This is a genomic window from Kribbella sp. NPDC051770 (assembly GCF_040681455.1).
GTDB lineage: Bacteria > Actinomycetota > Actinomycetes > Propionibacteriales > Kribbellaceae > Kribbella.
This window is the reverse complement of sequence record NZ_JBFAYT010000002.1, coordinates 563,399-618,996: the sequence shown is the minus strand read 5'-3', so window position 1 is coordinate 618,996 and position 55,598 is coordinate 563,399. Positions and strand designations below refer to the sequence as shown.

The window sequence follows — 55,598 nt, the reverse complement described above, 5'->3', positions numbered from 1 at the left end:
CACGAAGTTCGCCGACCTGAAGGGCAAGCGGGTCTCCACCGGCTCGCCGAACTCCGGCACCGAGGTGATCGCGCGCCGGCTGCTCGAGGCGGCCGGGCTCGACCCCGCCAAGGACGTCACCGCGCAGCGGCTCGGCCTGCCCGAGTCCGTCGACGCGATGAAGAGCGGCTCGATCGACGCGCTGGTCTGGTCCGGCGGCATCCCGACCGGCGGCATCACCGACCTGACCACGAGCCTCGGCAAGGGCGTCCAGCTGATCCCGATCACGGACCTGCTGCCGGCGCTGACCACGAAGTACGGCACCATCTACGCCGAGGGCACCATCCCGGCGGCGGCGTACAAGCAGCCGGGCGACGTGAAGACGATCATCGTTCCGAACGTGCTGCTGGTCCGCAAGAACATGCCGGACGAGCTCGCCGAGAAGCTCACCAAGGTGATCTACGACAACAAGGACGCGCTGGTCCAGGTCAACGCGGCCGCCAAGGACATCACCTTGGAGACCGCCGCCCAGACCGACCCGGTGCCGCTGCACCCGGGCGCGAAGAAGGCGCTCGAGTCCCTCAAATAACTCCACAGCTCGCTCTCCCCCGCACACCAGGCGCAGCGGGGGAGGGTGCCGGTCCCATCTCCGCTCGTAGGCGCGACGGAGGCGGGAACCACACCTTCTCCGCTTCCAGGCGCTGTGGAGAAGGCCCCGCTCCCGCCACAACCAGGCGCAGTGGCAGGAGCACGATCGGGCCGGCCCGCGGGAGGCATCCCTCGGGCCGGTCCGATCACCTGTTTCAGCTGCCCTGATCCTCCGGGATCTTGGCGCCGCGCAGGTAGTGCGACAGGGCCGAGTCGCGCTTGGGGTGGGCGTGGTAGTTCGTCGGTACGACGCGACCCTCCGCGCTGTCCCACGCGGTGTCCGCGACCCGCCACATCCGGTGCGCCAGCCGCCCGGCCATCCCGGTGTGCGGCGAGAACGGGTGCGCCCGGGTCGGCGCGACCTCCTCGGCGCTCAGCAGCCGCTCGGTCAGCGCGCTGACCTCCTCGCCGCCGAGCGTGTCGCACAGCTGCCGGCTGTACTCGGTCTCCATCCGCTCGTGCTCGTCGAGCTGGCGGTCGAGCACCCGCCAGACCTCGTCGGCCCGCAGGTGCAGCACGCGGCTGTCGCCGTACTGGCGGGCCTTCAGGAACCGCAGCGAGCGCTCGAGCTGCTTGGCGTTGCCGACGTACGCGGAGACCAGGTACCGCCCGTCGGGGAGGCGCCGGACCTTCGGCAGCAGCACGTCCTCCGCGGCGGCCAGGTGCTGGGCCGCGATCGCGTAGAACCAGTCCGTCTCGTGCCGCCGGTGCGGCAGGCTCGCGTCCGGTTCGTGGGCCGGCCCGGCCAGTTCACGGATCTTCCCGTGCTCGTAGCCGAGCGCCACTTCAAGAGTAGAAGCGGTCATCGAAACCACCTCCTGGGGGGTTCTCCCCAGCGTGCGCCTGCTGCCCACCACGCGCAACCGCGCGTGATCGGACCGTAAGCGGCTCGGGCGTCCCGAGCCGCTCACCGGTGTTCGGCTAGTGGTCCGAGCTCTTCTTCCACAGGTTGATGCCGGCCTCGACCGCGTCCGCGTCGATGGCGTCGAGCTCCTCCTGGCTGAACTTCAGGTTCTTCACCGTGGCCAGGTTGTCCTCGAGCTGCGCGACGCTGGAGGCGCCGATCAGCGCGCTGGTGACCCGGTCGTCCCGCAGCGTCCAGGCCAGCGCGAGCTGCGCGACGGACTGCCCACGCTGCTTCGCGATCTCGTTCAGCGCGCGGACGTGCTTCAGGGTCTCCTCGGTGAGCATGTCGGTGCTCAGCGACTTGCCCTGCGCGGCGCGCGAGTCGGCCGGGATGCCGTCCAGGTACCGGTCGGTCAGCATGCCCTGGGCCAGCGGCGAGAAGGCGATCACGCCGACGCCGAGCTCACCGACGGCGTCCAGCAGGTCCTCCTCGATCCAGCGGTTCAGCATCGAGTACGACGGCTGGTGGATCAGCAGCGGCGTACCGAGGTCGGCCAGGATCGCCGCCGCCTCGCGGGTCTTCTCCGCGGAGTACGACGAGATTCCGGCGTACAGGGCCTTGCCGGAGCGGACAGCCGCGTCGAGCGCGCCCATCGTCTCCTCGAGCGGGGTGTCGGGGTCGAAGCGGTGCGAGTAGAAGATGTCGACGTAGTCCAGGCCCATCCGGTCCAGCGACTGGTCGAGCGAGGCGAGCAGGTACTTGCGGGATCCGCCGCCCTGGCCGTACGGGCCCGGCCACATGTCGTACCCGGCCTTGGTCGACAGGATCAGCTCGTCGCGGTACTTGGCGAAGTCGCGGGCGAAGTGCGTCCCGAAGTTCGTCTCGGCCGAGCCGTACGGCGGGCCGTAGTTGTTGGCCAGGTCGAAGTGGGTGACACCCAGGTCGAACGCGCGGCGCAGGATGTCGCGCTGCGTCGCGAACGGCTTGTCGTCACCGAAGTTGTGCCACAGACCCAGCGAGATGGCCGGCAGCTGCAGACCGCTGCGCCCCGTCCGCCGATAGGCCATCTGGTCGTCGTACCGGTTCTCAGCTGCTGTGTAGTCAGTCACGAATCTCAGTCTGCACCATGTCGTGACAAGACCGCGAACCCCTTGTATTCCAGCACAACCACCGTCGATCAGACCCAGAGATCCACCTTCTTGATCAGGCCGTCCCAGGGCCCCGGCGGGCCGCTGGCGACGAACCGCAGTACGCCGAGCACGCGGCTCGCAGGGGCCGCCGTCCAGTGCCGGCCGCCGTTGTGGGCTGGTCCGGTGAGGTTCGACAGCCCCCACTGCAGGTGGAACCAGAGCACCGCCGCCTCCAGCTCGCCGCCGTCGAACCGCCTGTCCGCGTGCTCCTTGTACGACGGCAGCACGCGCACGACGTCCTCCAGCCGAAGCTTGGCGAACTCCATCCCGCGCGGCCCCCAGGCGGCGTCACCCCAGTCGATCAGCGCCGCGAGCTCCCCGTCGTCACCGACCATCAGGTTCTGCGACGCCAGGTCCCCGTGCAGCAGCACGTTCGGCGAGTTCTCGTCGAAGCGCTGCCGCAACTCGTCCATCCACCCCTGCAACCACCGCCCGGTCTCGGCATCGAGACGCCCACCGTCGACCAACTCCTCAGCCGCGCGCCCGCTGGAGATGCCGTCCTCCGGCACCTCTGGGAGACTCTCCACCCGATGCAGGAGTGCGATCTCTCGCCCCACGGCCGGCCAGATCGCAGGCGACGGCCGAGTGAGGTGATCCCAACCGTGAACCCGCTCCATCAGCACGTACGGTGTGGGAACACCGTCCAGCGAAATGCTCGCCCGCTCGACCACCGCCGGCGTCCGCACGCCAGCAGCCCGAGCCACCGGGATGAGAGCGGCCTCCTTCGCCAGGTCCGCGACGAACTCCGCGGACCGAGGAATCCTCAGGATCAGCCCGGCCCCGAGCCCGAACACCTGGTTGGCGACCCCGCCAGGAAGCTCCGCGACCTCCCTCCCCGGAACGCCGTGGCCGGCGGCGACAGCGCGTACTGCGGCGTGAAGTGAGCTCATCCCCGCCAGTCTCCGGTGCGGGCCGGTTGCGTGCCCAGCGGATTTCCCGCGAGATACTGCACCGATGCGAGTCGATCTGGATCCGGAAGTCGTCGATGGCCGCGTCATCTACTCCGCGCTGAATTCGGTGGTGGTTCCGCGCCCGATCGCCTGGGTCTCCTCGGTGTCGGCGGACGGCGTACTGAATCTCGCGCCGCACTCGTTCTTCACCGTCGCCTGCGTGCGCCCGCCGATGGTGCAGTTCACCTCGGTCGGCCGCAAGGACAGCCTGAACAACGTCGAGGCCACCGGCGAGTTCGTGGTGAACTTCGCCGCCGAGCCGCTCTTCGAGCAGATCAACGCGACCGCCACCGACTTCCCGCCGGGGATCTCGGAGTTCGAGGCGGTCGGCCTGACCACCGAACCCTCGACGACCGTCGCGGTGCCGCGCGTCGCCGAGTCCCCGGTCGCGATCGAGTGCACGCTGCACACCACCCTCGAGCTGGGCGACTGCACGGTCGTGATCGGGCGAGTCCGTCACATCGCCATCGCCGAGGACGTGATGGACGGCGACCACCCGGACATCCAGCGCCTCCGCCCGCTCGCCCGCCTCGGCAAGAACGAGTGGTCGACGATCGGCGAGATCCTCGACATCACCCGCATCCGCTACGACGACTGGCCGGGGCACTACGACCAGAAATAGCTGACCTGGCAGGAGTTCCGCCTGCTCTGAAGAATTTTCCTGCAGCGACCCATCCGCTCTGAGCACAGGTCCGAAGTCCGGGCATGACTGTGCGGCAGCGAGTACTCGGAGCGGTAGGTGGCCTGGTGGCCGCCGGCGCCGGCCTTGGGCTCGGCGAGCTGACGGCGGCGATCGCCGGCGGCACCTCACCGGTCGTTGGCGTCGGCACCCAACTGATCGACCTCGCCCCGGGCCCGGCCAAGGACTGGGCGGTGAAGAACCTCGGTACGGCCGACAAACCGATCCTGGTCGGCGGCGTACTGGCTGCGGTGGCGATCTTCGCGCTCGCTGCGGGAGCCATCGGCGTCAAGCGGCCCCGGGTCGCGCTCGGAATGACCGTTCTGCTGGGTTTGCTGGCGATCCTCGCAGCGGCGACCGGTCGATCGCTGGCCTCCAACGGATTCGTCCGGGTCCTCCCCGGCGTGATCACGTTGCTGGTAGCAACGATCGGGATGTGGCTCGTACTCCGGGCTGGTGGCTACCTGACCCGCACGAAGCCCGAGGCCGAAGCCCCGGAGGGCTTCGACCGCCGCAAGTTCCTGGCGACGACGTTCGCCTTGGGTGCTGCGGGTGTCGCGGGCGGCGCAGTCGCTCGGTTCCTCCCGGACGGTGTCGACGAAGCAACCCGTCGCGGCATCCGCTTGCCCGTACCTGCGAGTCGAGCGAAGCCCTTGCCTGCAGGCGTCTCAGCGGAGGTCGCCGGCGTCAGTCCCTTCACCACCCCCAACAAGTCCTTCTACCGCGTGGACACGCTGCTCACCGTTCCGAAGGTCGACCCGCGCAACTGGGAGCTCCGCATCCACGGCATGGTCGACCGCGAGCTCCGCCTGAACTTCGCCGACCTGCTCAACCGCCGCGTGATCGAACGCGACATCACCCTGACCTGCGTCTCGAACGAGGTCGGCGGCCCGTACGTCGGCAACGCGCGCTGGATCGGCGTACCGATCGCTGAGATCCTCCGCGAGGCCGGTGTCCAGGACGGCGCCGACGCGGTGAAGTCGACCAGTGTCGACGGCCTGACGATCGGTACGCCGCTGCAGGCGCTGACCGACGGCCGGGACGCGATCTTCGCGATCGGTATGAACGGTGAGCCGCTGCCGTTCGATCACGGCTTCCCGGTCCGCATGGTCGTCCCGGGTCTGTACGGCTACGTGTCGGCGACCAAGTGGATCGTCGACTTCGAGGTCACCCGCTTCGACGACTTCAGCGCCTACTGGACCGACCGCGGCTGGTCGGTCGAGGCGCCGATCAAGACTTCGTCCCGCATCGACGTCCCCAAGGGCTTCGCCCGGATCAAGCCCGGCCCGGCGGTCGCCGCCGGCGTGGCCTGGGCCCAGCACCGCGGGATCGCCAAGGTCGAGGTCCAGGTCGACGACGGCCCCTGGCAACCCGCCCAGCTCGCCGACGAGGCCGGCATCGACATCTGGCGCCAGTGGACGTTCCGCTGGAACGCCACCCCCGGGAACCACACCCTCACCGTCCGGGCCACTGACCGCACCGGCCAAGTCCAAACCGCCGACCGCGCCGCTCCCCGCCCGAACGGCTCCAGCGGCCTGCACAACACGGTGGTGATGGTCGAGTAACCACCCCGAAGCCCAACCCCAGCACCCGACAGGCCCTGGCCCGCCCGCACCAGCTCCACCGGCAGGCCCGGCGAACGCCGTATCGAACAAAAGTCTTCGAGAACCGATCCAGCAGCACCCAAAGGAGAACGATCATCATGGCGAACACCCTCAAGCGCGTCACCATCTCCGCCGCCGCCGTTTCGTTGCTGTTCGCAACGGCTGCCTGTGGTGGTGGCGACGACAACGCCGACAGCGGCAGCAACCCGTCGACCAGCACCTCCTCGACGCCGATGGACACCCCGAGCGCCACCCCGTCGGCCGACAACATGTCCGGCCTGGTCGGCCCGGGCTGCGCCGACTACGCCAAGGCCAACTCCACCGGCGCCGGCTCGATCGACAGCATGGCCGCCGCCCCGGTCGCGACCGCCGCCTCCGGCAACCCGCTGCTGAAGACCCTGGTCGCCTCGGTCTCGGGCAAGCTGAACCCGAAGGTCGACCTGGTCTCGACCCTCAACGGCGGTGAGTTCACCGTGTTCGCCCCGGTCGACTCCGCGTTCGCGAAGATCCCGGCCGCGACCATCAACACCCTGAAGACCGACAGCGCCCTGCTGACCAAGATCCTGACCTACCACGTGGTCCCCGGCCAGCTCGACCCGACCGCGGTCGTCGGCAAGCAGACCACCGTCGAGAAGGGCGCCGTCACCGTCACCGGCTCCGGCGACAACCTGATGGTCAACAACGCCAAGGTCATCTGCGGCGGCGTGAAGACCGCCAACGCCACGGTCTACCTGATCGACACCGTCCTGATGCCCCCGGCCGCCTGATCTGCAACACACCCGCTGAGCCCGTCGGTAGCTCCCACCAGGGAGCCACCGGCGGGCTCGCGCGTACGCGGAATCCACCGGTGAGTTCGTTCGCATGAAAACCCAGCGTCGGGCTCGCGCACATGGGGAGTCCGGCGGCGGAGCCCGTCGCCACTGGAACTCCAGCAAGACGCGCTGTTCCGACGGCGTCACCAGCGCTCCACCTGCCCTCGCCTCGCCGCGGGCTTCACCCGGCTACTGCGGTGTTGCCGAGGAGGTCCGCTGTCAGTTGCTGCCAGTGCTCGCGCAACTGTTGGCCCACCCGCGGGAGCGGGAAGCGCAGTCAGCCAGGCCACGGTGTGGCGAGGCGGGCGACTCTACGACGGCTGGCGGGCTCGGCAGTTGGTGAGCGCGGCGAAGGCAAGACGATGGGTTCAGGCGGATGCGAGGGATGGGCTCGCGTGTGGAACCCGGCGGTGGGCTTGCAGGCATGAAGAGGCCAGCCGTGGGTTCGTGCACGTGAGCAAGGCAGCGATGGGTTCGCACATGAGGCAACTCAGCGGTGGGCGCGTGTGGATATGGGGAGGAGTGCGGTGGGCTCGTGCGCGAGAGGAAGCCTGCGTCGGGGCTCGTGCGCGTGGGGAAGTGCGCGGCGGGCTCGCGCACATGGGGAACTGACCGGTGACTCGCGTACGGGGAATCCAGTGGTGGGCTTGCGCAGGTGAGGAGTCCATCGGTGGGCTCGCGCGCATGCGGAGGTCCGCGGGCGGCGTGGGAAGAGCGGGTAGTTGTTGAACGTCCTGCCTGGTGGCGCGGCGAAGTGCGCCACAGGCGCCCGTGTGATGGCTGGGGGAAACGAGTGGTCGGTGGGTGTGTGGCAGGGGGACGTCGCGCTCGTTGGATGGTTGGGTTGGGCGGTCTGATTGCGGCCTGCGTGTCCGCGGCCGGCGCGTTGGTGGTCGCGGTTGGTCGTCGGTCTGTAGGTCGTGGGTGGGGTCATCTGGCGTCGTGGCGGCGTTGGGTTTCGTTGGCGGCGGTGATGATTGCTTGGACTGACAGGGTGACGTCTGCCTCGGTGGTCAGGTGGTTGGAGACTGAGATTCGCATGTAGCGGCGGTTTTGCCAGGTGGTGCCGCCCATCCAGCAGGTGCCGGAGTTCTGGACTGTGGTGATGACCTTGTCGGTTGTGGTGTTGGAGCCGAAGGAGACCAGGACCTGGTTGAGGACTACCTGGTTGGCGATTTCGTAGCCGGCGGCTTCTAGTTGGGTGGCGAAGGAGCGGGCCAGGGTGCAGGTGCGGGTGATCAGGTCTGCGACGCCTTCGCGGCCTAGTTCCTGGAGGCCGGCCCAGGCGGCCAGGCCTCGGGCTCGGCGGGAGGATTCGAGGGCGTAGTCGCCGGGTTCGGGTTCGCCGGAGGCGACCAGGTACGACGCGCTGTAGGAGAGGGCCTCGGCGTGTGACGTCGGGTGGGCGGAGAAGACGAAACCGCTGTCGTACGGGAGGTTCAGCCACTTGTGGCCGTCGCAGGCCCAGGAGTCGGCGCGGTCGAGGCCGGCGACCTGGTGGGCGTGCTCGGGGCTGGCCGCTGCCCAGAGGCCGAAGGCGCCGTCGATGTGGGCCCAGCCGCCGTGTTCGTGGATCAGGTCGCAGGCCTCGCCGAGGGGGTCGGCGGCGCCGGTGTTCACGTTGCCGGCTTGGAGGCAGACGATGAGCGGGCCGGTGTGGTTGATGAGGTGGGACCGCAGGGCTTCCAGGTCGAGGGCGCCGTTGCTGTCGGCGCGGACCAGCTCGAGGGAGCGGGAGCCGAAGCCCAGGAGGCGTAGGGAGCGGTCGATCGTCGCGTGGCGTTCTTCGCCGGCGACGATGCGGACCGCGGGGGCGCCGTTGAGGCCGTCGGACTCCACGTCCCAGCCGGCTTGGTTGAGGACGTGGTGGCGGGCCGCCAGCAGGGCGACGGTGTTGGCTGACTGGCCGCCTGTCGTGAAGCCGGTCGAGGCTGTGGGTGGGAGGCCCAGGAGGTCCTTCAGCCAGTCGGCGGCTGCTTGTTCCGCAGCGGCCGTGGTGGGGGAGAGGACGCTGTTCCAGGCGTTCTGGTCCCAGCCGGCGGCGAGAATCTCGGCGGCGGTCGCGGAGGGGAGTGCGCCGCCGACGACGAAGCCGAAGTAGCGGGGGCCGGCGCTCGCGACGATTCCTGGGTCTGCGGTCGCGATGAGGTCCTCGATGATCTCTGGTGCTGGTCGGCCGATCGCGTTGAGCGGGCGGCGGAAGGCGGCGCGGACTTCGGGGTAGGACTGCGCGGCACGGACCGGGCGCTCGGCGAGGGAGTCGCGGAACGCGGCGGCGTGGGCTGCGGCGCGGGTGAAGAGCTCGTGGGAGGACGACGAGGGCTGCATGGTCTGACTGTCCCATTCGGTCGGGGGATCAGGGCAAGGTGCGGGTCAGGGATTGGAGCGCTGGGGTCAGGTGGACGGATCGCAGGTCGTCAGGCTGGGTGGTCGCGGGGGACCAGCCGGCGGCGGTGACGTGGTGGATCCACGGGGTCAGTGGGCCGGGTTGGGTCGTGTGGGTGCGGAGGGAGAGGCCGAGCATCACGGCCAGGGCGGGGAGGATCGCCAGGTCGTCGATGACGTGGATCAGGAGCAGGCTGCGGGCTGGGAGAGCGACCAGTACGCCGTGAGGTGGGTTCTCGGTGTGCAGGGTTTCGCGGAGGACGGTGTCGAGGACGAGCGCTCGGGAGGCGGCGAAGGTGGAGCCGCTGAGGGCGGTGATGGTGGCGCCCTCGTGGGTGAAGTGCTCGACGTGGTCGGGGTGGTGGCGCAGGTTGGTCAGGGCGGTGTCGAGAGCATCCTCGCGTGTCATGCCGAAGTCGTTCGGGTCGAGGTGGAGGGTGACCACCCCGTCGGTGTGGGTTGCGGGGACGGCCAGGAGACCGGGGAGGAACTCGGGCATGCCGGCTGTCCAGCTGGATGGGAGTGCGGTGGTGGGGACGAGTCGGGCGATCAGGTCGCGGGTGGGATCGGTGGGTGGTGGAGGTGGGCCGTCGCTGAGGTGGGCGCCCAAGCGATTGAAGTGGTCGTGCACGAGGCGGGGCCAGCGGTGGGGGTGTTCGGGGGCGACGACGCGGGCCAGGTTGCTCAACCCGGCGACGAGGTCGGAGCTGAGTTGAGGGAGCAGCGGGCCTGGCGAGAGGAGCAACGCGTCGGTGCCGTCGAAGGTGGCGTGCAGGCCGTTCTCGCCGGCGGCGTCGAGCGCGAGCCGGATCAGCTGAGCGGTCTGCGGGCCGGTCAGCGGAGCCAGCACAGGGTCGGGAGCGGTGCCTGGCCTGTGTGCAGAGTTGTTGCCTGGGGCCCGTTCCGGGGGTCGGTGGATCGTCATGTTTGCCTCCTTGCCAAGAAAAGTACGAGGACTTCGGCGGCTGGAGACGACGAGTTCGCAGGCTGTGGACAAGGCGACCGTTATCCTGCCCGCAGTCGAGTTCCTGGAGGGTGAGGTATGGCGGAGACCCCGGCGTCGCGACCGTCGTCGGCGGCGCGGTTGTCGTTGTCGCACATCACGGCGCAGAACGAGACCAACCTGCTCGGCACCGTGCACGGTGGCGTGATCATGACGCTGGTCGACTCGGTCGCGGGCGTGGTCGCGGCCCGGCACTCGGGTGGTCCGGCGGTCACCGCGTCGATGGACGAGATGCAGTTCCTGGTCCCGGTCCGGGTCGGCGACGTCGTGCACTTCACCGCCCAGGTGAACTGGACCGGCCGCAGCTCGATGGAGATCGGGGTCCGGATCACCGCCGACCGGTGGGACTCGGTCGGTCCGCAGGTGCACGTCGCCACGGCGTACCTGGTGTTCGTCGCCGTCGACTCCGACGGTCAGCCGCGGCTCGTTCCGCAGGTCGAGCCGGAGAGCGACGAGGACCGGCGGCGGATGCGCGAGGCCGAGATCCGGCGCAGCCACCGGCTGGCCCGGCGCAAGGCGATCATCGCCTCCCGCGAGGATCTCGATGACGCTGGTCACTAGCGCCCGGCGGCACCCGTCGGCCGTGCTGCTGGTCGTGCAGCTGCTCGGCGTCCTGGTGTATCCCGCGATGGAAGGGTCGCGGGCGGGCCGGGTCGGGTTCGAGACGCTCGGGATCATCGTGCTGGTGCTGGCGGTCTTCTCGGTCCGCTCGACGCCCGGTCTGACCTGGGTCAGCGTGTGTCTGGGGATCCCGGCCGTGGTGCTGTCACTGGTCGACGCGATGCGGCCGACCGAGGCGATCGTGCCGATCTCGGGCGCCTTCCACGCGGCGTTCTACTTCTACGCGGCGTACAGCCTGCTGCGGTACATGCTGTCCGACCACGACGTCAGCGTCGACGAGCTGTACGCGACCGGCGCGACGTTCACGCTGGTGGCGTGGGGGTTCGCGTACGTCTTCGTGGTCGTCCAGGCGCTCGACCCGGGCAGCTTCATCGCCGCGGTGAACCCGCAGAACGACCGGACCTGGATGGAGCTGCTCTTCCTGAGCTTCACCACGCTGTCCAGCACGGGCCTGAGCGACATCGTGCCGATCAAGTCGTGGGCGCGCTCGGTGGTCATGCTCGAGCAGCTGGCCGGTCTCGGGTACGTCGCGATGGTGGTCTCGCGTCTCGTCGGTCTCACGGTCGCCAAGCGCAGCTAAGCGCGCGGCCACCCGGCCAACAGATCACCGGCAGCCCGCAGCGCCACCTCTGGCGCCTGAGGCATCACCCGGTAGCTCACCAGCGCCCCCTCATGCAGCAGCAGCAACCGATCCGCCAGCTCCTCCACCTCAGCGAACCCGGCCAGCTCCGCCTGGGCCACGAACTCCGCCCGCATCCACTGCTTCTGCCCCACGATCACCGGCATTGCCGGGTGATCCGGCGCCGCCAGCTCGATGCTGGCGTTGATGAACCCGCAGCCCCGCTGCGACTCCTCCATCCACTCACCCAGCGCAGCGAACAGTGCCACGATCACGTCCTCGGGCCCCGAAGGTGCCCGCCGCGCGAGCTGGGCGTCGAGGAACGCGTGCCACTGCCGGTTCCGTTCCTCCAGGTACGCCGCGATCAGCCGGTCCTTCGACCCGAACCGGTCGTACAGCGTCTTCTTCGTCACCTCGGCCGCGTCCGCGATCGCGTCCACCCCGACCGCCCGTACGCCGTACGCGTAGAACAACGTCGAGGCCGCGGAGAGGATCCGCTCGCCGGCCGGCGTCAACCGCTCGGCCGGGACCAGGGCACGCTCCACGAGCAGGGCGGGTCTCAGCTGCTGATCGACCATACTGACAGTATACCGACCGGTATGGTTACGTCGCTCGTATGACCATCGCCGTAGCCGTCCGCCAGAGATCGCAGGCCGTCCCGCTGCTGGCCGGCGCCGGGTTCGTCGTGTTCTGGAGCTCCGGCTTCATCGGCGCCCGCTGGGGTACGACGTACAGCTCCGCGGTCGACCTGCTCGCCTGGCGCTTCCTGCTCGCCGGGACGATCGCCGCCGTGATCCTCGCGATCCGCCGCCCGAGCATCAGTCGCCAGGACCTGATCACCCACGGCGCGATGGCCTTCCTGACCCAGTTCGTCTACCTCGGCCTGATCTTCACCGGGATCGACCACGGCATCCCCGCCGGAGTCACTGCCCTGATCGGGTCCCTCCAGCCGATCCTGATCGCGACCGTCGCCGGGCCGCTGCTCGGCGAACGCGTCACCGCGCTGCAATGGACAGGCCTGCTGGTCGGTCTTGGAGGCGTCGGCCTGGTCGTCGCCGACGACCTCGGCCACGGCTCCCCGCTGCTCTTCCTGCTCCCGTTCGGCGGACTCCTCGGCCTGGCCGCCGGGACCGTTCTCGAACGCAAGCGCAAGCCGCGGGCCCACCTCCTCGACGCGCTCAGCCTGCAGAGCCTGGTCTCCGGCGTCCTCTTCCTCGGCTTCGCCCAGGCGACCCGGCAGATGACCGTCCCGCACGACCTCGGCTTCTACGGCGCCGCGGTCTGGCTCGTCGTCCTCTCGACCACCGGCGGCTGGGGTCTGTACCTGGTCAACCTCCGCCTCTCCGGCGCGACCAGGGTGAGCTCGCTGCTCTACCTCGTCCCGCCGACGACGATGCTGCTGGCGTACCTGATGTTCCACGAGACGATCGGCCCGCTCGCGGCCGCCGGGATCGTGGTCTGCGCGGTCGCCGTTGGACTGATTCGCCGTCCCGACCACCGTGCCGTCCGGACGTGAAGACCCCGGGATGGCTACGCTTCGGTGATGGCGGAATCCCGGTGGCTGGACGATCGAGAGCAGCAGGCCTGGCGCGCGTTCATCGCGGCGCAGCGGGTGGTCAACGGGCGGATCGAGCAGCAGCTCCAGCGCGACGCCGGGATGCCGCACACGTACTACGAGATCCTGGTCCGGCTCTCCGACGCGGCCGACGGCCGGCTCCGGATGAGCGAGCTCGCCGTCGCCACGCTCGGCTCCCGCAGCCGCCTGTCGCACGCGGTGAACCGGCTCGAGCAGGTCGGCTGGGTACGCCGTGAGGGCATCGCCTCGGACCGCCGCGGCCAGGTCGCGATCCTCACCGACGAAGGCCGCGAGAAGCTCAAGGAGACCGCGCCGGGACACGTCGAAACGGTCCGCTCCGCGGTCTTCGACCCGCTGACCACCGAGCAGGTCCAGCAGCTGCACGACATCTGCGCCGCACTGGTCCGCCACTCCGACGACAGTGCCTCCTGGGAGTCCAGCTGAGGGCTGCGGTAACAATGGGCAGCGATGAAGACCTTCCAGGGAGTCGCAGCCGTCGCAGCCACCGCCCTTCTGCTGACCGGTTGCGCTGACACGAGCTCACCGACGGCCGGCCCGAGCACCGCGCCCTCGTCGTCGGTCCCGCTCCCGCCGTCGGACACGCCGCCGCCGGTCAGCACCCCGACCGACCAGCCCAGTACGCCGACCAGCACGCCGCAGACCGGCTGCCTCGACCAGAAGCTGGCCGGGCTCACCCTGCGCGAGCGCGCGGCGCAGCTGATCATGACCGGCATCACCGCGACCGGGATGACCTCGGCCGAGCGGACCGTCGTACGGGGTCGTAAACCCGGTGGCGTCCTGCTGATGGGCAACGGCGGCAGCCTCGCCCACACCCGGACGGCGATGGCCGCCGCGACCGCCGCGGCCACGGTCGACGGGATCAGGCCGTTCGTCGCCGCGGACCAGGAAGGCGGCAAGATCCAGCGCCTGAAGGGAACCGGCTTCGACCGGATCCCGGCCGCGACGGTGCAGGCCGGCTGGTCGGCGCAGAAGCTCACCAGCGAGGCGACCCAGTGGGGCCGGCAGCTCAAGCAGGCCGGGGTGAACCTGGACCTCGCTCCGGTCGCGGACGTCGTACCGAAGTCCCTCGGCGACGGCAACGCGCCGATCGGTGCGCTCGACCGCGGCTACGGCAGTACGCCGGGCCCGATCGGCGTGCACGTCGCCGCCTTCGTGAAGGGCATGGACGCCGCGGGCGTGATGACGTCGGTCAAGCACTTCCCGGGCCTCGGCCGGGTGCGCGGCAACACCGACTTCTCCGCGGGCGTCGTCGACACCGTCACCGTCCGCGGTGACGCCGACCTGGCGCCGTTCGCGGCCGGGATCGAGGCCGGCAGCGACCTGGTGATGGTCTCCACCGTCACCTACACCAAGATCGACAAGACCAACCGGGCCGTCTTCTCGCCGACGATCGTCCAGGGCATGCTGCGCGGCGACCTCGGCTACGACGGCGTGGTGATCACCGACGACGTCGGCGCCGCCGCCGAGGTCGCCTCGGTGCCGGCCGGCGACCGCGCGACGCTGTTCATCGAGGCCGGCGGCGACGTGGTGATCACGGCCAAGGCGTCGCTGACCGCGACGATGGTCGACGCGGTGGTCGCGAAGGCTCAGCAGGACAAGAAGTTCTCCGCCCAGGTCGACGCCAGCGTGCGCCGGGTGCTCGCGCTCAAGCAGAGCCGGGGGCTGGTGAGCTGCGGGTGATCCCGGACGAGGAGCCCGACTACCGATTCACGCTCGCCAACGAGCGCACCTACCTGGCCTACCTGCGGACATCACTCGCCTGTTATGCCGGTGGGCTGTCCGCGGTCCAGTTCCTCGACCTCGGACGGGACCGCTGGCCGGCCCGGATCATCGGCATCGTGCTCGTCGGTGCCGGTCTGCTCACCACGGCAGGCGCATTCCGTCGCTGGCAGGCGAATCTGACCGCGATGCGCAGCGGCGGGCCGCTGCCGGTGACCCGGCTGCCGTTGGTGCTCGGGGCAACGATCGTGGTGGTCGGGCTGGTCGGCCTGCTGTTCGCGCTCTGGCGATGACCCGCGACCCCGGCCTGCAGCCCGAGCGCACGCTGCTCGCGTGGCGGCGTACGGCGCTCGGCCTGGTCGCCAACGGGGTGCTGCTGTTCGCCTCCGGCCACGGGACGTCCGGTGTACGGACCGGGCTGGGCATCGTGGTGATCGTGCTCGCGCTGGCGTGCTGGGCGGCTGTCAGCGCGGTTTTCCGCAAGGCCTCCGGGGATCGGCCGCCCGGCTTCCTGGGCCAGGAGCGGGTGCTCCAGGCCGCCGCGGGTCTGGTCCTGCTGGTCGGCCTCTTCGACCTGTACGCCGTGATCACCCGCTGAAACCGCCCGGTCACGGATTGGTTGCGCTGAGTCCATGTGTTCACCATCTCGCGGTACTTTGCGGGGACGGATGCCTGCTCAACGGTCCGTTGCCCCTAGCATGTTCACGGTTTGTCCCTCGTTCACCCGGAGCTTGAAGTGCCGTTACGTCTGCGTCCGAACGACCCGACGTTCTACGACCTTTTCACCGAGTCCGCCAACCACCTCGTTGACGGCGCCCGCATCCTGGCCGACCTGCTCGGCAGCACGGCGGGGACCGGACTGTCGTCCAGTCACCAGATCGCCGCCCAGATGAAGGACGCCGAGCACGCGGCCGACGAGACCACCCACTCGATCATCCGCCGGGTGAACTCGACGTTCGTCACGCCGTTCGACCGCGAGGACATCTACCGTCTCGCGTCCGACCTGGACGACGTGATGGACTTCATGGAAGAGGCCGTCGACGCCATCCACCTGTTCAACCTGGAGTCGCTGCCCAGCGAGGTCGCCGAGCAGATCGAGGTTCTGCAGCGGATGGCCGCGCTGACGTCGGAGACGATGCCGCGGCTGCGCACCATGAAGGACCTGGCCGAGTACTGGATCGAGATCAACCGGCTGGAGAACACCGGTGACGCGGTCCACCGGCGGATCATCGCGAGGCTGTTCAGCGGCGAGTTCGACGCGCTGACGGTGATGAAGGTGAAGACCGTGATCGACCTGCTGGAAGACGCGGTCGACGCGTTCGAGCACGTCGCCAACACGGTCGAGCAGATCGCCGTCAAGGAGAGCTGAGCGTGGAGCTCGCGCTCGTCGTCGCGGTCATCGCGATCGCCCTGATCTTCGACTACACCAACGGGTTCCACGACGCGGCCAACGCGATCGCCACCTCGGTGTCGACCCGGGCGCTGACGCCCCGGGTCGCGCTGCTGATGGCGGCGGTGATGAACTTCGTCGGCGCCTTCCTGGGCACCGAGGTGGCCGACACCGTCGGCAAGGGCATCATCGTCACCCCGAGCGGGCAGCACGGGCTGGTGATCGTGCTGTCGGCGCTGATCGGCGCCATCACCTGGAACCTGATCACCTGGTACTTCGGCCTGCCGAGCTCCTCGTCGCACGCGCTGATCGGCGGCCTGGTCGGCGCCGGCCTGGCCTCGACCAGCGTGGTGCTGTGGTCGGGCATCGTCGACAAGGTCGTCATCCCGATGGTGCTGTCGCCGGCGATCGGCTTCCTCGGCGCGTTCGCGCTGATGACCGCGATCCTGTGGATCTTCCGGCGCAGCAACCCCGGCAAGACCACCCGTGGCTTCCGCCTGGCGCAGTCGCTGTCGGCGGCCGCGATGGCGCTCGGGCACGGCCTGCAGGACGCCCAGAAGACGATGGGCGTGATGTTCCTGGCCCTGCTCACCACCGGGCACGTGCAGCCCGGCCAGGGCATCCCGATCTGGGTCAAGATCTCGGCCGCGACCGCGATCTCGCTCGGCACCTACTCCGGTGGCTGGCGGATCATGCGCACGCTCGGCCGCCGGATCATCCACCTGGACCCGGCCCGCGGCTTCGCCTCCGAGGCGGTCGCCGCGACCGTGCTCTACGTGATGGCGATCGGCCTGCACGCCCCGGTCTCGACGACGCACACGATCACCTCCGCGGTGATGGGCGCCGGCGCGACCAAGCGGCTGTCCGCGGTCCGGTGGGGGGTCGCGAAGGGGATCGTCACCGCCTGGGTGCTGACCATCCCGGCCGCGGGGGTCGTCGCCGCGGGCTGCTACTGGCTGGCACACCTGGTCCTCGAGTAGTTCACGCCGGGTTCACCCGGAAGGATTAGCGTCGAATACGTTCCTGACGCCGCCCTCCTCCGGGATGTGATCGTGATGGATCTGTCGTTCCTCGTCGTCGTGGTGATCGCGACCGCACTGGTCTTCGACTTCACCAACGGCTTCCACGACACCGCGAACGCGATGGCCACCTCCATCGCGACCGGCGCGCTCAGACCCAAGGTCGCGGTCGGGCTGTCCGCCGTACTGAACCTGGCCGGTGCGTTCATCTCCACCGAGGTTGCCAAGACCATCTCCAGCGGGCTGGTCGACGACGCCAAGGTGACCGTGCCGATCATCTTCGGCGGCCTGGTCGGCGCGATCCTGTGGAACCTGCTGACCTGGTACGTCGGCCTGCCGAGCTCCTCGTCGCACGCGCTGTTCGGCGGCCTGATCGGCGCCACCTGGATCGCGGCCGGCAGCGGCGCGGTGCACTTCGGCACCGTCGTGCAGAAGATCGTCATCCCCGCCGTCGCGGCGCCGATCGTGGCCGGCGTCGTCGCGCTGCTCGGCACCTACCTGGCGTACACGATCACCCAGCGCGGCCGGAAGAAGACCGTCGACGACGGCTTCCGGGCCGGCCAGATCGCGTCCGCCTCGCTGGTCTCGCTGGCGCACGGCACCGGCGACGCGCAGAAGACGATGGGCATCATCACGCTGGTGCTGATCACCTCGGGCAGCCTCGCACCGGGTTCGCGGCCGCCGGTGTGGGTGATCGGCGCGGCCGGGCTGGCGATCGCCGCCGGTACCTACCTGGGCGGCTGGCGGATCATCCGCACGATGGGTAAGGGCCTGGCCGAGATCGAGTCACCGCAGGGGTTCGCCGCGGAGACCAGCTCCACCGCCGTACTGCTGGCGTCGTCGCACCTGGGCTTCCCGCTGTCGACCACGCAGGTCTGCTCCGGCAGCATCCTGGGCGCTGGCCTCGGCAAGCGGCTCGCTGAGGTCCGCTGGACTGTCGCTGGGCGGATGGCTCTCGCCTGGCTGTTCACGCTGCCTGCTGCGGCTGTGGTCGGCGCACTGGCCGGGCGGGTGGCCAACTCGGGCAACGCGGGCGTTGCGATCATCGCGGTCGCTGCCGCGGCTGCAGGGTTCGCCATCTACGTCGCCTCCCGGCGGAAGCCGGTCACGGCCGGCAACGTCAACGAGTACCCCAGCACCTCGGTGCCGGTGGCCTGAGAGGAGTCAGCGGATGCACATCGACTGGAGCGCACTCGGGCAGGTCGCAGTGGTCAGCCTGCTCTTCGGGGTCGGCGTGGCGGCGCTGTTCGCGTTCGGCGTCACCGCGCTGTCACGGCGGGCGGTCGCCGTCGACGAGAAGCGAGCGGTGTCGCCGGTGGACACGGCCGTCGCCGGGCTCTGCTTCCTGGCCTGCGTCGCGGCGGTGCTCTACGGGCTGTACCTGATCATCCCGCAGTTCCACTGAGCAGCTAGCGGTTCCAGCGGCGTACGGCCTTGGCCATGTCCTTGGGGCGCAGAGAGTTCAGGTAGGCGTCCCAGGTCGCGTAGAGCTTGTCGCCGAGCATGCCCACGTCCAGGAACGCCTGCGGCCGTACGGCGACCACCCAGGTCGCCGCGGCCGCGTGGCCCTGCGTGAGCAGCAGGTGGTTCGACGTGTCGTCGATGCGGCGCTTCGCCTCGCCCGTACGGCCATGGTCGGGCAGGGCCCTGGTCGCCCAGCGACGCAGGATCTCCGGGTCCTCGGCGGTCATCCGGGCCAGGTACGTCAGCGGGCCGGGCCGCAGGCCGCGCAGGGCGACGCCGCTGAGGCTGCCGAGCGGGAACCAGCCGTTCGTGCAACGCCGGCCGTTCACCGCGGACTCGATCTCGCGCGCCTGCCCCTCGCGCAGCCCCTGGGTCGCCCAGGACAGGAAGAAGACCCCCGCGTCGGGGATCTCCTCAGCGATATGAGGGGCCACCTTCAACCGCCCCGGTTCGAAGAGATGCAACTCCTCGGAATCGAACACCACGCAACTTCCCCCGACCACCTGGAACCGTCAGCCGGCGCCCCCGCCCAGGGAGCCGTCGACCGTGCCGAGGGACCCCCCAGGTCCAGCACGACAACCAAAGGCCTTTCGTACCCCCGGGACCGCGCGGGGTCAAGGGGTTGTTCACCGGTGCACAGGTTCGGTTCAGCGGCTGCGGCGGCGCGCGAGCTCCTCCTGGTCGAGGCGCTCGGCCTCCTCCGGGGTCGGCGCGCCCCCGCCGTACGAGGCCGGCAGCCACCAGGCGCCGGCAGGCTGCTCGGGGTAGGCCCGGATCGTCTCGTCGAGCATCCCGGCCATTGTGGACCGCAGGTGCTCGGTCGCCTTCGCCGCGTCGTCCTGGCGGGTCACCGTGATCGGCGCCCCGACCGTGATCGACACGTTCCGGTGCCGGGAGAAGTCCTTCGGGTGGTCCTTGGTCAGCATCCGCTGCGTTCCCCACAGGATCATCGGGATCACCGGTACGCCGGCCGCCGCGGCCATCCGGACCGTGCCGGACTTGAACTCCTTCAGCTCGAACGACCGCGAGATCGTCGCCTCCGGGAAGACCCCGACGATCTCGCCGGCCTTCAGGTGGCTCAACGCCTGCCGGTACGACGCGGAGCCCGCCTCGCGGTCGACCGCGATGTGGTGCATCCCGCGCATCAGCGGCCCGGACCACCGGTTGCGGAACAGCACCTCCTTGGCCATGAACCGGACCAGCCGCTTGCTCGGCTGCGCGCCGAACCCGCCGATCACGAAGTCGACGTAGCTGATGTGGTTGAGCGCGATCACCGCTCCGCCGGTCCGCGGCACGTGCTCGGTGCCGACCATCGCGAACTTCAGGTCGAGCACCTTGAACGCCGTCTTCGCGAAGGCGATCACCGGCGGGTAGACAATGTCTCGCATGGCTCGACGCTACCGGTCGGCGTCAATGACCTGCACCACCCACGGGATCGGGCGACGCGCGGGATCCAGTACGCAGTAGACGACCGATTGGTTATCGTAGGCGGCGGAAAGTCGAAACGCGGGAGCTCGCGCTGGAAGCGGGCTGAGAGGGCGGCTGGACTGCGCACCCCTGGTGGACCGGGAGACCGGACCGGCCAGGCTGGGCGAACCGGTGCCGCCGACCGCCGAACCTGTCCGGGTAATTCCGGCGTAGGGAGCAGCATCGTGACCAGCATCGGCAACAACTCCGTTCGCCCGACCGTCACCACCGGCCCGATCTCGGGCTCGGAGAAGATCCACATCGGCGACCTGCGGGTCCCCGGCCGCCGGGTGAACCTCACCAACGGCGAGCACTTCGACCTGTACGACACCTCCGGGCCGTACACCGACAGCGCCGCGACCATCGACGTACAGGCCGGCCTCCCGGCGATCCGGAAGGACTGGGTCGGCGGCCGCCCCAAGCTCACCCAGCTCGCGCACGCCCGGGCCGGCACCATCACCGAGGAGATGCGCTACATCGCCGTCCGCGAAGGCGTCGACCCGGAGCTGGTCCGCGCCGAGGTCGCCCGCGGCCGCGCGGTGATCCCGGCCAACCACAACCACCCGGAGTCCGAGCCGATGATCATCGGCAAGAAGTTCCTGGTGAAGGTGAACGCCAACATCGGCAACTCCGCGGTCACCAGCTCGATCGAGGAAGAGGTCGAGAAGCTGGTCTGGGCGACCCGCTGGGGCGCCGACACCGTGATGGACCTGTCCACCGGCAAGAACATCCACGAGACCCGCGAGTGGATCATCCGCAACTCGCCGGTCCCGATCGGGACCGTGCCGCTGTACCAGGCGCTGGAGAAGGTCAAGGGCGACCCGACCGAGCTGTCCTGGGAGGTCTACCGCGACACCGTGATCGAGCAGTGCGAGCAGGGCGTCGACTACATGACCGTGCACGCCGGCGTACTGCTGCGGTACGTGCCGCTGACCGCGCGCCGGATCACCGGGATCGTCTCCCGCGGCGGCTCGATCATGGCCGCCTGGTGCCTCGCGCACCACCAGGAATCCTTCCTGTACACGAATTTCGAGGAGCTCTGCGAGATCCTCCGCGCGTACGACGTGACCTTCTCGCTCGGCGACGGGCTGCGCCCCGGATCGATCGCCGACGCCAACGACGCCGCCCAGTTCGCGGAGCTCCGCACGCTGGGTGAGCTGACCAAGGTCGCCTGGGAGCACGACGTCCAGGTGATGATCGAGGGCCCCGGACACGTGCCGATGCACAAGATCGCCGAGAACGTCCGGCTCGAGGAGGAGCTGTGCGGCGAGGCGCCGTTCTACACCCTCGGGCCGCTCGCGACCGACGTCGCCCCGGCGTACGACCACATCACCAGCGCGATCGGCGCGGCCCAGATCGGCTGGCTGGGCACGGCGATGCTCTGCTACGTGACCCCGAAGGAGCACCTCGGGCTGCCTGACCGCGACGACGTGAAGACCGGCGTGATCACGTACAAGATCGCTGCTCACGCGGCCGACCTGGCGAAGGGGCACCCGGGCGCGCAGGCGTGGGACGACGCGTTGTCGACGGCCCGCTTCGAGTTCCGGTGGGAGGACCAGTTCAACCTGTCGCTGGACCCCGACACCGCGCGCTCGTACCACGACCAGACGCTGCCCGCCGAGCCCGCGAAGACCGCTCACTTCTGCTCGATGTGCGGCCCGAAGTTCTGCTCGATGCGGATCACCGCCGACATCCGCAAGTACGCCGAGGAGAAGGGCCTCGACTCCGAGGAAGCGATCGAGGCCGGCTTCGCGGAGATGTCGGAGACCTTCAAGTCCCACGACAAGAAGCTGTACCTGCCGCTGGCTGACTGATCGACCTGTGGTGGCCCCGGGCAACCGGGGCCGCCCTACGATGGCGTTCCATCGTCCGCCGCCGCACGGGAGCCCGCCATGACACCGCAGGAACAAGCCAAGACCGACCTCGCCGAGCGTCTCGGTGTGTTCGTTGACGAGATCACGCTCGTCAGCGCCGAGGAGGTCACCTGGCCGGACAGCAGCCTGGGGTGCCCGGAGCCGGGGATGATGTACGCCCAGGTGCTGACGAGCGGGAGCAGGATCGTCCTGACTGCTGGTGGGCGGACCTATGAGTACCACGCGGGTGGGCAGCGGGCGCCGTTCCTGTGCGAGAACGCGCGTTGAGTGGGTTCCTGAAAGTCGCCGGCGAGGTCCGGTCGCTCGCCTGGGACGGCGACGAGCTGGTCGACGCCCTCGCCGGCGGTCGCCGCTGGACCCTCGACGGGACGGAGTTTCCCGCAGGCATTCGCTGGGGCTCGCTGTTCGATCGGGCGACCAGTCACGGCGAGTACTCCGTGCTGTACGCCGCCTACGGCACCAAAGCCCTGCTGGTGAAGGGCGATGAGCTGATCCGGGAGCTCGATCGGAGCTACTACAACGCAGAGGTGTACGAGTACCCCGTCGCGCTCGGGACGTTGCCGGATGGGCGGGACGTGCTGGTGCACTGTCCGGACGAGTACAACCTGTTGGAGGTCGAGGAGGTCGAGTCCGGGCGGCGGATCACCGTGGGGGAGCGGGCGCCGGAGGACGTGTTCCACTCGCAGTTGCGGGTGAGTCCGGACGGACGGCGGGTGTTGTCGGTCGGCTGGGTCTGGCATCCGGTCGGGGTAGCGCAGGTGTTCGAACTGCCCGGGCCGCTGGACGGGGACGGAGTGCTGCCGCTTGCGCTGGCCCATGACGCGGACATCGTGGCCGGGTGCTGGCTCGATGCGGACCGGGTGGTAGTTGCCGCGGGCGAGGATCTCGGGGGTGCGGAGGACGATGCGGCGGTGCTCGGACCGCGGCAGTTCGGCGTCTGGTCGTACGCCGAGTCGGCGTGGGTACACCGGCACCGGACCGAGTACGTGCTCGGGTGGGTGCTTGGGCAGGGCAACTGTCTCGTGTCGTTGTCGGGACACCCGCGGGTGCTGTCGGTGCGGACCGGGGAACTGCTGGCCGAATGGCCGGACATCCCGCTGCCGGAGCGGGTGGCGAGTTACGGGTTCGACGTGGAGCCGGCTCCCGTGGCGGCTCTGGATCCGACCGGGAAGCGGCTCGCGATTGCCGTCGACGGCGGGATTCGCGTGCTCGAAATCCCTGACTCCGCGTGAGATCTCGCGGTGAGTCGGTGGGCGAAGACCCCGGTTCTGAGCGGAGAATTGGGAGATCGGCGAGTCTCGGAGGCGATCACTGGGAGTGATCGGGCGAACCGGTTCAGGTTTTTTCCTTCACTCTACGTGAATAAGACTGTAGCCTTAATCTTGCGTCGAGAAGGAGGTGCAGGGCGGTGGTCTTCGTTCTCACGGTAGATCAGCGGGGCAGTCGTAGCGCCGGTGATCTCGTACCCGAGCTGCTGAACACGCTGAACCGGCGGCCGCGCCGGACCGGGCTGCTGCGCAAGTTCGAGCGGACGGCGGGCGACGAGGTGCAGGGTGTGCTGTCCGAGGCGCGGGCGACGGTCGAGGTGATCGTGCAGCTGATCCGCGCCGACCACTGGTACGTCGGGCTCGGCATCGGCGCTGTCGACCAGCCGCTGCCGCGCAGTACGCGGGCGGGCAGCGGGTCGGCGTTCCTGAACGCGCGGGAAGCCGTCACCAAGGCGAAGTCGAGTCCGCACCACGTGAACGTGGTCGGCGACGACCCGCGGGTGGCCGACCAGGTCGAGAGCGTGCTGTGGCTGATGGCGTCCGTACTGCGGCGTCGCAGCGAGCGCGGCTGGGCGGTGGCCGACCTGCTGGCGGAAGGGCTGACCCGCCGGGAGATCGGCGTGAAGCTCGGCATCAGCCAGTCGGCGGTGACGCAGCGGGCGCAGGCGGCGGGGTTCGCCGAGGAGCAACGGGGGCGCCTGCTCGCCGCCGAGCTGCTCGTACCGGGTGCTGCCGCGTGAGCGCCGCGAGCTGCTGCACGAGTGCCGCGCACCTCGTCGTACAGGCAGCTGCATGACGGCGGCTGTCCTGGCGCTGACCGCCGTCGGGCTGGTCCTCGCTGTCGTGGCGTGGATCCTGCCCGCTGGGTCGACGCAGGAGATCGTGGTCAGCGGCGTGATGCTGGCCTGTCTGGTCGCCGACGGCATCATCCTGCTCGCCGGTGACGGTGTGACCGGCTGGCGCGAGGGCTGGTGGAACGTGCTGCTCCTGGTGTCCGGCGGACTCGCCGTCGCGGGTGGCGGCCCGCTGACGACGTCTGTGCTGTCACTGGTCGACCGGAACAACACCAGGTCCCAGTCGACCCAGCAGGCCGGTGAGGTGCTTCGCGGTGGCGCGCTGATCGGTGCGCTGGAGCGCGGCGCGATCTACGGCTCGATGGTGGCCGGCTGGCCCGAGGGACTGGCGATCGTGCTGGCCATCAAGGGCCTGGCCCGGTACCCCGAGCTGCGCAGTCCGGACCAGCCGGCGTCGGTCACCCCGCAGGCCGTCGCCGAGCGGTTCATCATCGGTACCTTCACCAGCGTGCTCTGGTCGGTGACCTGTGCGGGGCTACTGCTCTCCCACTAGAGCTTGATGACGATGTCCGACGCGACCTTGTCGTGCCAGGTCTGGTGCTTGTCGTCCCACAACGGCCAGAGCACGTTGAGGAAGCAGAACTGGTTGAACACGAAGGCGCAGACCTCGCGGCCGAGGTTGCGGCCGAAGCCGATCAGCTCGCCGGTCTCGGGGGAGACGACCTTGAGGCCGACCACCTTCTTGCCCAGGGACTGCCCCGTGCGGCCCTGCCGGATGATCCGGTTCCAGATCTGGAAGAGGATCGACCCGAGGTAGCAGATCACCAGTACCGCACTGCCCGCGTCGCTCATCGTCTCCAGGCTGCCGCTCATCGCGATCGAGGTGAACACCCCGACCAGGATGATGACGATCGGGACCAGCGAGTCCACGATCGACGCCAGCACGCGGGAACCCCAGGAGGCCAGCGGGCCGGGCAGGGCGTAGTTGAAGCCGTACCCACCGCCGCCACCGGAGTACGGGTTGTAGCCCGGCTGCGCAGGCCCGTAGTTCCCCGGCTGATTGGGGTAGCCCGGCTGCTGGTTCGGGAAGCCGGGCTGCTGGTTCGGGTAGCCGGGCTGACCCGGGTACGGCGACGGCGGGCCGCCGTACTGGCCGGGCTGCTGCGGCTGCTGCCCGGGGACGACCGGGTACTGCGGCGGCTGGTCCTGCGGGCGGTTGGGGTCGAACGGAGGGGTGCTCACAACAGTCCTTTCTGGACAAGCAGAACGCCGTGGCCGGTGAGGGCCACGGCGTCCGGTACGCAGACGGGTCCGGCGTCAGAGCTTGACGACGTACGTGGTGTTGATCTTGTCCGCGAAGGTCTGCTTCTTGTCGTCCCACAGCGGCCACAGGTAGCCCAGGTAGCACGGCAGGGCGTCCAGGATGTGGGTGATCTCGCGCAGGAACGCCTTGCCCACGCCGACCGTCTGGCCGGTGTCGGCCGAGACCAGCTTGAGGCCCAGGGCCTTCTTGCCCCAGCTCTGACCGGTCTGGCCCTGCAGGACCAGACGGTTGTAGATCCACAGGCCGAGGCCGACCAGGCTGAGCAGCAGACCGATGATGGTCGCGCCCGCGTTGCCGTCGCCGGCGCCGGAGATCAGGTTGCCGATCCAGGACGGGATGGCGACGATGATGCCGTCGATCAGCGAGGCGCCGACACGCACCGGCCAGGTGGCCAGTTCACCGCCGGGGTTGCCGTAGCCGTAGCCGCCGTAGGGCTGCGAGGACCCGTACGGCGTCGCACCGGCCTGCGGGTAGGACGGGTAGGAGGACCCACCCGGCTGACCCGGCTGGCCCTGCGGCTGCCCGTACTGGCCGCCCGGCTGACCCGGGTACGCGCCCGGCTGCTGCTGGCCGTAGCCCGGCTGCTGCCCGTACTGACCCGGCTGCTGCTGACCGTAGTCCGGCTGTCCCGGCTGCTGCCCGTACCCAGGCTGCTGGCCGTACTGGCCCGGCTGACCCGGGTAACCGCCCGGCTGGTCCTGGGGCTGCTGGCCGTACTGGCCCGGCTGCTGACCGTACTGGCCCGGCTGGTCCGGCGTCTGATCCCCGTTGCCCTGGTTCGGGTCCTGGGGGTCGAAACCCGGTGGTGGCGTCGGAGTGCTCACGACGATCCCTTCTGATCTTCGTTGAGGAGTCAATGCAGGCTAGCGAGTCTGGGGCTCACCGGCCACGCACCGCACCGGAGAGTCCGGATGACGGTCTACCGTGGAGCCATGCAACCGGCACACCCTAGAGGCATCGAGGCGCAGATGGCCATGCCTGAGCCGCTGGACCGCCGGGTGCGGGGGCTGGCGGCGGTGCTGGCCGGTGGCGCGGTGCTTGCCGCGGTCAACGGCCTGTCGGGTGGGCGGATCGGGTTGCCGTGCCCGTTCCACGCCGTCACCGGGCTGGACTGCCCGTTCTGCGGGACGACGCGGATGGCCGCCGCCCTGCTCGAGGGCGACGTGGCGCGTGCCTGGCCGTACAACCCGCCCATGTTCGTGGTGCTCCCGGTGGTCGCGCTGGTGGTCGGTTACCTGCTGCTGGCATGGACGCTGGAGCGGTTCGCCCGGTTCCGTCTGCCGCGGCCCCGGCCGGGCGCGCGGTTCGCGCAGGTCGCGCCGATGGTGTTCCTCGGCGCGATGGCGGCGTACGGCGTCCTGCGGAATCTGGTCTAGATCCCTTCCAGGCAAGGAAAAGCGCCGCGGGCGAAACTGCTTGCCCGCGGCGCCTAAAAGGACGGCTCAGCCGAAGCGTCCGGTGATGTAGTCCTCGGTCGCCTTCTCGGTCGGGTTCGAGAAGATCTGCTTGGTCGGGCCCATCTCGATCAGCCGGCCGGGCTTGCCGGTCGCGGCCAGGTTGAAGAACGCGGTCTGGTCGGAGACCCGGGCCGCCTGCTGCATGTTGTGCGTGACGATCACCACGGTGAAGCGGTCCTTGAGCTTCTCGATCAGGTCCTCGATCGCCAGCGTGGAGATCGGGTCCAGCGCCGAGCACGGCTCGTCCATCAGGATCACCTCGGGCTCGACCGCGATCGCCCGGGCGATGCACAGCCGCTGCTGCTGACCACCGGACAGGCCGGCGCCCGGCTTGTCGAGGCGGTCCTTGACCTCGTTCCACAGGTTGGCACCCTGCAGGGACTGCTCGACCACCTCGGTGAGCTTCTTCTTGTCCTTGACGCCGTTCAGCTTCAGCCCGGACGCGACGTTGTCGAAGATCGACATCGTCGGGAACGGGTTCGGCCGCTGGAACACCATGCCCACGACGCGGCGGACCGCGACCGGGTCGACGCCGTTGGCGTACAGATCCTGCTGGTCCAGCAGTACCTTGCCCTCGACGCGGGCCCCCGGGATCACCTCGTGCATCCGGTTCAGGGTCCGCAGGTAGGTGGACTTGCCGCAGCCGGACGGGCCGATGAACGCCGTGACCGAGCGGGGCTCGATCGTCATCGACACGTCCTCGACGGCCTTGAAGTCGCCGTAGTAGACGTTGAGGCCGCTGACCTCGATGCGCTTTGCCATATCGGTTCAGTACCTCTCGACTATTTGGACTTGATCGTGCTGAAGCGGGCGACCAGGCGGGCCAGCGCGTTGAGCAGCAGGACGAGCAGGATCAGGGTCAGCGCGGCCGCCCAGACCCGGTCCGCGGCCGGCTGCAGCGCCAGCTCGGTGCGGTCCTGGTTGATCATCGTCGGCAGCGCGCCCATGAAGCCCTCGAACGGGTTCAGGTTGATGTTCTTGGAGTAGCCGACCAGGATCAGCAGCGGCGCGGTCTCACCCATCACCCGGGCCAGGCCGAGCATCACGCCGGTGACGATGCCGCCGAACGCGGTCGGCACGACCACCTTCAGGATCGTCTTCCACTTCGGCACCCCGAGCGCGTACGACGCCTCGCGGAGCTCGTCGGGGACCAGCTTGAGCATCTCCTCGGTGCTGCGCAGCACCACCGGCAGCATCAGCAGCACCAGCGACAGCGACACCGCGAAACCAACCCGGTTGAACCCGAAGACGGTGATCCAGACCGCGTAGACGAACAGCGCCGCGACGATCGACGGGACACCGGTCAGGATGTCGATCATGAAGCTGACCGCGCGGGCGGCCTTGGTGCCCTTGCCGTACTCGACCAGGTAGACCGCGCCGAGGACGGCGATCGGGACCGCGATCACCGCGGTGATCAGGGACATGATCAGCGTGCCCATGATCGCGTGGTACGCGCCGCCGCCTTCACGGCGTACGGTGATGCCGCGCTGCGACTCCGACCACCAGCCGGCGTCGAAGAGCAGGTGGTAGCCCTTGCTGATCACGGTCCACAGGATCCACAGCAGCGGGACCAGCGCGATCAGGAAGCACAGCACGATCAGGACCGTGGCCAGGGTGTTGCGGAAGGCCCGCGCCCCGGACTTGCCGGTCAGGTCCAGCGTCTTGCCGTCGTAGGCCGGACGGTTCGCCGCGAGAGTGGTCACAGCGATGCTCCTTCACTCTGCGGCTTGTCGCCGACGCGCTTGACCTTGCGGGTCCGCTTGCCGCCGGGGGCGCTGCGGGCCACGATGAGCCGGGCCGCCGAGTTGACCAGGAAGGTCACCACGAACAGCACCAGACCGGCCGCGATGTACGCGCCGGTCTTCTCCGGCGAGTCGAACTCGGCGGCGTTGTTGGCGATCTTCGAGGCGAACGTCTCGCCGCCGGCGAAGATCGAGGAGTTCCACGGGTCGTTGCCGTTCGGCACCGAGAGGATGATCAGCACCGCGACGGTCTCACCGAGCGCGCGGCCCAGGCCGAGCATCGACGCGCTGACCACACCGGAGCGGCCGTACGGCAGCACCGCCATCCGGATCATCTCCCAGCGCGTCGACCCCAGCGCCAGCGCGCCCTCACGGTGCGCGATCGGGGTCTGCGCGAAGATCTCCCGGCTGATCGCGGTGACCACCGGCAGGATCATGATCGCCAGCACCACCGACGCGGTGAAGACGACCCCGACGTTGTCGGTGGCGGGCTTCTCGAACAGCGGGATCCAGCCCAGCGCCGAGCTGAGGCCGTCGATCACCGGGCGCAGGATCGGGGCGAAGAACATGATGCCCCACAGGCCGTAGATGATCGACGGTACGGCGGCCAGCAGGTCGATCGCGTGCGAGACCGGCGCGGCCAGCCGCTTCGGGGCGTAGTACGTGGTGAACAGCGCCACCCCGACCGCGATCGGGACCGCGATCGCCATCGCGATGATCGAGCTGACCACGGTGGTGTAGAACAGCGCCGCGATGCCGAACTGCGGCGGGATCGCGCCGGGCTCCCAGATCCGGGAGAAGAGGAAGTTGCTGTCGTTCTTGGTGAGGGCCGGGATCGCCAGCGCCAGCAGGAAGATGCCGACGAAGGCGACGATCAGGACCACCAGTCCGCCGGACCCGCGGGCCAGACCGGCGAACAGCCGGTCGCCGAGGTGGCCGACCGGGCCGAGCTCCAGCTTCTTGTCGTCGGACGGAGCCGCGGGCGGGGCCGTGCCGTCTGTACTGCTCATAGGTGCTGCTCCAAGCGCCTGGGTGGAAGGAGTGCTCGGTCACGAGGCGAGCCCCGGCTGCCCAGTGGGAGGGAAGCCGGGGCTCGCATCACGCCGTACCGCGGGTGTCGCAGGTCAGCTGATGCCCTGGATGGCGGCGTCGACCTTGGTCCGCAGCTCCTCCGGGAGCGGCGCGTAGTTGAGCTCGGTCAGCGCGCCCTGGCCGTCGGCGCTCGCGAAGTAGCTCAGGAAGCTCTTCACCAGCGCGGTCTTCTCGGCCGGCAGGCCCTTGCTGCAGGCGATCTCGTAGGTCGCGAGGATGATCGGGTAGACCCCCGGCGCCTTGGTCGCGTAGTCCAGCTTCAGCGACAGGTCCGCACCGGTACCGGCCGGCTTGGCCGCGGCCAGCGCCTTCGAGGCCGAGTCGGCGGTCAGCTCGACCGGGCCGGCGCCCGAGTCGACCTGCGCGATGCCGAGCTTGTTGTCGACCGCGTAGCTCCACTCGACGTAGGTGATCGAGTTCTTGGTGCTCTTGACGCCCTCGGCGACACCGGCCGACTTCTCCTTGCCGGCGCCGGTGCCGGTCCACTTCTTGGCCGGCTTGCCCTTCCAGGCGCCGCCACCGGCCGCCTCGAGGTACTTGGTGAAGTTCTCCGTGGTGCCGGACTCGTCGGAGCGGAAGAACACCGCGATCGGAGCCGACGGGAGGGTGACACCGGGGTTCAGCTTGGCGATCTCCGGGGCGTTCCAGGTCTTGATGGTGCCCTGGAAGATGCCGGCGGCGGTCGGGCCGTCGACGATCAGCTTGCTGACGCCGTCGACGTTGTACGAGATGGCGACCGGGCCGATGACCATCGGCAGGTTCAGCGCCGGGCTGCCCTGGCAGCGCTTGGCGGCAGCGGCGGCCTCGGACTCGCCACCGTCGGCACCCTCGGTCTTCAGCGCCGAGTCGGAACCGGCGAAGTCGACCTGGCTGGCGTTGAACTGCTTGATGCCCGCACCGGAACCGGTCGGGTTGTAGTTCACCGTGACGTCGCCGCACTTCTCGTTGTACTTGGCGATGACTTCTTCGATGGCGTTCTTCTGCGCCGAGGATCCCTCGGCGTTCAGGGTGCCCTCGGGGCAGTCGGCGCCACCGGTGGAGGCCGAGCTGTCGCCCGACGGGGTCGAGGAGCCGGACGGCTCGGGGTCACTGCCACAAGCGCTCAGTGCGAGCACGCCGAGAGAAGCCACGGCGACGGTGCCGACGCGGAGCAGGCGATTGACGGACACGAGAGTGTTGCCCTTCTGCGGGAATTCAGACTTTGTGAACTGCCACAGACGGTAGGGAGAGCAGATGACCGCACGGTCCGTCGCGGATGAACGAGCGGTGAACGGTTTCGGTAGCAATCGCGACGACTGGCGTGCCGTCAGGAGGCCATCAGGTGAACTGAGTTAAGGACCGTGACGCTGAGTGATTTCAAGCACCCATTGGTCACGGTCCGGTATCAGCGCACGACCAGCGGAAGCGACGCCGATGTCGTCCAGGTGATCGCGCGGCCGCCGTACGTCGTACTCGGAACGAAGAACCGGTACGCCGTGGTGCCGCGGGCCGCGGTCTTGAAGGTGTAGGACCCGCGGCCCTGGGAGAGGATGATGTCCTTCACCCCGACCCACGCCTTGCCGTTCCAGCGCTGCAGCGTCGTGCGGACCCCGGTCGCGGGGGCGATGGAGAGGCTGGCCGTGACGCTCTGGCCGAGGCCGACGACGTTCGCGCTGAACTTGGCGGTGCCGATCGAGTGCCTGGTCAGCGAGGTGGTCACGCCGGTCGCGTACTCGAGGGCGACTCTGTCCTGCCGCTTCCAGGCCGGCGCGTAGAGCCGGTACTGCCGGGCGCCCGGGGAAGGTGCCTGCAGGCGGAAGACGCCGTCGAACCCGGAGTAGGTGCTGGTGAGCGTCACCCACGGCCTGCTCGCGGAGTCCCGGGCCTGGAGCGCGATGTGCTGCTGCCCGTTGCCGGTCGTGCCGCTGACGGTCAGCATCTTCCCGTACGCCGCCGAGTTGGGGATCGCGCCGCCCTTGATGACCGTCTGGTCGAAGGTGAACGTGCGCCCAGTGTCCGAGCGGCCCCAGACGTTCTCCGCGATCACGTCGACGTAGTACGGGCGCGGGCGGGACTTGATGACGGAGAACCGCAGGTTGCCGGGCACCGGGATGGCGGTGCCGCCGTTCGGGTCCAGCGTCGAGTAGTGCACCGGACCCGGACCGTCGAACGGGTCGCCGGGGTTGTAGTCGTACTGCGGCGTCGCGTCGTGCCAGGAGATCAGGAGCGAGCCGTCCGGGCGCGGGGCCGCGTAGGTGATCGGCACGGCCTCGGTCGTCGACGTGTCGAACTCGACGGAGCTCGCTGCGGGACCCGCCGTGCCGGCGCTGTCGACCGAGGCGACGGTGAAGGTCGCCCGCGAGCCGCCGTACAGGCTGTCGGTGGGAACGAGCAGCTCGTTCGGTGCGCCGGCCGCGACCGTGGCGACGTCGTCGGTGCCGAGAATCGCACTCTTGAACTGCAGCTTGTTGGCCTCGCCCGCATCCGTCCAGGTGATCCGGATGTGCTCCTGGCTTGCGTCGGCCCAGGCGATCTTCACACCACTTGGTGCGGCGGGCCCGGCCGCGGAAGCGGAGGTGGTGAAGGCAGCGACGGCGGCGACGGCCAGGCCGGCCGCGATGACGGTACGGCGGATACGCATCTGAGGTCCCCAGGTCGATGCCCGGAGGTCACCCCTGCCGCCGGCGCACGCAGAGGCTAGCGCACGCTCAGCTGGAGAAGTCCTCGGGCGCCACCCCGTCGAGGAACTGGCGGAAGCGTTCCAGCTCGGCCTGCTCCTCCTCCGGCGTGGCCACGCCGGCCTCGCGCAGGACCTGCTCGGTGCAGCGGATCGGCGTACCGAGCCGGACCGCGAGGGCGACCGAGTCGCTCGGGCGGGCCGACACACGGGCGCCGTTGGCGAGCACGAGCTCGGCGTAGAAGACCGCGTCGCGCAGCTCGACGATCTCGACCGCCTCGATGTGCACGCCGAAGGCCTCGATCAGGTCCCGCATCAGGTCGTGGGTCAGCGGCCGGGACGGGCGCAGGCCCTGCTCCTCGTAGGCGATCGCGGTCGCCTCCACCGAACCGATCGAGATCGGCAGGTAGCGGTAGCCCTCGGTCTCGCGCAGCATCATCACGGGTGCCCGGTTGGGCGACTCCATCCGGATCCCGATCAGGGTCAGTTCGCGCATCGATGTCATGGTGCGGTCCCGGCCTCTCCATGCCGCCGGCTCCCGGTAGGGCGCCGGTTTCCTCGGTAGGAACATACCCGGCAGGCCCCGGCGCACCCGTCGGCGACCCCGACTGTGACGATCTCTTTGCATTGGCGAGGTCGCGTGGAGTCACGGTCGCTACGGCGCGCTGAACCGCTCGTGGGCGACCCGGCCGTCGGCCAGCAGGTGCGCGACGACGAACGCGCCGGGGGAGAACTTGCCGACCGGGAGCCCGAGCTCGCGGGCCAGCGCCGGCAGCACCGGGCGGTGCGAGCAGATGACGGTGACGTGACCGTGCTTCCAGGCGCTGCCGGCCAGCCCGTCCATGGCGCTCGGGTCGGCCTCGAAGCCGCGCTCGGAGATCTCCGGGTGCAGGTGGATCTTGCGGCCGATCGAGGCGGCGTACGGCGTGACCGTGGTCGCGCAGCGCTCGGCGTCGCTGCTGCGGACCCGGTCCACCCCGAGCGCGGCCAGTACGTCGACCAGCCGCTCGGCGGTGTCGTGCCCGCGCGCGGTCAGCGGGCGGTCGGTGTCGTCGGCGTCCCAGTCCTTGCGCTTGACCGCCTCCGCGTGCCGGAGCACGACCAGCGACGCGACCACCGGTACGGCGTACTCGAGCTTGCGCAGGATGTCCACGTCGCGCGGGTAGCTGAGCCGGCGCGCGGCGTCCTCGACCGGGAGCCACTCGACCCGGTCCACCTCGTCGTTCGGGACGAACGCGGAGTCGTCGTAGGTCTCGGCCGACCAGTAGTGCACCAGCTTCGGCACGGTGCCGCCGTTCTTGCGGACGTCGTACCGCTGAACGCCGAGCGACGGGCCGAGCACGACCCGCAGGCCGGTCTCCTCCTCGATCTCGCGGCGCGCCGCGGACAGCACGTGCTCGTGCGCGGTCAGCTTGCCCTTCGGCAGCGACCAGTCGTCGTACCGGGGGCGGTGCACCAGCAGGACCCGGCGCGTGCCACGGTCCTCCCGCCACACCACACCACCCGCGGCGATCACGGTCGCCGGGTTGTTCATGGTCTCCTCGGTCAGGCTTGGGTGGGGTCGGTCTGGCGGCGGCGGCCGCGAGTCGAGATCAGCCGCTCCTGCAGGTCGCGCAGCGGCTCGCCGTCCGGGCCGCTGAGCCGGGCCTGCCAGGTGTCGTCGGGCTGCAGCCACCACGACCCGGTCCGCTCGTCGAAGCCCAGGTCGAACAGGTCGGTCAGCTCGGTGATCTGGTCCGGCTGCTTCAGCTGGACCAGCACCTCGACGCGGCGGTCCAGGTTGCGGTGCATGAGGTCGGCCGAGCCGATCCACACCTCGGGCTCGCCGCCGTTCTCGAACCAGAACACCCGGCTGTGCTCCAGGAACCGGCCGAGGATGCTGCGCACCCGGATGTTGTCCGACAGCCCCGGTACGCCGGGCCGCAGCGTGCAGATCCCGCGGATCCACAGGTCCACCGGGACGCCGGCCTGCGACGCTCGGTAGAGCGCGTCGCACAGGGCCTCGTCGACCAGGCTGTTCACCTTGATCCGGACCCGCGCCGGGCGGCCGGCCAGGTGGTGCTGGACCTCGCGCTCGATCCGGTCGAGCAGGCCACGGCGTACGGACTGGGGAGCGACCAGCAACCGCCGGGAGCCGGTACTGCGGGCGAAGCCGGACAGGTGGTTGAACAGGTGCGCGATGTCCTCGGTGACGACCTTGTCGCTGGTCAGCAGGCCGAGGTCCTCGTACATCCGGGCTGTCTTCGGGTGGTAGTTGCCGGTGCCGATGTGGGCGTAGCGGCGCAGGCCGTCCGGCTCGTCGCGGACCACCATCGACAGCTTGCAGTGCGTCTTCAGGCCGATCACGCCGTACACGACGTGGCAGCCGGCGTGCTCGAGCTGCCGGGCCCACTTGATGTTGGCCTGCTCGTCGAACCGGGCCTGGATCTCGACCAGGACCAGCACCTGCTTGCCCGCCTCGGCGGCGTCGATCAGCGCGTCGACGATCGGGGAGTCACCGCTGGTCCGGTACAGGGTCTGCTTGATCGCCAGCACGTGCGGATCGGCGGCGGCCTGCTCGATGAAGCGCTGCACGCTCGTCGAGAAGCTGTCGTACGGGTGGTGGACGAGCACGTCGCGCTGCTTCAGCGCGTGGAACATGTCCGCCGGGTTCGAGGTCTCGACCTCGGCCAGCTGCGGGTGCGTCGACGGGACGAAGCCCGGGTACTTCAGCTCGGCGCGGTCCAGCGAGGCGATGTCGAACAGGCCGCGCAGGTCGAGCGGGCCTGGGACCTCGAACACCTCGGCCTCGGTGACGCCCAGCTCGCTGACCAGCAGCGCGCGGACCTTCGGGTCGATCGACTCCTCGACCTCGAGCCGGACCGGCGGGCCGAACCGGCGCCGTAGCAGCTCCTTCTCGAGCGCGGCGAGCAGGTTCTCCGCGTCGTCCTCCTCGACCTCGAGATCCTCGTTGCGGGTCACCCGGAAGGTGTGGACCTGAGTGACCTCCATGCCCGGGAACAGCTGGCCGAGATGGGTCGCGATCACGTCCTCGAGCGGGACGAACCGGCCCTCGGCGACCTGCACGAACCGGGGCAGCAGCGGCGGCACCTTCACCCGGGCGAAGTGCTCGCCGCCGGAGTCGGGGTTGCGAACCACGACGGCCAGGTTGAGGCTCAGGCCGGAAATGTAGGGGAACGGGTGCGACGGGTCGACCGCGAGCGGGGTCAGGACCGGGAAGACGCGGTCCTTGAAGAACGTCGTCATCGCCTCGCGCTCGGCGTGCTCCAGCTCGTCCCAGCGGAGGATGTCGATGCCCTCCTCGACCAGCGCCGGCAGCACGCTCTTGCGCCAAGTCTCGGCCTGACGGTCCATCAGCTCCCGGCTGCGGGTCAGGCTCCGGTCGAGCACCTCACGCGGCATCAGGCCGCTGGCCGCCCGTACGGCGACGCCAGCGGCGATGCGGCGCTTCAGACCGGCGACCCGGACCATGTAGAACTCGTCGAGGTTGCTCGCGAAGATCGCCAGGAACTTCGCGCGCTCCAGCAGCGGGACCCGGTCGTTCTCGGCGAGCTCCAGCACCCGCTGGTTGAACGCGAGCCAGCTCAGCTCCCGGTCCGAGAACCGGTCCTCGGGAAGATCGCCGGCCTCCGCGATGTCGTACGGGGGCTCGACGTCGTACTCCCGGTTGTGCGACGCCAACAAGTCTCCTGCCACGTTGACCAGCATCCCATCCTTTGGTGAACGTCAGGTGGCGCAGGGCATGTCAGGGTCGTGTCTGCGCGATCTCGCTGATTGTTGCTAGCGTCACGCTTTGTGAACCCACGAGTGGACGCGCTGCTGCGGACCGGGCTGACCGCGGTCCAGAAAGCGGTCCAGAGCCATGCCCTGACCCCGGTCTACGCCCTGCCACCCGCAGTCCGGCACCGCCTCGCGGGCGCCCCGGTCGTGATCGACGGCAACGTGCTCGACCCGGACGTGCAGCTGCTGCTCAAACTCGAAGCGATGCTCCCCGGCAGCGGTGGCGTCCCCAAGTCGGTCGCCGCCGCCCGCGCCGGCCTGCTCCGCGGCACCGCCCTGGTCGCCGGCCCGCTCCGCGAGGTCCAGCGCGTGACCGAACTCACCGTCCGAGGCGCAGACGGCCAGCTCGGCGCCCGCCTCTACGTCCCCCGTACGCCGGGCCGCGGCCTGCTCGTCTTCTTCCACGGCGGCGGCTGGGTCGTCGGCGACCTCGACACCCACGACGCCTACTGCCGGGATGTCGCTGCTGAGACCGGCGTACGAGTGCTGTCGGTCGACTACCGCCTCGCCCCTGAAGCCCCCGCCCCGGTCGCCGCCGAGGACGCCATCGCCGCCTTCAGCTGGGCCGTCGAACACGCCGCGGACCTGGGCGCCGATGCCTCGTTGGTGGCGGTAGGCGGCGACTCAGCCGGCGGCAACATCGCCGCCGTCGTCGCCCAGCAGTGCGTCGTACGGGACATCCCTGCACCCGCCCTCCAGCTCCTCATCTACCCCGCCGTAGACCTGGTCGGCCGCCGCCCCTCCCGAGACCTCTTCTCCGAAGGCTTCTTCCTCACCGAAGAAGAAATCCTCTGGTACCGAGAGCACTACACCCCCGACCCAACGCTCCGCCCCGACCCGCTGGTCTCCCCACTCTTCGGCTCGCTGAAGAGCTTGGCCCCCGCCTACGTGGTCACCGCCGGCTTCGACCCCCTCCGAGACGAAGGCAACGAGTACGCCGAAGCCCTCCAGACCGCAGGCGTCCCCACCGTCCTCCACCAGGAACCAACCCTCATCCACGGCTTCGCCAACATGCTCACATTGGGCGGGGCTACGCGGGCGGCCCAGCTACGAATCCACGCGCATGTGAGGTCGGTCCTCAACCCGTAGGCTCCACCAACACGGGTACGGCTTCGCGAACCTGCAGAGAGGTCGCTGGTCCGGTGACAGCAACCGTTCCATCGATCGGCTGCCAACCTGCTCCGCCGACACTGAACCGCGCCCGATAGTTCGTCGTCACGGTCAAGCTGACAGAACCGCGCTTCATGTATTTGTGGGTGACTTCTTTCGCCGGGTACGGCTTTCCCGGCGTCCGGGTCGTTACCGGCGCGCTGCCGTCTCCGAAGTTCCACGTGTAGCTCACGGGAGTTCCCTCGATGACGACCGGGTAGCCCAGCACCGAAACGTTGCTGGACGACAGCGTGTTGGCATCGGTGTAGACGATCGTGTCCAGGTTGACCAAGGTTCGTCCGGCGGGCTGGACCTTCACCTTGAGTTGGGGAAAACGAACGCTGACCTGCTGAGTTCGGATCTGCGTACGGACCTGATCGACGGCATCTTCGACCGTTGGCCGGTTCTTCGGTACCCAGTCGTCGCAGCGGGCAGGACCTTCGACCGTGCCATCAGGGCGACGGGGGCCGCAGATACCTTCGTTGAGCCGTCTGTCGATCAGCCTCTGGGTCTCGGCATCCACGGGACCGAATCTCCCCAGGTGCACCTCGCTCGGCTCGCGTCGCCCAGTGCCTGGCTTTCCCGATCCCCGGCGCCATTTCGTCGAACCCGGATCGTGAAGTCGGGTGTGCGCTTTCGTCTGTCCTCGGACGTAAGCATCCTCCTTCCCGATTCCACCGGTGATGACCGGAGGTTCCGGATCGCGAATGCTCTCCGTCTGGTGCGGCCTGGATTCGGACGCCAGTGCGACCGGGGACTGGGACATGACGAGAGCCATCGACAACGCCGTGACCGTCGCTGCTGCCGCTCGCATCATCATCGTTTGGTCAGCTCCATTTCGAAAACGGTCCAGCTTCCGCCGCTGGGAGCCAACGCCATCTCCTGCACGTACTCCGCGGCTGCGATCGAAACCGGCTTGGCGGTTGAGGACTCTTGTGCGGTGTACGCGCCGACCTTCAGTTGCGTCGTTGCGGCCAGTTGACCGTCGTCGGCGCGGGTCAACTCGCTGACCTCGATCAAACGCTCAGCGAAGTCCCCTTTCAGTCCTCCGTTCGCCGCGTTGATCTTCGTGACCGATTTGATGTACGCGGCACAGCCGAGACAGCCGGGATCACTCGCGGTTTGGATCGCGGAAACGTCACCGGTTCGCGCGCCGTAGTTGAGCAGCTCGATGTAGTGCCGGATAAACGCCTCGCCTGCCGCCAGAGACAGCCCGAACGCCGCCGCGGGCCTTTCGGGTGCAGTGCTCGGGCCCGACGGCGCCGTGGTGACCGCTACTGAGGTCTGTCCAGCGGTCGGCGTCGAGCTTGCTGACTCAGGTCTGATGTCTGGGCGACCGGCGGGGGGACTCGAGGAGCCGCAGGCACTCAGCGTCACCGCAGCTAGCAGGCACGCCACAGTTGTGGTGGACAGTCGCTGACTCCTGGTCACAAGATTCCAGCCCTCCGTAGTCGACTCGTTGATCGTAACTGTCGGTGAGAGGGCGTGGCGTGGCGAAAGCTGCAAGCTGTGGATAACCAGTTGGGGGCCAGGAGCCGCCCGGCTGGGGGGTGAGAGGCTCGGACGGCTCCTGGTTGGTGGTGGGACGGACGAGAAGCGCGTTTATGACGCGGTGTGAGCAGATGATTTCGGTGTGACACCGTTCACACGGTGGTGGGGGCGTACTGGACGTGCAGGGCGGCGGTGGTGAAGCCGAGGGATTCGTAGAGGCGGCGGGCGGGGGTGTTGGTGCCGTCTACGTAGAGGGTGATGGTGTCCAGGGCGCGGGTTTCCTGGAGGTGGTGGAGGCCCTGGAGGGTGAGGGCCTTGCCTAGGCCGGTGCCTTGGTGGGTGGGGGAGACGCCTACTACGTAGACCTCGCCCTCGTTGTCCTCGACCTTGGTCCAGTGGAAGCCGGCGAGTTCGTTGGTGTCGCGGTCGACGGCCAGGAAGAAGCCTTCGGGGTCGAACCAGGGCTGGTTGAGGCGGTCCGTCAGGTCGGCCTGGGTCCAGGAGCCCTGTTCGGGGTGGGTGGCGAAGGCTTCGGCGTTGACCTTGAGCCAGGCGGTGTCGTCCTGGCCGGGGACGAAGGTGCGGACCTCGATGTTCGACGGCCAGGTGATCTCGGGGAGGGGCGCGCTCGCGCGGCTGAGGAAGTAGAGCTCGCGGGCGACCTCCAGGGAGAAGTGCGCGGCGAGTTCGTCGGCGCCGGGGAGGCGGCCGTGGGCCCAGAGGCGGAGGGTGGTGGGGGCGTGGTCGAGGAGGGTGCGGAGGAGCGTCGTGCCGGTGCCTTGGCGGCGGGCCTCGGGGGCGACGACGAGCTCGGCGGAGCCGTCGGGGCCGAGGGAGGCGTAGCCGACCAGGTCGCCGGGGGTGGAGTGGAGGCCGGTGACGTCGAGGGTCGCGGGCTCACCGGCGTACGCGAGCACGTGCAGGTCGCCGTGGTGCTCGCCGTTCAGGTGCAGCAGGGTCTGCTCGGACAGCGGGTTGACGTCGTCGCTCTGCGCGGCCAGGCGAGCGAGTTCGGTGACGGCGGCGGCGGTGGCCGAGGGCAACGGTGAGGGAACTGCTTCGAGGGTCACCTGAATACCGTAAAAGGTCCGAGTGAGTTCATGCTCAGGTCCTGTTCCGGGCCGCCGTACGTCGGGTAACTTCGCGGCACCGCATCGAAAACTATGACGGAGTAGACATGGCCTTCACAGGACGAGACAGGACGTGGTTCAGGGGTCCGCGGGCGGTTGCCCTGCTGGCCGCCGGAGCCGCGGTGGCACTCGGCTTGGCCACGGGGGGAACCGTGACCCAGGCAGCACCCGCGAAACCGAAGCCGACGCACACGCAGATCAACCTGCTGGCGCTGAACGACTTCCACGGAAACCTGGCGCCCAACCCGGCGACCAGCTCCAGCGGCAACGTGAACGGCACGCCCGCCGGCGGCGCGGAGTACCTCGCCACCCACCTGGAGAACCTGCGCGCCGCCGCGAAGGCGCAGGGCCAGGAGAGCGTGACGGTCGCCGCGGGTGACCTGATCGGCGCCTCCCCGCTGCTGTCGGCCGCTTTCCACGACGAGCCGACCATCGAGGCGATGAACGAGATGGGCCTGGACGCCGCCTCGGTCGGCAACCACGAGTTCGACGAGGGCTGGCACGAGCTGCTCCGGATGCAGACCGGCGGCTGCCTGAACGACGGCGACGGGCAGAACAACCAGAACTCCTGCCCGGACAAGAAGGCCAAGTTCAAGGGCGCCGACTTCGACTACCTGTCGGCCAACGTGTTCTTCGAGAACACCCGGCAGACCCTGCTCGCGCCGTACACGGTGAAGAAGTTCCGCAGCGGCCAGAAGATCGCGTTCATCGGGATGACGCTGGAGGCGACGCCGAACATCGTCACCAAGTCCGGTGTCGAGGGGCTGACCTTCACCGACGAGGTCGAGACCGCGAACGCGTTGGTCCCGAAGCTGCGCAAGCAGGGCATCGAGTCGATCGTGGTGCTGCTGCACGAGGGCGGGTTCCCGAGCGACCCGCGCGCGTTCAACAGCTGCCCGGGGATCTCCGGCCCGGTCACCGACATCGCCAAGAACCTCGACCCGGCGATCGACGCGGTGATCTCCGGTCACACCCACACGGCGTACAACTGCTCGATCAACGACCCGGCCGGCAAGCCGCGGCTCGTCACCAGCGCGTCGTCGTTCGGCAAGGTCGTCACCCAGGTCCGGCTCAGCATCGACAACGCGACGCACGACGTCGACCGGCTGAACACGCTGGCCAACAACCTGATCGTCACCCAGGACGTGCCGAAGAACCGTGACCTGACCAAGCTGATCACCAAGTACCAGGGCCTGGTCGCGCCGATCGAGTCCAAGGTGATCGGGCACATCACGACGCCGTCGGTACTGCGGACGGCGGACGACTCCGGCGAGTCCCCGCTGGGCAACCTGATCGCCGACGCGCAGCTGGCCGACCCGTCGACGGTCACCGGCGGCAAGACGCCGGTGGTCGCGTTCATGAACCCGGGCGGGATCCGCGCCGACCTGGCCTCGACCGGCGGTGCGGTGTCGTTCGGGCAGGCGTTCACGGTGCAGCCGTTCAACAACTACCTGGTCTCGATGGACATGACCGGGACGCAGATCAAGGCGCTGCTGGAGCAGCAGTTCTCCGGCGCGAACCAGGCCGCGAACAAGGTGCTGCAGATCGCCGGGATCACCTACACCTACAACCCGGCCGGTACGCCGGGCGCGAAGGTGGACGCGGCGTCGGTCAAGATCGCCGGGCAGCCGATCGTCGACGGTACGTCGTACCGGATCGTGACGAACAACTTCCTGTCCGACGGGGGCGACGGCTTCCCGGCCTTCACCACGGCGACGAACAAGTTCTTCGGCGGGCTCGACATCGACGCGTTCGCGGCGTACCTGGCCGCGCACGACCCGTACACCCCGGGTCCGACGGACCGGATCAGCATCTCGTAGTAGCCAGCGGTACGACGCTCGCCCGGGTTGCCTTCCAGCGGAGGTGGCCCGGGCGGGTGTGTTTGGGGCTGAGTCTCAGAGCACGAACTTGAGGATCACGAAGGTCAGCGCGACGCCGGTCGCGATGGCGGCGCGGCCGGAGCCGATGCCGCGGCGGACGCCGGTGCCGAAGACGGCCACCGTGAGCGGGATCAGCATCACCAGCAGCGTGATGCCGGCCGCGTGGACGCCGACGTGGGCGCGGCTGCTGAGCAGCAGCCCGAGACCCAGGGCGAAGGTCAGGCCGAGCCAGGTGGTCGTCTGGATCGGTCCGTCGGACGGATCGCTGCGATGCGAAGCGTGAGCACCACCACCGCGGCGGTGCGAAGTCGGAGCGTGCGCCATCGGTCACCTTTCGTGAACAGACCGAATACGCAAGGTAGCACCCCGCCTACGCGGTGGTGCAAGCCCGATCTTCTGCGGGGCTGTTCGGGCGGATTCCGTTGCAGGGCTGGAAAAGCCCGGTGCTGTGACTGGCGTGACTGATGTGACTGGTGGGACTCAGGCCCGGGAGTCGGCGGTTTCGCGGTCCTTGGTGGTGGGCGGGATGACGAAGCGGTAGCCGACGTTGCGGACCGTGCCGATCAGGGACTCGTGCTCGGGGCCGAGCTTCGCGCGCAGGCGGCGGACGTGGACGTCGACCGTGCGGGTGCCGCCGAAGTAGTCGTAGCCCCAGACCTCCTGGAGCAGTTGCTCGCGGGTGAAGACCCGGCCCGGGTGCTGCGCGAGGAACTTGAAGAGCTCGAACTCCTTGTACGTCAGGTCGAGCGCGCGGCCGTTCAGCTTCGCCGTGTACGACGCCTCGTCGATGACCACGTCGCCGCTGCGGATCAGCGTGGTCTCGGGGTCCTCGTTGCGGGCCGCGGCGAGGCGGCCGATCACCAGGCGTAACCGGGCCTCGATCTCCGCAGGGCCGGCCGTGTCGAGCAGGACGTCGTCGGCGCCCCAGTCGGCGTTCACCGCGGTCAGGCCGCCTTCGGTGACGACCAGGAACAGCGGTACGTCGATGCCGGTCGTGCGGATCAGGCGGGCGACACCACGGACAGTGACCAGATCGCGGCGGGCGTCCAGCAGGACGGCGTCGGCGTCCGGGGCGTCGACGAGCGCGGCGACCTCGGACGGCAGGATCCGGATGTGGTGCGGGAGCAGGGCCAGAGAAGGCAGGACCTCGGTGGAGGCCTGCAGCGCGTTCGTCAGCAGCAACAACGTGCTCACGCTGTCTCCTTGTGCGGGTCGGCGGAGCGCGGGTGAGCGATCCGGTCCTGAAGCACGTCAGGCCCCGACGGCGTCGTTGCCGGGGGCCCGAGACACACTGGTGTGGAACAGCAAGCTGACATAATACTCCAGGTCCCATCGATGAGTGAGGCGTCTTCCACATGCCGGAAGTGACGATCAGGTATTTCGCCGCTGCGCGCGCTGCCGCCGGCGAGTCCACCGCGACGGCTCGGGCTGGGTCGGTGAAGGAGTTGGTGGGTGCGGTTTCTGCCGATCGCCCTGAGCTGGCGCGGGTGCTGGGCATCTGCACGTTTCTGGTCGACGGGGAGCGGGTTGAGCTGACTGCCAGCCTGGAGGACGGGGCGCTGGTTGACGCACTGCCGCCGTTCGCGGGTGGCTGATTTTCTGTACGCCGTTGTGGTGCGGGTTGGCTTTGATGCGGCCGGTGAGGTTGGCGGTGGCTGAGGCCGCGGCGGCCGGAAGAGGTGTAGTCAGAGCTTGGACTGGAGTGGTCGTTGTCCCTGGGGCCACGGGGACCGTGGCTCGGGTTAGCGATGGTTGTGGTGCGGGTTGGCTTTGATGCGGCCGGTGGGGTTGGCGCTGGCTGAGGTCGCTACGGCCGGAAGAGAAAGAGCCTGAGCGCTGAGTGCTCGGCGACGTGTGGGCGTTCCTCCTCCCGAACGGCGAGCTGACGATCGCGCTGGACGACTCGTGCGGCCAGAGGGTCGTCGTTCGGCGTGTGGGGACCTGTTCGGGCGGTAGATTGCGCGGTTGTGGCACGGGATACGGGGAACCTGCTGACGACGGTCGGGCGGGCTGCTGGGTTGTTCGGGCGGGCTTGGCCTCGGTTGTTGGCTGTGTTTGTGGTTGCCGAGCTGGTGCATCGCGGGGTGTTGTGGGTCGCGGTGCAGGCGGGGGCTCGGGTGCAGGCGGCGGGGATTGCGGTGCTGGCGTTGCTGGTGGTGGTTTCGCTGGCGATGTACGTCGCGATGTTCCTGGTGCTGCGGGGCGAGTTGCCGTACCACCGGCGGGCGGTGTCCGAAGGGGTGCTCGCGCCGGACGGGGTCGAGGCGGGGAAGGAAGCTCGGGCCGTTGACGCGCTCGCGTCGGCTTTGCTGCCGTTTCTGGCGTTCTACGCGGCGTACAAGTTCCTGCAGGCCGAGGCGCTGAACTACGAGTACCAGTTGGCCGTGCACAACCTGATGGACGACGCCGTCACCACTCTCACCGGTGGAACGGTCGCGCAGGCGCCGACCGGGTTGCAGGCGTTGTCGACCTGGCTGTTCATCGGGCTCGGCGTCGCGGCGTACCTGCTGCGGCTGGTGTTCAAGAAGAAGAAGGGCGCAGACGAGAGCGGCCCCGCGCGCAAGCTGTTCGCGACCTATCTCGAGGCGCTCTGGATCTTCGTCGTCGCCTACCAGGCGTCGGCGTACCTGCCCTCGCCGAAGAGCTGGCTGCAGGAGCGGGTGCTGTGGCAGTGGGGTCACGACGCGTACGGCTGGGTGCTCGACCATGTGCTCGGGGTCGAGCGGATCCGCGAGATCTGGGACGCGGTCACCGGATTCGTTGCCGCGGGCATCGGTGATCTGTGGAGCGCGGCGGTGCTGCCGCTGATGTGGATCACGATGACCGCGGTGATCTACGGACGGGTGGTGCCGAAGGCCGAGCGGATCGAGCAGCTGCGCTGGCGGTTCGACCGGATCAGCAACCGCTGGCAGCGCACCCCGCGCCTGGTCCAAGCGGCCGGGAACTCGATGGTCTCCGACTGGCGCGACCGCTGGCGCCCGGTCCGGGATGCGTTCCGGCTGGTCGCGCGGTCCGGGATCCGCCCGATGCTCGGCTACTTCCTGGCCTGGGCCGTCGTCACGTACGCCGCCGGCGCGGTCTGGATCCTGCTCCGCGACTACGTCGTCGGGCCGCAGTCGCTGGCCTTCTGGATGGTGATCGACGAGCCGATCGAGCTCGCCGTCGAGGCGCTGAAGATCATGCTGCAGATCGCGCTGCTGGCCGCGGCGTACGACCGGATGGTCGGCGGCCTGGCCGGCTACCTCACGCCGCGGACCCGTCCGCTGCACCCGTCCGCCGACGCAGGCGAGGACCAGGGCGTCACTGACTTGACCGCGGCTACCTCGGGAATGCCAGGTACTGCGGAAGACGGGTCGCCCACGTGATCGTCGGCTTCACCTCACCGGCCACGGAGGTCGGTACGACGAACACCGCGACGGTCTCGAACGGCTTGCCCGCCACCGGCTTCAGGTAGTACGGCGCGAGCTGCGGGTCCCGCCAGCTCTGCAGCTTCTCGTCGTCACCGCCGGTGCAGCCGCTCGGGCGGTCCTGGAACTCGTCGTCCAGGATCGACTCGTCCCACGTCCGCCCGTCGTTCGCGCGAAGGTGCATCAGGCAACCACCGAGCTTCTCCAGCTTGGCGACGTCGTCGACCTGCAGCCGGAAGTAGACCCGGACCCGCGTCGTGCCGTCCGGTAGAGGTGTGCCGGTCCGCCCCGCCCGCGGTGAAGGGTCGGTCTCGACGCTCGCCGCGAACCAGGTCGCGTCCTGGTACGCCGTACCGCCGGCCGCGACCTCGACCGCGTCGCGCGGCTCGGCGTCGTACCAGGAGTCGTAGTCGCTGCGCACCGACCACCAGCCGAGCAGCGGGACGGTGAGCACCAGCGAGGCGAGCGCGATCGTGTTCCGCCGGATCCAGCCCGGGCGGGCCCGCCGGGCGGTCATCGCTCCACCGCCGGGTTCAGGATCGCGACGTCCTCGTGCAGCGCGGGCAGCTGGTCCTCGTCGATCTTCAGCGCGATCGTTGCCTGCGGCTGCAGATCGTTGAAGATCTGCTGCTCCAGCACCAGCAAGGTTGCACCGGGCAACTGGTCGGCGGGCATCTCGACGACGATCGGCCCGCGGACCGGGATGCCGGGGGCGAGCTGGAAGTGCAGGAGGTCGATCCGTTCCAGCCCGCTGCGATTCGCGGCGGCGTACGTCGTACCGTCGGCGGCGCGGATGCCGATCTTCTGCAGGTGGATGGGCTCGCGGTTCGCGGTCACGACGGCGTCGATGACGACGAAGTCGGTCAGCGTGTCGCGGTCCGGCGTGGTGCGCGGGACGCGGAGCTTCTTGCTGGTCCGGACCTTCTCGACCGTCACGTCGAAGCGCGGGGTGTGCACGGCCTGGCCGGTGACACCCTTGACCGCGACCGGCTGCTGGAAGTCGGTGTCGTCCGGCGTCACCCGGTACAGGCCGACGATCGCGACCAGGACGACGACCACCAGGACGCCGTCGACGAGCTTGCGGCGGGTCATCGGGTGTTGTCCTTCACCGGAGAAGTCACCTCGGCGGCGATCGTGTCCTTGGTCCAGTTCACGTGGTGGTCGAGGACCGACTCCCGGAACTCGTAGTGCTGCACGCTCAGCTCGACCTCGGTCGGCAGGTCGGTGGCCTTCGGCAACTTCCAGACGTAGGCGACGTCCTCGGCGTGCTGCGGGGTGAGCACGGGGTCCTGGGTCTGGTCGCGCAGGTTCGTCGTACCGTACGGGCGGTCTTCGGGTTTGACGCCGTTGACGTTCAGCAGGCGGATCAGGTCGCTGGGGACCTTGACGCCGGTCTTGTCCGTCAGCTCGAGCTTGAGCACGACGGCGATCAGGGCCCCGCCGTCGTCGGGCTTGAAGAGCGGTTCGAGGTCCTTGACGACGACCACCCGCTGGACGGTGACGCTGAACTGGCCGGCGTCGACCGCTGTACCGGGACCAACCGCCGGGGTCTCGACGGAGGCCTTCGCGAGGCCGCCGAACGCGGCCGAGATCGCGAGCAGCACGACCGCCGCGCTCACCACCCAGGTCTTCACCGACCGGCCGCGGACCTTCACGTCCTTCAGCTCGGGCAGTTCCTCCCGTTCCCCGCTCCCCGTTTCCTGCACGGGCGAAGCGTATCCAGCCGGAGGTTCGTCAGTGGCGAGCGAGTGGGCTGAGGCGGCTTGCGATGCGGCCGGAGAGGCGGCAGGCGGCGAGGCCGCTGCGGCCGGAAGAACAGAAGGAGCGAGGGCAATCGGCCCGCGAAGCGAGTGGCTGGGGTCAGTCGGACGGGCGGCCGCGGAGGCGTTTGGTCTCGCCGCGGCGCTTCTTGTCGTCGAGGCGGCGGCGGACCGCGCCCTTGGAGGGGCGGGTGGGGCGGCGCTGGCGCGGCGGGGCGGCGATGGCCTCGCGCAGCAGGCTGGCCAGGCGGGCTCGGGCGGCCTCGCGGTTGCGCCACTGGGAGCGGTGCTCCGAGGCGGCGATGGTGAGGACGCCGTCGACCAGGCGGGTGGACAGGCGTTCGAGGGCGCGGTTCTTGAGCGGCTCCCCGAGGGCGGTGGTCGCGGCCAGGTCGAAGATCAGCTCGACGCGGCTGTCGGCGGTGTTCACCGACTGCCCACCGGGTCCGCTCGACCGGGAGAACCGCCATCCCAGCTCCGCCTCGGGGATCACCACCCCCGCTCGCACTGTCAGCCCGCCGTCCACACTCCTATTCAACCCGATACGGACAGCAGAATTCCTCTGGTTTCAGGCCGCGCGGCCCAGCGCCCGGTAGTCCCAGCCGGCCGCCTGCCACGAGACCGGGTCGAGCGCGTGCCGGCCGTCGACGATCTTGCGGTGCCCGACCAGCGACCCCAGCCACGACGGGTCGAGGTCGCGGAACTGGTCCCACTCGGTCAGCAGCGCGACCACGTCAGCACCAGAGGCAGCCTCGGCGACCCCGGAGGCGTAGTGGAGATCCGGGTAGGCCTTCCGGGCGTTCTCCATCGCCTGCGGGTCGTACACCCGCACCACAGCCCCCTCGGCGACCAGCAGCCGGGCGACATCCAGCGCCGGCGCGTCCCGGATGTCGTCCGAGTCCGGCTTGAACGCCGCCCCGAGCGCACACACTGTCACCCCAGCCAGTGACCCGCCGGCCTGTGCCCGGATCAGATCCACCGTCCGCTGCCGCCGTCGTCCGTTGATCGCGTCGACCTCGCGCAGGAACGAAACCGCCTGCCCGACCCCGAGCTCCTCGGCGCGGTGGATGAACGCCCGGATGTCCTTCGGCAGGCATCCGCCCCCGAAGCCCAGCCCCGGCCGCAGAAATCGCCCGCCGATCCGCGGGTCGTAGGCCAGCGACGCGGCCAGCTGCTGTACGTCGGCACCGGTCTGCTCGCAGACCTCCGCCATCGCGTTGATGAACGAGATCTTCGTGGCCAGGAACGAGTTCGCGGCGACCTTGACCAGCTCGGCCGTCGGCAGGTCGGTCACGACGACCGGGACCTCCGCCTCCAGCAGCGGCGCGAACGACGCCTGCAGCTGCTCCAGCGCCCAGTCCGACGCGACGCCGAAGACCAGGCGGTCCGGTCGCAGCGTGTCCTCGACGGCGAAGCCCTCGCGCAGAAACTCCGGGTTCCAGGCCAGCTCGACGTCCGTAGCGGCCGGCGAGAGCGACTGCAGCATCGAAGTGAGCCGCGCCGCGGTCCCCACCGGCACGGTCGACTTGCCGACGACCAGGCACCGCCGGGTCAGGTTCGGCGCCAGCGAGCTGACCACCTGGTCGACGTACCGCAGATCGGCGGCCGGTGAGTCGGCGGCCTGCGGCGTCCCGACGCAGACGAAGTGGACGTCGCCGAAGGCGGCCGCCTCGGCGATGTCGGTGCTGAACCGCAGCCGGCCGGAGTCGAGCGCCTTGCGCAGCATCTCCGGCAGCCCGGGCTCGTAGAACGGGACCCGCCCGTCGGTGAGCGCGGCGATCTTGGCCGCGTCGGTGTCGACGCCGAGCACCTCGTAGCCGAGCACGGCCATGCAGATCGCGTGGGTGGCGCCGAGGTAGCCGGTGCCGAGAACGGTGAGACGTGGAAGTGCGGACATGGGTGTCCCCCCAAAAGAAGGTGTGTGATCGTTCAGCGGCAGGAAACGTTGCTGACGCCCTCGGCCGCGCCGGTGACCTTGTTGTCACAGGCAACGACGTTGGACTCGGCCGGGCGCAGCGCGAAACCGAGGCCCGGCCCGTTCACGGTGGCGGTGTTGCCGGTGAACAGGTTGTGGTCGCCCCAGCCCTTCAGGATCTGATGGGTCTGGAAACCGTCCGTGCTCGACCCGGTGCCGGTGTTGCCCCGGATCAGCCAGTTGTTGCCCTTGACATCCACCCAGGAGTCGGCGCCGCTGAGTGCCGACCCGTCGAAGGTGTTCCCCTCCAGCAACCCTCCGGTGGTGCCTTCCTTGACGTCGACCGCCTCCGACGTGGTCGGGCCGATCTTGTTGCCCTTGACGACGTTGCGGTCGCTGCGGTCGGGTTTGCAGTCGTTCACCGTGCACCAGTTGCTGACCGCGGACCCGATGTAGACCCCCTCGCCGAACTTGTCCCGGCGCTTGCCGGTGTCGCGGATGGTGTTGGCCAGTACGACGTTGTCGGTGCTGTTCGCGCGCAGGTGGATGGCCTCGTCGCCGATCCCGTGCACAGTCAGCCCCTGGATCACCGTGCCGGTGGTGGTGTCGGCCATCACGCCCTTCTGCCCGTTCGTGACGGTGAACCCGACCAGCCGCCAGTACTGCGCCTTGTCGAGGTGCAGCACGTAGCCGCCGCGGACGTTGTCGCCGTCCAGCACGGCGCCGGCGCCGCCGCACAGCCAGATCGGGCGGTCCGCCGTACCGGAGGCGGTGGTGACGAACTTCCCGGCGTACCGGCCGTCGGCGAGCGCGATGCTCGTCCCCGGCGCGGCGTCTTTGAGCGCCTCGGTCAGGCCGTCGGCGTCGGAGACCTGGACCGAGGCGGCCGGGCAACTGACCGACGCGGAGTTCGGTAGCGGGCCTTGGCCGGCCGGAGCGACGCCCGCGAGCAGCGGCGCGTCCTCGGGTTTGCGCTTGCCGTTGTCCGGCGACTCCTCGTCATCCGGTGACGGCGAGTCAGCAGAAGGCGAGTCAGAAGGAGAGTCAGCAGGAGAAGGATCCAGCGGTGGCATGCTCGGCGCCGGTGGCACCGTCGGCACGGACGGCGCCACCACCGGCTCGCTCGGCGACGGCCACACCGCCGCGACGATCCCACCACCGACCAGCAGTACGGCGGCCGCCGCGGATCCCGCGACGATCAGGTCACGCCGGTTCATCTCGCCCCCTGCTGGTCGACCGGGACCGCCGACGCGGGCACTGGCCGCCCGTCGCTCACCGGCGCCTTGTCAGCGTACGGGTGCACGAACCGGCGGATCCGCCGCGTGCCGCGGGCCGCGGTGAAGATCAGCAGCGCCGCGAGCAGCAGCCACATCGCGGTCAGTGGCTGCAGGAACCGCTTCAGCGTGACCAGGAACGGCGTCGTGTCGTGCCAGTTGCTCTCGTCGTTCTTCCAGCGCCGCATGTTCACGTCGTCGGCCCGCTTGCTGTCGATCGCGCTCGGGCCGCGGCCGCTGATCGTGTTCTCGCTGACCTTGGTCAGGCTGACCGTGCCGACCAGCGAGACCGCGTGCGAGTCGGCGTCGGACAGCGTGTTGCGGACGACGTTCGCACCGGAGTCGCGGATGTAGACGCTGGTGCTGCCGCCGCTGACGATGTTGCCGGACACCACCGACGCGTGCACGTCGTCGCGGAGCGCGATGCCCTGCCGGCCCGGATCGGTGACCCGGTTGCCGACCACGGACACGTCCCGCGCGCCGCCGCGGACCACCACCGCCATGTCGTTGCCGCGGAAGTCGTTGGCGTTGACGCCGATGTTGGTGCCGCCGACCACCTCCACGCCGTACCGGGCGTTGTCGGTCAGCTTGCTGTTCGACACGGTGTTGTTGCCGTAGCTGCCGAGGCTCGAACCGGTCGCGCTCGGGCCGTCGGCCAGCGGCAGGCCGGACATCGTCAGCCCGTTGCGGTGGTTGCGGCTGGCCTCGATCTCGGACAGCACGATGCCGGTGGTCGCGCGGGACAGCACGAAACCGTCGCCTGCGTTGCCGTCGGCAACGGTCGAGTCGACCACCGCGTTGGTGACGTAGCGGTGCATGACCAGCCCGTCGACCAGGTTGTCGTCGAAGCGGCTCTCCCGGATGTCCAGGCCGTTCGCGCTGGCGGCGAACAGGCCGAACGCGTTCCGCTTGATCGTGGTCTTCTGAATCAGCGCCGACACGTAGCTGTACTCCGGGGTGGCGATGCCGACCTCGGGCAGCGGCAGCGCGCCCGCGGGCAGGATCTGGCTGAGCGTCGACTTGCCGGCGCCGTCCAGCGTCACCGGTTTCTTGGTGTCGTCGGTCTTGGCCTTGGCGCGTTCCCGGTCGGCCTGCTTGCCGACCTGCATCGTCTTGCCGAGCTTGTCGAGCGACCCGCTGTTCGGGCGGTCGGTCCCGGTCAGCGACAGGCCGCCGGTGCGGCCGCTCCAGAAGCCGAGGTCGGACAGTTCGGCGTACCGGAAGCGGACCTGGCCGCCGAGCGAGCGCAGGTACGCGCGGCCGTCGTTGGTGAGCGTGTCCGGGCTGTCGGTGTCGCGGTTCCAGCTGCTGATCCGGACCGGTTTGCCCTCGGCGCCCTGCACGTTCAGAACGCCGCCGTAGTTGACGATCGAGACGAAGCCGTCGGGGTCGCTGGCCAGCCGCAGCTTCAGACCGCCTGACGACGAGAGGTTCAGCGTCGCGCCGGACTGGACCACGACGTGCTCGGACAGCAGGTACCCGCCGTCGGGCTGCCGCACGAAGGTCTGCGGCGCCAGCCCGAGCAGGTCCTTGATCGTGTACGCCTCCCGCCGCGGCGTCAGCACCAGCGTGTACGCCGACCCGGTGGCGATCCGGTACGGCGTGTTCAGCGACGTCTTGCTCCAGCGCGCCAGCGAGTCGACGGTCCGGACCTCGACCAGCCGGCGGTCCTCGTCGGCGACGTACGCCGACTCGGCCTCCGGGTCGCCGGGGTACGGGAGCCGGTCGATCGCCTTGTCCTCGGGCTCGGCGCTCCGGCTCGGAGCGGTCGGCTGGTCGGCGTCGGGCGGAGTGGTCGGTGCGGCGGGCTTAATGGGCGTGCCCGGTGTGACCGGTGTGACGGCCGGGCGCTTCGGCGTGGGCGTCGGGTCCGCTGCCGAGGCGCTGGGTGCGACGAGCGTGAGCGCGACGACGCCGAGCGCTCCGGCCAGAGCTGCCTTCCTCATGCCACCGTCTCCGTCCGCAGCGGCGTCGTCGTACCGGCTCCGCGCAGCGACGCAGCGTCCTGGCCCTCGCCGCCGATCGTGTCGGCGGACCGAGTCAGCCAGCCCTGCTTGTTCATCGTCACGAACGCGTACAGCTTGATCGGCAGCGCGATCAGAATCACCGTCGCCGCGACCACCGGCAGCAGCAGGATCTCGGCCGGGTGCCTGCGCAGGTGCGAGATGCCGCGGATGCCGCGGGCGATGATCAGCCAGGCGACCGCCAGCGTGATGCTCTGCCAGGTCAGGTCGAGGCGGCTGAAGATCAGGTAGCCCATCGTGATCCCCATCGTCACCGGCGTGAGCAGGATCTGCAGCACGGTGACCTTGGTGACCAGCGGGACCCGCCACAGCCAGCCCTTGTAGATCGCGGTCAGGTAGCAGCGGTAGGAGTTGCGGCTCCAGCGGATCCGCTGCTTGGCGAAGGCCCGGAAGGTGGCCGGGAACATCGACAGCGCCTTGGCCGACGACTGGTGCACGGTCTTGTAGCCGGAGGCAAGGACCAGCCAGGTCAGCCGGCCGTCGTCGCCGGACACGCAGCGGCGGCCGAGGAAGAACTCGTTCTCCAGGTTGTCCAGCACCGGCAGCACGACCGTACGCCGGTACGCGCCGGTCCGCCCGGACACACAGGCGACCGCGCCGGCGCGGCCCATCGCCGGGACGTAGTCGTAGTACCGCAGGTTGACCAGCCAGTCGGCGACCCGGCGCCAGATGCTGGTGGTCCGCTCGTGCACGTTCTGCTGCGTGCTGACCGCGCCGACCTCCGGGTCGGCGAACGGGTGCTGCACGGCCCGGAGCAGCCCGGGCTCCCAGCTGGTGTCGGAGTCGGTCAGCACCAGCACCTCGGACGTCGCCGCCCGGATCCCGACGCCGAGCGCGGACCGCTTGCCCGCGTGCTTGAACAGGATCGGCTGGATCACCGGGTCGTTCAGCGCGACCAGCCGCTCGTACGCCTCGATGTCGGCGACGTCGAGCACGATGATGATCTCGTCCGGCTGCTGCGACCGCCAGCTCTCCAGGCAGCGCATCAGGATGTCCGGGTCCTCGTGGTACGACGGGACGACGACCGACGTGGTCGTGGTGAAGTCGTTCTCGATCGGGCGGGCCAGCCGGGATAGCACGAACCGGTAGAGCCACAGCCCCCAGACCACCAGGCCGGCCAGCGCCAGCGGGACCAGGTCGCGCCAGCGCGACAGGTCGTCGACCGAAAAGGAAATGCTCGTGATCCAGTTCCACACGTCACCGAACGCCAGCCGGTTTTCGGCCAGGTGAAGCACCGTCATTGTTCCCCCCACCGCGATCGCGCGGTCGCAAGCGTCCGGCCCACCCCCGGGCCCCGTCGACGAAGGAAGCCAATCCCAGCAAGGTAAACGGCAGGCATTGTTCGGGAGATCGTTCATTGACAATTCATGCGGAGGGGCAAAGATCGGGGAATGCTGACAATGTCACGCCGCGTGCAATGGTGTTTACCTTCAATGATCGCCGTCGCCGCGCTGACCGGTTGTTCCGGCGGGAATCAAGCGGCTGAACAGCCCGCGCCGGTCACGGTGACGACGCCGTCCAGCACACCCTCCAGTACGCCGTCGGTCACGCCATCCGTGATGCCGCCGCCTGTTGATCCGGTGTGCACCCCCGGTCCCGGCCGGACCGTCAAGGAGCTCCCCGACCTCCAGGTCCCCGCCGTCACCGTCGCGCCGCTGAAGTCCGGCGACCGCACCGTCATGGACGGCTTCACCGTCCCGGCCCAGGTGATCGACGCCGGCTGCGTCGTCCAGTACGACGCCCCCGGCGGCTGCCTCGGCGCGATCAAGATCTCCGGCGCGGCCATCCCGCCGGTCACCATCCCGGAGAGCCGCGTCGAGGGCCGCGTCTTCGCCGCCGTCACGATCGCCGGCGCGCAGGCGCCGGCCGTCGACTCGCCGCAGGTCTGCCAGGTGGAGAAGGACGGCGAGCTGCCGACGGTCACCCGCAAGGGCGTCGTACGGCGTGAGGTGTCGCGCAACGGCGGCGCCCGGCCCGGTGGTTCCGCGGACGGGGTCGCGGTCGAGACCGTGAAGCTGGAGCCCGTGCGGCTGCCCGGTGTGGATGTCGACCCGGCCCGGCTGGAGTCGCGCAAGCTGCCCGGGCAGGACAAGGTCGACGTGTTCACCGGCGAGGGCAAGATCTCGTACGTCGCACCCGGCGACGTCCTGTTCGACACCGATCAGGCGGCGATCCGGCCGGACGCGGCGCGGGCTTTGCACGCGATCGCGGTGAAGATCAAGGCCGCGAACGCCCGGCCGCTGCTGCGCGTCGAGGGGCACACCGACGATCGCGGCGACGCGACGTACGGGCTGCGGCTGTCGGAGCGCCGTGCGCAGGCGGTCGCGACCTGGCTGATCCGCAACGAGGGCTTCGCGGGGAACACGATCACCACCAAGGGTTTCGGCGAGACGGCGCCCGCCGTACCGAACACCAGCGCCGCCAACCGGCAGCTCAACCGCCGGGTCGTGATCACGGTCGCCGCCCGCTGACCGTCCAAGGACTGGGACAGCGGTCTGGTCCGTCAAGTCGACCGACGTACTCTCGAATGCTGTGAGTACCGGGATTGTCGTGCTGGTCGCCGCGGTCGCCGCCGGGGTCCTGCTCAGCGTGCTCAAGACCTGGTACGACGGACGGTTCCGCAGGAGCGAAGGACAAGCAGTGGACAGCGCCGACCACCTCACCGCCGACGACCTCGGAGCCGAACTGGGCGAGCGGGCCACCCTGCTCCAGTTCTCCTCAGCGTTCTGCGCCCCCTGCCGCGCGACCCGCCGGATCCTGTCCGAGGTCGAGGGCATGGTCGACGGCGTCCGCCACGTCGAGCTCGACGCCGAGTCGCACCTCGAGCTGGTCCGCCGGCTGAACATCCTTCGCACCCCGACGGTCCTGGTCCTCGACGCCGCCGGCGACACCGTCACCCGGGCCAGCGGTGCCCCGCGCAAGGCCGACGTGATCGCCGCGCTGGGCGCGGCCGTGGACCGTCAGGCCAGCTGAGAGATCCCGCATCCTGATCAGTTGTCTCAGGAAGTGGGACCACGGGTGGTGGGCCTGCCGGGTTTCCGTACTCTCGACACGTGGCTTACACGACATGGCTGACCAAGCGCAGGGCAGTGGACAACTGCCGGATGCGCTCGTCCCTGTGTCGTCGCCCCTGACCAGGTGGCGTCCCGAGCGCTCCGGAACCGGTAGCTGAGCACGGTCCGGCTGTACGCCGCCTCCCGCAGTCCGTCGGGCGGGCGAGTCTCGATCCAGCTCCTTGCCGAGGAGTTCGTATGTCGGAAACTGTCACCCCGCAGGTCGATCCGCGTGGACTCCGGTTCGCGGCGGCGCTGACCACGGTCGTGCTGGCGCTGACCCTGATCCTGAACAGCCCGTGGCCGCTGGCGATCCAGGCGGTCGTGTTCGCGGTCTCGGTCGCGTTCGGCGTCCAGGCGTCGCCGTACGGGCTGCTGTTCAAGCGGCTGGTCCGGCCCCGGCTGGCGCCGCCCAAGGAGTTGGAGGACGCGGCACCGCCGCGGTTCGCCCAGCTGGTCGGGCTGGTCTTCGCCGCGCTCGGCCTGATCGGTTACCTGAGCGGCGCCGAGGTGCTCGGCGTCGTGGCCACCGGAT

The 55,598-nt window shown here is 69.4% G+C and carries 59 protein-coding genes (2 of these 59 running past the window's edge); 28 read left to right on the top strand and 31 right to left on the bottom strand.

The annotated features are described in order from the left end of the window. Window positions 1-568, top strand: the 3' portion of a protein-coding gene (locus AB0M01_RS09580; RefSeq protein ID WP_363667383.1) for a TAXI family TRAP transporter solute-binding subunit. The gene continues 413 nt to the left of window position 1, outside the view; the window shows 568 of its 981 coding nt (coding positions 414-981); its start codon lies off the left edge, out of view; the stop codon is at window positions 566-568. Between the two features lie 214 nt (window positions 569-782). On the opposite strand, the gene AB0M01_RS09575 is transcribed toward AB0M01_RS09580, so the two are convergent. From AB0M01_RS09575 to AB0M01_RS09565, 3 genes are all read right to left on the bottom strand, one after another. Then, entirely contained in the window at window positions 783-1,433 is a 651-nt protein-coding gene (locus AB0M01_RS09575; RefSeq protein WP_363667381.1) for a hypothetical protein, read from the bottom strand. A 115-nt stretch (window positions 1,434-1,548) separates the two neighbouring features. Further along, on the bottom strand, window positions 1,549-2,583 hold the full coding sequence (gene mgrA, locus AB0M01_RS09570) for an L-glyceraldehyde 3-phosphate reductase (RefSeq protein WP_363667379.1): 1,035 nt from the start codon (window positions 2,581-2,583) through the stop codon (window positions 1,549-1,551). Between the two features lie 68 nt (window positions 2,584-2,651). Further along, window positions 2,652-3,554 (bottom strand): aminoglycoside phosphotransferase family protein, encoded by a 903-nt coding sequence (locus AB0M01_RS09565; protein ID WP_363667377.1) that lies wholly within the window; start codon window positions 3,552-3,554, stop codon window positions 2,652-2,654. Window positions 3,555-3,618: 64 nt separating this feature from the next. Between AB0M01_RS09565 and AB0M01_RS09560 the strand changes: the two genes are divergently transcribed. From AB0M01_RS09560 to AB0M01_RS09550, 3 genes are all read left to right on the top strand, one after another. Further along, window positions 3,619-4,236 carry a flavin reductase family protein gene (locus AB0M01_RS09560; protein ID WP_363667375.1) on the top strand — a complete coding sequence of 206 codons (618 nt, stop codon included), beginning with the start codon at window positions 3,619-3,621 and terminating at the stop codon, window positions 4,234-4,236. A gap of 125 nt (window positions 4,237-4,361) precedes the next feature. Next, window positions 4,362-5,858, top strand: a complete 1,497-nt coding sequence (locus AB0M01_RS09555; RefSeq protein ID WP_363667373.1) for a molybdopterin-dependent oxidoreductase — start codon at window positions 4,362-4,364, stop codon at window positions 5,856-5,858. 137 nt (window positions 5,859-5,995) lie between these two features. After that, the gene (locus AB0M01_RS09550) at window positions 5,996-6,664 is read left to right on the top strand and encodes a fasciclin domain-containing protein (protein ID WP_363667371.1); all 669 of its coding nucleotides are present in this window, start codon (window positions 5,996-5,998) and stop codon (window positions 6,662-6,664) included. Window positions 6,665-7,639: 975 nt separating this feature from the next. Here AB0M01_RS09550 and AB0M01_RS09545 read toward each other — a convergent pair. Both AB0M01_RS09545 and AB0M01_RS09540 read right to left on the bottom strand, forming a co-directional pair. Next, window positions 7,640-9,037: a pyridoxal-dependent decarboxylase gene (locus AB0M01_RS09545; protein ID WP_363667369.1), complete on the bottom strand. Its 1,398-nt coding sequence runs from the start codon at window positions 9,035-9,037 to the stop codon at window positions 7,640-7,642. A 28-nt stretch (window positions 9,038-9,065) separates the two neighbouring features. Beyond that, complete coding sequence (locus tag AB0M01_RS09540) at window positions 9,066-10,019, bottom strand: hypothetical protein (RefSeq protein WP_363667367.1); 954 nt, start codon at window positions 10,017-10,019, stop codon at window positions 9,066-9,068. Window positions 10,020-10,136: 117 nt separating this feature from the next. Here AB0M01_RS09540 and AB0M01_RS09535 point away from each other — a divergent pair, with 117 nt between their 5' ends. Together AB0M01_RS09535 and AB0M01_RS09530 are read left to right on the top strand one after the other, a co-directional pair. Then, on the top strand, window positions 10,137-10,658 hold the full coding sequence (locus AB0M01_RS09535) for an acyl-CoA thioesterase (protein ID WP_363667365.1): 522 nt from the start codon (window positions 10,137-10,139) through the stop codon (window positions 10,656-10,658). Then, the gene (locus AB0M01_RS09530; RefSeq protein ID WP_363667363.1) at window positions 10,642-11,298 is read left to right on the top strand and encodes a potassium channel family protein; all 657 of its coding nucleotides are present in this window, start codon (window positions 10,642-10,644) and stop codon (window positions 11,296-11,298) included. Before AB0M01_RS09535 ends, AB0M01_RS09530 begins: the two co-directional genes overlap by 17 nt. On the opposite strand, the gene AB0M01_RS09525 is transcribed toward AB0M01_RS09530, so the two are convergent. Then, window positions 11,295-11,915 (bottom strand): TetR/AcrR family transcriptional regulator, encoded by a 621-nt coding sequence (locus AB0M01_RS09525; RefSeq protein ID WP_363667361.1) that lies wholly within the window; start codon window positions 11,913-11,915, stop codon window positions 11,295-11,297. The genes AB0M01_RS09530 and AB0M01_RS09525 overlap by 4 nt on opposite strands. Window positions 11,916-11,953: 38 nt before the next feature. On the opposite strand from AB0M01_RS09525, the gene AB0M01_RS09520 reads away from it, so the two are divergent. The 9 genes from AB0M01_RS09520 (at window position 11,954) to AB0M01_RS09480 (ending at window position 18,467) form a co-directional block, all read left to right on the top strand. Next, on the top strand, window positions 11,954-12,853 hold the full coding sequence (locus AB0M01_RS09520; RefSeq protein WP_363667359.1) for a DMT family transporter: 900 nt from the start codon (window positions 11,954-11,956) through the stop codon (window positions 12,851-12,853). Between the two features lie 27 nt (window positions 12,854-12,880). Continuing rightward, window positions 12,881-13,357 carry a MarR family transcriptional regulator gene (locus tag AB0M01_RS09515; protein WP_363667357.1) on the top strand — a complete coding sequence of 159 codons (477 nt, stop codon included), beginning with the start codon at window positions 12,881-12,883 and terminating at the stop codon, window positions 13,355-13,357. Window positions 13,358-13,381: 24 nt separating this feature from the next. Beyond that, entirely contained in the window at window positions 13,382-14,614 is a 1,233-nt protein-coding gene (locus AB0M01_RS09510) for a glycoside hydrolase family 3 N-terminal domain-containing protein (protein WP_363667355.1), read from the top strand. After that, the gene (locus AB0M01_RS09505; protein WP_363667353.1) at window positions 14,611-14,946 is read left to right on the top strand and encodes a DUF202 domain-containing protein; all 336 of its coding nucleotides are present in this window, start codon (window positions 14,611-14,613) and stop codon (window positions 14,944-14,946) included. The genes AB0M01_RS09510 and AB0M01_RS09505 overlap by 4 nt, the downstream gene beginning before the upstream one ends. Further along, on the top strand, window positions 14,943-15,251 hold the full coding sequence (locus tag AB0M01_RS09500) for a DUF202 domain-containing protein (protein ID WP_363667351.1): 309 nt from the start codon (window positions 14,943-14,945) through the stop codon (window positions 15,249-15,251). The genes AB0M01_RS09505 and AB0M01_RS09500 overlap by 4 nt, the downstream gene beginning before the upstream one ends. A 138-nt stretch (window positions 15,252-15,389) precedes the next feature. Continuing rightward, window positions 15,390-16,022, top strand: a complete 633-nt coding sequence (locus AB0M01_RS09495) for a DUF47 family protein (protein ID WP_363667349.1) — start codon at window positions 15,390-15,392, stop codon at window positions 16,020-16,022. 2 nt (window positions 16,023-16,024) lie between these two features. Then, entirely contained in the window at window positions 16,025-17,023 is a 999-nt protein-coding gene (locus AB0M01_RS09490; RefSeq protein ID WP_363667347.1) for an inorganic phosphate transporter, read from the top strand. Between the two features lie 75 nt (window positions 17,024-17,098). Further along, window positions 17,099-18,220, top strand: a complete 1,122-nt coding sequence (locus tag AB0M01_RS09485; RefSeq protein WP_363667345.1) for an inorganic phosphate transporter — start codon at window positions 17,099-17,101, stop codon at window positions 18,218-18,220. 13 nt (window positions 18,221-18,233) lie between these two features. Then, entirely contained in the window at window positions 18,234-18,467 is a 234-nt protein-coding gene (locus AB0M01_RS09480) for a hypothetical protein (RefSeq protein WP_363667343.1), read from the top strand. Window positions 18,468-18,471: 4 nt separating this feature from the next. Here AB0M01_RS09480 and AB0M01_RS09475 read toward each other — a convergent pair whose 3' ends face one another. Further along, on the bottom strand, window positions 18,472-19,011 hold the full coding sequence (locus AB0M01_RS09475) for a hypothetical protein (protein ID WP_363667341.1): 540 nt from the start codon (window positions 19,009-19,011) through the stop codon (window positions 18,472-18,474). A gap of 162 nt (window positions 19,012-19,173) precedes the next feature. Continuing rightward, a complete protein-coding gene (locus tag AB0M01_RS09470; protein ID WP_363667339.1) occupies window positions 19,174-19,914 on the bottom strand; it encodes a lysophospholipid acyltransferase family protein in 741 nt (246 codons plus the stop codon). 264 nt (window positions 19,915-20,178) lie between these two features. On the opposite strand from AB0M01_RS09470, the gene thiC reads away from it, so the two are divergent. The 5 genes from thiC to AB0M01_RS09445 all read left to right on the top strand — a co-directional run bounded on the left by thiC (window position 20,179) and on the right by AB0M01_RS09445 (window position 24,482). Beyond that, complete coding sequence (gene thiC, locus AB0M01_RS09465; protein WP_363667337.1) at window positions 20,179-21,807, top strand: phosphomethylpyrimidine synthase ThiC; 1,629 nt, start codon at window positions 20,179-20,181, stop codon at window positions 21,805-21,807. Window positions 21,808-21,885: 78 nt separating this feature from the next. Further along, a complete protein-coding gene (locus AB0M01_RS09460) occupies window positions 21,886-22,134 on the top strand; it encodes a hypothetical protein (protein WP_363667335.1) in 249 nt (82 codons plus the stop codon). Then, window positions 22,131-23,099 (top strand): hypothetical protein, encoded by a 969-nt coding sequence (locus AB0M01_RS09455; protein WP_363667333.1) that lies wholly within the window; start codon window positions 22,131-22,133, stop codon window positions 23,097-23,099. Before AB0M01_RS09460 ends, AB0M01_RS09455 begins: the two co-directional genes overlap by 4 nt. Before the next feature lie 176 nt (window positions 23,100-23,275). Beyond that, window positions 23,276-23,875: a transposase gene (locus AB0M01_RS09450; protein ID WP_363667331.1), complete on the top strand. Its 600-nt coding sequence runs from the start codon at window positions 23,276-23,278 to the stop codon at window positions 23,873-23,875. Window positions 23,876-23,927: 52 nt separating this feature from the next. Further along, complete coding sequence (locus AB0M01_RS09445) at window positions 23,928-24,482, top strand: hypothetical protein (protein WP_363667329.1); 555 nt, start codon at window positions 23,928-23,930, stop codon at window positions 24,480-24,482. Here AB0M01_RS09445 and AB0M01_RS09440 read toward each other — a convergent pair. Both AB0M01_RS09440 and AB0M01_RS09435 read right to left on the bottom strand, forming a co-directional pair. Beyond that, window positions 24,479-25,171 (bottom strand): RDD family protein, encoded by a 693-nt coding sequence (locus tag AB0M01_RS09440; protein WP_363667327.1) that lies wholly within the window; start codon window positions 25,169-25,171, stop codon window positions 24,479-24,481. The genes AB0M01_RS09445 and AB0M01_RS09440 overlap by 4 nt on opposite strands. Window positions 25,172-25,246: 75 nt before the next feature. Continuing rightward, the gene (locus tag AB0M01_RS09435) at window positions 25,247-26,077 is read right to left on the bottom strand and encodes an RDD family protein (RefSeq protein WP_363667325.1); all 831 of its coding nucleotides are present in this window, start codon (window positions 26,075-26,077) and stop codon (window positions 25,247-25,249) included. Between the two features lie 108 nt (window positions 26,078-26,185). On the opposite strand from AB0M01_RS09435, the gene AB0M01_RS09430 reads away from it, so the two are divergent. Further along, the gene (locus AB0M01_RS09430) at window positions 26,186-26,629 is read left to right on the top strand and encodes a DUF2752 domain-containing protein (RefSeq protein ID WP_363667323.1); all 444 of its coding nucleotides are present in this window, start codon (window positions 26,186-26,188) and stop codon (window positions 26,627-26,629) included. A 66-nt stretch (window positions 26,630-26,695) separates the two neighbouring features. Here the strand turns inward: AB0M01_RS09430 and pstB are convergent, their stop codons facing one another. The 8 genes from pstB to AB0M01_RS09390 form a co-directional block, all read right to left on the bottom strand. Further along, on the bottom strand, window positions 26,696-27,472 hold the full coding sequence (pstB, locus tag AB0M01_RS09425; protein WP_363667321.1) for a phosphate ABC transporter ATP-binding protein PstB: 777 nt from the start codon (window positions 27,470-27,472) through the stop codon (window positions 26,696-26,698). Window positions 27,473-27,492: 20 nt separating this feature from the next. Beyond that, window positions 27,493-28,413 carry a phosphate ABC transporter permease PstA gene (pstA, locus tag AB0M01_RS09420; protein ID WP_363667319.1) on the bottom strand — a complete coding sequence of 307 codons (921 nt, stop codon included), beginning with the start codon at window positions 28,411-28,413 and terminating at the stop codon, window positions 27,493-27,495. Further along, on the bottom strand, window positions 28,410-29,462 hold the full coding sequence (gene pstC / locus AB0M01_RS09415; protein WP_363667317.1) for a phosphate ABC transporter permease subunit PstC: 1,053 nt from the start codon (window positions 29,460-29,462) through the stop codon (window positions 28,410-28,412). The genes pstA and pstC overlap by 4 nt, the downstream gene beginning before the upstream one ends. A 114-nt stretch (window positions 29,463-29,576) precedes the next feature. Then, entirely contained in the window at window positions 29,577-30,713 is a 1,137-nt protein-coding gene (pstS, locus tag AB0M01_RS09410; RefSeq protein WP_363667315.1) for a phosphate ABC transporter substrate-binding protein PstS, read from the bottom strand. Window positions 30,714-30,928: 215 nt separating this feature from the next. Continuing rightward, window positions 30,929-32,164 carry a hypothetical protein gene (locus AB0M01_RS09405; protein ID WP_363667313.1) on the bottom strand — a complete coding sequence of 412 codons (1,236 nt, stop codon included), beginning with the start codon at window positions 32,162-32,164 and terminating at the stop codon, window positions 30,929-30,931. Window positions 32,165-32,231: 67 nt separating this feature from the next. Next, the gene (locus AB0M01_RS09400; RefSeq protein WP_184802629.1) at window positions 32,232-32,696 is read right to left on the bottom strand and encodes a bifunctional nuclease family protein; all 465 of its coding nucleotides are present in this window, start codon (window positions 32,694-32,696) and stop codon (window positions 32,232-32,234) included. A 159-nt stretch (window positions 32,697-32,855) separates the two neighbouring features. Next, on the bottom strand, window positions 32,856-33,734 hold the full coding sequence (locus tag AB0M01_RS09395; RefSeq protein WP_363667308.1) for an NUDIX domain-containing protein: 879 nt from the start codon (window positions 33,732-33,734) through the stop codon (window positions 32,856-32,858). Window positions 33,735-33,745: 11 nt separating this feature from the next. Further along, a complete protein-coding gene (locus AB0M01_RS09390; RefSeq protein WP_363667306.1) occupies window positions 33,746-35,908 on the bottom strand; it encodes an RNA degradosome polyphosphate kinase in 2,163 nt (720 codons plus the stop codon). A gap of 87 nt (window positions 35,909-35,995) precedes the next feature. On the opposite strand from AB0M01_RS09390, the gene AB0M01_RS09385 reads away from it, so the two are divergent. Further along, window positions 35,996-37,069, top strand: coding sequence for an alpha/beta hydrolase (locus AB0M01_RS09385; RefSeq protein ID WP_363667304.1), 1,074 nt, complete (start codon window positions 35,996-35,998; stop codon window positions 37,067-37,069). Here the strand turns inward: AB0M01_RS09385 and AB0M01_RS09380 are convergent. The 3 genes from AB0M01_RS09380 to mshD form a co-directional block, all read right to left on the bottom strand. Then, window positions 37,059-37,652 carry a PKD domain-containing protein gene (locus AB0M01_RS09380; protein WP_363667302.1) on the bottom strand — a complete coding sequence of 198 codons (594 nt, stop codon included), beginning with the start codon at window positions 37,650-37,652 and terminating at the stop codon, window positions 37,059-37,061. The two genes, AB0M01_RS09385 and AB0M01_RS09380, sit on opposite strands and share 11 nt — an antisense overlap. Window positions 37,653-37,945: 293 nt before the next feature. Continuing rightward, the gene (locus AB0M01_RS09375) at window positions 37,946-38,506 is read right to left on the bottom strand and encodes a DUF6318 family protein (RefSeq protein ID WP_363667300.1); all 561 of its coding nucleotides are present in this window, start codon (window positions 38,504-38,506) and stop codon (window positions 37,946-37,948) included. A 266-nt stretch (window positions 38,507-38,772) separates the two neighbouring features. Continuing rightward, complete coding sequence (gene mshD, locus AB0M01_RS09370; RefSeq protein ID WP_363667298.1) at window positions 38,773-39,690, bottom strand: mycothiol synthase; 918 nt, start codon at window positions 39,688-39,690, stop codon at window positions 38,773-38,775. A gap of 212 nt (window positions 39,691-39,902) precedes the next feature. Between mshD and AB0M01_RS09365 the strand changes: the two genes are divergently transcribed. Then, window positions 39,903-41,570, top strand: coding sequence for a bifunctional metallophosphatase/5'-nucleotidase (locus AB0M01_RS09365; RefSeq protein ID WP_363667296.1), 1,668 nt, complete (start codon window positions 39,903-39,905; stop codon window positions 41,568-41,570). Window positions 41,571-41,645: 75 nt separating this feature from the next. On the opposite strand, the gene AB0M01_RS09360 is transcribed toward AB0M01_RS09365, so the two are convergent. Further along, window positions 41,646-41,954: a hypothetical protein gene (locus tag AB0M01_RS09360; protein WP_363667294.1), complete on the bottom strand. Its 309-nt coding sequence runs from the start codon at window positions 41,952-41,954 to the stop codon at window positions 41,646-41,648. Window positions 41,955-42,110: 156 nt separating this feature from the next. Further along, window positions 42,111-42,824, bottom strand: a complete 714-nt coding sequence (locus AB0M01_RS09355; protein WP_363667292.1) for a response regulator transcription factor — start codon at window positions 42,822-42,824, stop codon at window positions 42,111-42,113. Window positions 42,825-42,985: 161 nt separating this feature from the next. On the opposite strand from AB0M01_RS09355, the gene AB0M01_RS09350 reads away from it, so the two are divergent. Further along, complete coding sequence (locus tag AB0M01_RS09350; protein ID WP_363667290.1) at window positions 42,986-43,225, top strand: MoaD/ThiS family protein; 240 nt, start codon at window positions 42,986-42,988, stop codon at window positions 43,223-43,225. Between the two features lie 372 nt (window positions 43,226-43,597). After that, complete coding sequence (locus tag AB0M01_RS09345; protein ID WP_363667288.1) at window positions 43,598-44,995, top strand: hypothetical protein; 1,398 nt, start codon at window positions 43,598-43,600, stop codon at window positions 44,993-44,995. Here the strand turns inward: AB0M01_RS09345 and AB0M01_RS09340 are convergent. From AB0M01_RS09340 to AB0M01_RS09305, 8 genes are all read right to left on the bottom strand, one after another. Then, window positions 44,949-45,554, bottom strand: a complete 606-nt coding sequence (locus AB0M01_RS09340) for a hypothetical protein (protein ID WP_363667286.1) — start codon at window positions 45,552-45,554, stop codon at window positions 44,949-44,951. The two genes, AB0M01_RS09345 and AB0M01_RS09340, sit on opposite strands and share 47 nt — an antisense overlap. Continuing rightward, window positions 45,551-46,129, bottom strand: a complete 579-nt coding sequence (locus tag AB0M01_RS09335; protein WP_363667284.1) for a hypothetical protein — start codon at window positions 46,127-46,129, stop codon at window positions 45,551-45,553. Before AB0M01_RS09335 ends, AB0M01_RS09340 begins: the two co-directional genes overlap by 4 nt. Continuing rightward, window positions 46,126-46,743, bottom strand: a complete 618-nt coding sequence (locus AB0M01_RS09330) for a hypothetical protein (protein WP_363667282.1) — start codon at window positions 46,741-46,743, stop codon at window positions 46,126-46,128. The genes AB0M01_RS09335 and AB0M01_RS09330 overlap by 4 nt, the downstream gene beginning before the upstream one ends. Window positions 46,744-46,897: 154 nt before the next feature. Next, entirely contained in the window at window positions 46,898-47,323 is a 426-nt protein-coding gene (gene arfB, locus AB0M01_RS09325) for an alternative ribosome rescue aminoacyl-tRNA hydrolase ArfB (RefSeq protein WP_363667280.1), read from the bottom strand. Between the two features lie 42 nt (window positions 47,324-47,365). Beyond that, window positions 47,366-48,694: a UDP-glucose/GDP-mannose dehydrogenase family protein gene (locus tag AB0M01_RS09320; protein ID WP_363667278.1), complete on the bottom strand. Its 1,329-nt coding sequence runs from the start codon at window positions 48,692-48,694 to the stop codon at window positions 47,366-47,368. A gap of 32 nt (window positions 48,695-48,726) precedes the next feature. After that, entirely contained in the window at window positions 48,727-49,929 is a 1,203-nt protein-coding gene (locus AB0M01_RS09315) for a hypothetical protein (protein ID WP_363667276.1), read from the bottom strand. Further along, the gene (locus tag AB0M01_RS09310) at window positions 49,926-51,932 is read right to left on the bottom strand and encodes a right-handed parallel beta-helix repeat-containing protein (protein ID WP_363667274.1); all 2,007 of its coding nucleotides are present in this window, start codon (window positions 51,930-51,932) and stop codon (window positions 49,926-49,928) included. Before AB0M01_RS09310 ends, AB0M01_RS09315 begins: the two co-directional genes overlap by 4 nt. Then, the gene (locus AB0M01_RS09305) at window positions 51,929-53,251 is read right to left on the bottom strand and encodes a glycosyltransferase (RefSeq protein WP_363667272.1); all 1,323 of its coding nucleotides are present in this window, start codon (window positions 53,249-53,251) and stop codon (window positions 51,929-51,931) included. Before AB0M01_RS09305 ends, AB0M01_RS09310 begins: the two co-directional genes overlap by 4 nt. A 192-nt stretch (window positions 53,252-53,443) precedes the next feature. On the opposite strand from AB0M01_RS09305, the gene AB0M01_RS09300 reads away from it, so the two are divergent. The 3 genes from AB0M01_RS09300 to AB0M01_RS09290 form a co-directional block, all read left to right on the top strand. Further along, the gene (locus AB0M01_RS09300) at window positions 53,444-54,481 is read left to right on the top strand and encodes an OmpA family protein (RefSeq protein WP_363667270.1); all 1,038 of its coding nucleotides are present in this window, start codon (window positions 53,444-53,446) and stop codon (window positions 54,479-54,481) included. A gap of 61 nt (window positions 54,482-54,542) precedes the next feature. Next, a complete protein-coding gene (locus AB0M01_RS09295; protein WP_363667268.1) occupies window positions 54,543-54,983 on the top strand; it encodes a thioredoxin family protein in 441 nt (146 codons plus the stop codon). A 278-nt stretch (window positions 54,984-55,261) separates the two neighbouring features. Then, window positions 55,262-55,598 carry the 5' portion of a DUF4395 domain-containing protein gene (locus AB0M01_RS09290; RefSeq protein WP_363667266.1) on the top strand. It continues 110 nt past the right edge of the window, so the window shows 337 of its 447 coding nt (coding positions 1-337); the start codon lies at window positions 55,262-55,264; its stop codon lies off the right edge, out of view.

Coding starts and splice junctions, on each gene's coding strand:
- pstB (WP_363667321.1), bottom strand. CDS start 27,472: ATGGCAAAGCGCATCGAGGTCAGCGGCCTCAACGTCTACTACGGCGAC.
- AB0M01_RS09480 (WP_363667343.1), top strand. CDS start 18,234: ATGCACATCGACTGGAGCGCACTCGGGCAGGTCGCAGTGGTCAGCCTG.
- AB0M01_RS09560 (WP_363667375.1), top strand. CDS start 3,619: ATGCGAGTCGATCTGGATCCGGAAGTCGTCGATGGCCGCGTCATCTAC.
- AB0M01_RS09500 (WP_363667351.1), top strand. CDS start 14,943: ATGACCCGCGACCCCGGCCTGCAGCCCGAGCGCACGCTGCTCGCGTGG.
- AB0M01_RS09315 (WP_363667276.1), bottom strand. CDS start 49,929: ATGAACCGGCGTGACCTGATCGTCGCGGGATCCGCGGCGGCCGCCGTA.
- AB0M01_RS09430 (WP_363667323.1), top strand. CDS start 26,186: ATGCAACCGGCACACCCTAGAGGCATCGAGGCGCAGATGGCCATGCCT.
- AB0M01_RS09405 (WP_363667313.1), bottom strand. CDS start 32,164: ATGCGTATCCGCCGTACCGTCATCGCGGCCGGCCTGGCCGTCGCCGCC.
- AB0M01_RS09445 (WP_363667329.1), top strand. CDS start 23,928: ATGACGGCGGCTGTCCTGGCGCTGACCGCCGTCGGGCTGGTCCTCGCT.
- AB0M01_RS09535 (WP_363667365.1), top strand. CDS start 10,137: ATGGCGGAGACCCCGGCGTCGCGACCGTCGTCGGCGGCGCGGTTGTCG.
- AB0M01_RS09485 (WP_363667345.1), top strand. CDS start 17,099: ATGGATCTGTCGTTCCTCGTCGTCGTGGTGATCGCGACCGCACTGGTC.
- AB0M01_RS09395 (WP_363667308.1), bottom strand. CDS start 33,734: ATGAACAACCCGGCGACCGTGATCGCCGCGGGTGGTGTGGTGTGGCGG.
- AB0M01_RS09335 (WP_363667284.1), bottom strand. CDS start 46,129: ATGACCCGCCGCAAGCTCGTCGACGGCGTCCTGGTGGTCGTCGTCCTG.
- AB0M01_RS09390 (WP_363667306.1), bottom strand. CDS start 35,908: ATGCTGGTCAACGTGGCAGGAGACTTGTTGGCGTCGCACAACCGGGAG.
- AB0M01_RS09340 (WP_363667286.1), bottom strand. CDS start 45,554: ATGACCGCCCGGCGGGCCCGCCCGGGCTGGATCCGGCGGAACACGATC.
- AB0M01_RS09300 (WP_363667270.1), top strand. CDS start 53,444: ATGATCGCCGTCGCCGCGCTGACCGGTTGTTCCGGCGGGAATCAAGCG.
- AB0M01_RS09520 (WP_363667359.1), top strand. CDS start 11,954: ATGACCATCGCCGTAGCCGTCCGCCAGAGATCGCAGGCCGTCCCGCTG.
- AB0M01_RS09565 (WP_363667377.1), bottom strand. CDS start 3,554: ATGAGCTCACTTCACGCCGCAGTACGCGCTGTCGCCGCCGGCCACGGC.
- AB0M01_RS09320 (WP_363667278.1), bottom strand. CDS start 48,694: ATGTCCGCACTTCCACGTCTCACCGTTCTCGGCACCGGCTACCTCGGC.
- AB0M01_RS09550 (WP_363667371.1), top strand. CDS start 5,996: ATGGCGAACACCCTCAAGCGCGTCACCATCTCCGCCGCCGCCGTTTCG.
- AB0M01_RS09525 (WP_363667361.1), bottom strand. CDS start 11,915: ATGGTCGATCAGCAGCTGAGACCCGCCCTGCTCGTGGAGCGTGCCCTG.
- AB0M01_RS09400 (WP_184802629.1), bottom strand. CDS start 32,696: ATGCGCGAACTGACCCTGATCGGGATCCGGATGGAGTCGCCCAACCGG.
- AB0M01_RS09310 (WP_363667274.1), bottom strand. CDS start 51,932: ATGAGGAAGGCAGCTCTGGCCGGAGCGCTCGGCGTCGTCGCGCTCACG.
- AB0M01_RS09470 (WP_363667339.1), bottom strand. CDS start 19,914: ATGCGAGACATTGTCTACCCGCCGGTGATCGCCTTCGCGAAGACGGCG.
- AB0M01_RS09515 (WP_363667357.1), top strand. CDS start 12,881: ATGGCGGAATCCCGGTGGCTGGACGATCGAGAGCAGCAGGCCTGGCGC.
- AB0M01_RS09510 (WP_363667355.1), top strand. CDS start 13,382: ATGAAGACCTTCCAGGGAGTCGCAGCCGTCGCAGCCACCGCCCTTCTG.
- AB0M01_RS09360 (WP_363667294.1), bottom strand. CDS start 41,954: ATGGCGCACGCTCCGACTTCGCACCGCCGCGGTGGTGGTGCTCACGCT.
- AB0M01_RS09545 (WP_363667369.1), bottom strand. CDS start 9,037: ATGCAGCCCTCGTCGTCCTCCCACGAGCTCTTCACCCGCGCCGCAGCC.
- AB0M01_RS09540 (WP_363667367.1), bottom strand. CDS start 10,019: ATGACGATCCACCGACCCCCGGAACGGGCCCCAGGCAACAACTCTGCA.
- AB0M01_RS09530 (WP_363667363.1), top strand. CDS start 10,642: ATGACGCTGGTCACTAGCGCCCGGCGGCACCCGTCGGCCGTGCTGCTG.
- AB0M01_RS09350 (WP_363667290.1), top strand. CDS start 42,986: ATGCCGGAAGTGACGATCAGGTATTTCGCCGCTGCGCGCGCTGCCGCC.
- AB0M01_RS09575 (WP_363667381.1), bottom strand. CDS start 1,433: ATGACCGCTTCTACTCTTGAAGTGGCGCTCGGCTACGAGCACGGGAAG.
- AB0M01_RS09305 (WP_363667272.1), bottom strand. CDS start 53,251: ATGACGGTGCTTCACCTGGCCGAAAACCGGCTGGCGTTCGGTGACGTG.
- AB0M01_RS09460 (WP_363667335.1), top strand. CDS start 21,886: ATGACACCGCAGGAACAAGCCAAGACCGACCTCGCCGAGCGTCTCGGT.
- pstC (WP_363667317.1), bottom strand. CDS start 29,462: ATGAGCAGTACAGACGGCACGGCCCCGCCCGCGGCTCCGTCCGACGAC.